Raw genomic sequence first — 57,671 nt, forward strand, 5'->3', positions numbered from 1 at the left:
GTCTCAACACCCGGTGCGTAGCCGTATTCTGGGTGGCCAGGTGTTTTTGAATGCAGCTGGCGGAAGTTCTTCAGATCATCGATAGACAGATCGTAGCCAGTCAGGTGAAGTAGAGAGTAAATCAGCATTGAACCGTGGCCGTTTGACAGCACGAAGCGGTCGCGGTCAGCCCACGCAGGGTTCTGCGGGTTGTGGTTCATGTGGCCGCGCCATAGAACTTCGGCAATGTCAGCCATACCCATAGGGGCACCTGGGTGGCCAGAGTTTGCTTGCTGTACACCGTCCATGCTCAGGGCACGGATTGCATTTGCCAACACTTTACGTTCCATATTCGTTTCCATTCTAGAATTTGTCTTAATCAAAAAAGGAAGAAAGCGGCTTAACGGCCGCTTTCAAAATTAGGTATCGGGAATTATAGACGCTCTGCGATCATCGCTTCTAGTTTGCCCTGATCGATAGCGAAGTTACGGATGCCTTCAGCCAGTTTTTCTACTGCCATTGCATCTTGGTTGTGTTCCCATAGGAATTCAGCGTGAGTCATCGCAGCTGGGCGCTCTTTGATTTCAGTCGCAGCAGTCAGTTTGGCAACCACTTCGCCTTCTGCGGCTTCAAGTTCTGCCAGTAGGGCAGGGGCGATAGTCAGGCGGTCACAACCTGCAAGCTCAAGGATTTCGCCGATGTTACGGAAGCTCGCGCCCATAACAACAGTGTTGTAGCCGTGCTCTTTGTAGTAGTTGTAGATAGTCGATACAGACAGTACGCCTGGATCTTCTTGAGCTTCGAAATCACGGCCTTCTTTGGCTTTGTACCAGTCCATGATGCGGCCAACGAATGGTGAAATCAGGAATACGCCAGCTTCAGCACAAGCACGAGCCTGAGCAAAAGAGAATAGAAGCGTTAGGTTACAGTTGATGCCTTCTTTTTCTAGAACTTCAGCTGCGCGAATACCTTCCCAAGTAGAGGCCAGTTTGATCAGGATGCGATCATTTGTAATGCCGGCATCGTTGTACATTTTGATTAGCTGGCGTGCTTTGGCGATGCTGCCTTCAGTGTCGTAAGAAAGACGAGCATCAACTTCTGTAGAGATACGGCCAGGAATTACGGTTAGGATTTCTTTACCGATGTTAACTGCCAGCATGTCGCAAGTGTCTTGTACTTGCTGTGCCTTGTCATCGCTCTGTGCTTTTGCATAGGCAATTGCTTGGTCGATAAGTGGTGCGTACTCTTCGATTTGTGCAGCTTTCAGGATCAGAGAAGGGTTGGTAGTAGCATCTTCTGGTTGGTATTTTTTGATAGCGTCAATTTCACCAGTGTCAGCAACAACAGTAGTTAGTGCGCGTAGTTGTTCCAATTTAGTGCTCATATCTCTCGACCTTCTCGTGTGGGCATTGTCTCAATGCTAGCTTAAAAGTAGCCAAATAAAGTTACGTCTTCTTAACCTTGTTGTAATAAGCACTCGCTGGATGCTTTGAACAAATGGATTGGCTAAGAACAATTGATATATCGATATTTAGCATTTACCCCTATTTTGTCAAATTGATTTATACCTAAACCGTGCTTCGATCTCATTATTTGATTTTTTAATCGCTGGATGGTGTAAAAATAGCCAGTAAAGACCGTTGTTTTATTCTGATGTTGATTGCTCATCTGTGAGCAAATGATCATTTATGTGATCATTTGCTTGGTTGTGGTGTCTGTTTCAGCGCATCTTTTGCCCAGTCTTGAATCAGTTTGTTTTCATAAGCGAGGGGGGGTCTTTGGCCGGCCCAATCACACGGCTCTGGTAGCCTAGCTATATAAGATAAGCAGTATGCCAGTACAACGGGAGAAGAGGCAGATGAAATGGGTGTAAACGATGTGCGTTAAGCGAAGGGTAAGGTTCCCGCCCGTGATGTGCGGGAACCCAAAGAGTTGAAAGGGAGAGGGCGTTAGCTGTATAGCGCAGCACCAACAGAGAGCACAATGGTATTGAGCACCATGAAGAAGCCAACCAATGGACCGATGAACTTCAGCCAAGTGCCGTATGGAATTTTGGCGATGGCCAGACCACCCATGAGCACACCGTAAGTTGGAGTAATGAACAGGATGGTACCGATACCACTCATAAAGGCGGTTACCACGAGTTCGCGCCCTGTGTTGGCGAAGTCACTCAATGGAGCCAGAATCGGCATGCTCATTACCGCGAGGCCAGAGGTAGACGGCACGATGAAAGAGAGCAGCATCTCAATCCAGTAAACAGTGTTGATAAACAGGATGGAGCTTTTGCCAGCCACCAGTGTCTCAGCATAGCTGAGGATGGTGTCGGTAATGTTGCCTGCTTCCATGATCACCACGATACCGCGCGCCACGCCGACAATCAGGGCCACGCCGATCAGATCGGCAGCACCCGCGACGAAGCTGTTGATCAGATCGTCTTCGCTCAGGCGGCCGACGATACCACATAGGATCCCCATGAAAATGAACAGGGTTGCCATTTCAGCCATCCACCAGCCCTGACTTGATACGCCGTAGATCATGATGGCAAAAGTGAGGATAAACAGGAACAGCACGCATTTTTGCGACAGGGTAAGCGGAGCCAGTTCGCTTGAATCTGCTTTGTTGCCGAGAAAGTGCTGGCGATGCTCGTCGTGCAAATGGGCGATTAATGATGCGCTAGGATCACGTTGGATTTTACGGGCGTAGTGCATTACGTAGGCACAACCGGCAACCAGTGCGACGCCAAGGATGATAAAGCGCAGGTCAATCCCGCTAATGAAATCGACGCTGGCGGCGTTAGACGCAATAACAGTGCCGAACGGGTTGATGGTTGAGCCAAGCGTACCGACACCGGTGCCGACGAAAATGACGGCCACAGCAACCAGTGGATCGAAACGGGCGGTCATGAAAATCGGGATCAGCAGGCCATAGAATGCCAGTGATTCTTCAGCCATGCCATACGAGGTGCCGCCGAGCGCAAACAGGCACATCAGGATGGGGATCATGTATATCTCCCGGCCTTTGAGCAGCACCATAATTCGGGCAATAGCGGTATCAATAGCACCGGTTTTAGTCACTATGCCAAGGAATCCCCCCACCATCAGGACGAACAGGCTGACGTCGATCGCCCCGATGACGCCGGAGATAGGGTCATAAAACCCAGAAATAGGTGCCATCAGTGTTTCGAAAAAACCTTGCGGTGTCGACTCGATAATATGGTACGAGCCGGGTACCGGCACTTCACGGCCGAGTTGCTCATTCATCTCTCGGACGTATTTACCTGCGGGCAGGAGGTAGGTCAGGATCGAGAAGAAGGCAATGAGCACGAAGAGAATGGTAAAGGTATTGGGAAACTTTTTTATCCTAAACATGGTGTTTTCCTTAGCCGCTGGGGCTGGCTATCCGGCGGCAGATGTTGTCGAAACGGTAAGTTGTCGTATTTGCGATAGGCTTGGATCAAATAAAGTGTTTGTTGACGTATTCAGATGTCATGCACTGCAGTACCCCGCTGTATGACAGGTCGAATGTCAGGGTGCTGCCGATTCGGTAATCGGTGTCGCAATCGTCGATATCAACGATCAGGTGATCACTGCTGCCGCCGATGATGATGATCTTACTGTCGCGCGGTGTGAGCTGGTTCGGATCGACATCCTGTTTGCCGATGGCACAAATAGCCCGGCGGCGGATCCCCCGGTCGACAAACTCCGGTTTGTTGCCGAAAGCATCTAGGGCTGTCGAAGCCTCGGGGACCGATGGCTTGCATTTAATCTCGATAATTTCGGTATCGAGGCTGAAGGTATCCTGTCTGGTTCCCGGTACGGGCTCGTCGTTGAGGCCAATGCCCATCAGCAGCGATGCACCCAGACGAAGTTGGTTGATGGCATCTGGCAGTTGGTTGTTGAGCATCAGCCCAAGGCCTGCTGAGCTGGCTCCTGATAGGTAGCGAAGGGTTATCCCATGCTCGGTTTCGATCTCTTGTGCCAGAGATGCTAGACGGCTTTGGTTTTCCGTTGTGGGTTCAACACCGCCGTAGCAGGCAAGGTTTGTTCCCAGCCCAACCAGTTCGATCCCCGGCAGTGCCATTGCCTCGCGGCATAGGGCCAATGTTTCTTCGCGGTAGTAGGCACCTTCGCGGAGATCGCCGAGATCATGCATGGCGATGACTTGGTGGATCGTGTTGTGGCGCAATGCCGCTTCTGACAGGGCCTTGAGTGTCGCGCTTTCGGAGTTGAGAGATATATCGGCGTAGCGCACCACATCGTCGGCTTCGCTAATCGCTGGCAGCCGGAGCAGCAAGGTTTTGGCGTGCAGCGGTTTGAGTTTCTTCAGGTTGTTGATCCGGGAATCGGCCAGTAGCGAAATCCCGCCATCCAATATTGCCTGCCCGATTTGCGGGTAGGCGCAGGCGAGCTTGGTGACGCCAGCCGGGCTAACCCCCGCCTCTTGGCAGGCACTGACCATAGCACGGGTATTGCCGGTAATGGTGGCGAGATGGATGTTGATTCTAGGGTATGTACTCATGGTGCTCTTTCCGTGTTTGGGCAAGCCATGTCCGTTGGCACTGGTTGCCGTTATCTGTTTTGATGGGATAGTGGCGTGTATCGCGGATGGCCTGAATGAGGAACATGGTTGTTATTGAGCACGGATTTGGCGCGGCGTTAAATAAAGGATTCGGAATGCTTACATGGTGAAATTGGCAAGTATTTATGAAGGTTGCAAAATATTCCCCCATCGGTGGGGGAATATGCATGTCACGCTTAACGGGGCTGGGTTAACTCGCGGCAATTTTTCCGCTGGTGTGCTGGTGGGCCGCGATGATGGCCTCGATGAGTTTGGACGCGGCGACTGAATGCTCGTCGTTGTCGCGAATGGTCAGGTGAAAATGGGTCAGGTAGTCGAACTGTGGAGCCGGCAGGCGGACAATGTCTCCTTGCTGCTCCCAGATCCGGGCATAGTGATCGGGTAGGTAGCCGATAAAGTTGCCAGAGAGCAGCAGGTGGGCGGTAGCTTCCATATTGGTGCTGCTGGCGAGGTGCTGGACATCGCGGTTATTGCTCAGAGGCGTGATGCTGTGGGACAAGCCACGATCAACCAGAGCATGGCACTGGAGCGACTCGAGGCTGATCGGGGCGTTGTCCTGCAGAATAGGGTGGTCACAGGCACAGTACAGCGATTGCCTTTCGCTGAATAGGTGAATGTAACGCAGGCCATCTTTTTGTATTTCCGATGACGTGATCCCGAGTTCGACTTTGCCTTCGAGCAGCATCATTTCAATTTGGTAGGAATCCCAAATCCCGGTACTGAAGCTGACTTGTGGGTGGTCGGTACAGAACTGGCGGATGGCTTTTTGTACTTGGCAGGCCTGGTTGGTGGCAAGGTTGTCGATCAGTGCGAGGGTGATGTGGCCGCGGGATACGTTGCGGATAGCATCGATCCGTTCTTCGAAATGCAGGATATTCTGGAACAGCTGCTGGCACAGTGCGTAGACTTTCTCGCCGTCCTGAGTCAGCTTGAAGCCTTTGCGTCCTCGTTGGCACAGCGTCATGCCGAGCCTGACTTCGAGATCATGCATTTTGGTACTGATGGTTGATTGGTGCATGTTCAATTTGAACTGGGCTGCCGAGAACCCGCCGCTTTCGACGATGGTGACAAATAAGTGGAGCAGCTTTAAGTCCAAGTCGTTAATTTTTCGCATCTCTCTGCCTTTAATTATATTTTTGTCAATTTTGACATGTATAACGGGGACGAAAAATGACGAATGGCGGAAATTAGGCTTTTTACTGAGTGGTTTTTCTTGTCTTTTATTGTGAGGGGAGTGCCATTGGGGCAATGCTCGGCACACCTTTGTGTAGGATGCACCGAGCGTGTTTCGTTATTTGATTCGGGTTACTCTGCCGTAGATGTTACGTTGTTTTTGATCTCTGTCACAAGAGCAGTCAATGCACAGGCGGCATTGCTGATTTGGGTTTCTGTCGGGGACTCTCCTTGTTTGACGGTTTTTTCAAGTACGGTAGCTGTCTGATAGAGGAAGTTTGCACAGATACTGCCCGATGCGCCTTTGAGTGAGTGGCTGATCAGCATAGCCTTGTCGATATCATTGTGTGCCAGCGCGTGCTTGAAGCGCTCGATATCGTGCTGGTGTTCATCGCAGAACATATGCAAAAACTGCGCGGCTAGTGCCTCGTCGCCATCCATCATGTCAAGCAGACCGTCAATGTTGACCTGCGACAGTGCCTTTTGCTTGAAAGGGGAGGCGCTGGCTATTGCTGGCGATGGCTCGTCGAGAGTTATCTCGATAACGTCTTCGCCGGCAGATGTTTGTGATGCAGGTGACTGAGCTGTGGCACCGTCTACTTTCTTTGCTGATGGTACCGGCTCGGTAGTTATGATTTTGGGCTCTTCTTGTTGCGTTATTTGTTCCTGCGACGGTATTGGTCGCGGCGTATTTGTTAGTGGTGATTGTTGGTAAAGACGGGTCATCCGCATGATTTTGCTTTTGAATCGAACCAGCGCATCGACGAGTTTGCGCTCGTCGAGCGGTTTTGTGATCACACAGTCAACCCCCGCATTGAGCATATTGCGCTGGGTTTCGGCAAAGACATCAGCGGTACAGGCAAAGATAGGCAATTCTGCTGCGGGTGTGCGGAGTTTACGAATACGCCGTGTAGCTTCGATACCATCCATGACAGGCATATGGTTGTCCATCAGTACCAGATCGAAGGCTTGTTTGTCGATAATCGCCAGTGCTTCGGCCCCGTTTTCGGCAACGGAGGTTTTGAACCCGCGTTGTTTGAGGAAGGTGTCGATGATCATGACATTGAGGTTGTTGTCTTCAACGATAAGTACATGGCAGTTGGCAAAGGCTGCACGGTCAAACTCGATGGTTTCGACAGTGTCGTTGACGTAATTCCCCTCGCGTAGGGCAACAGTCACGGTGAATGTCGAGCCAATGCCTTCAAGGCTTTGAACGTTGATGTCGCCGTGCATCAGTTGGGTGAGCTGCTTGACGATACTCAGCCCAAGACCGGTTCCCCCGAAGCGGCGGCTAGTGGACGCTTCAGCCTGGGCGAAGGGATCGAAAATGAGCATTAGCCGGTCTGTCGGGATGCCGATACCGCTGTCTTTGGTAATGATGGTCAGGGTGTAATTGCCGGAATCATCCGTATCGCTAATCGATAAGGTCACTTCGATCCGGCCGCGCTCGGTAAATTTGATGGCATTGCTGAGTAGGTTGAACAGTATTTGCCGGATCCGGGCCTTGTCGGCGTAGAACCACCGATTACGGTCGAATTTGCAGTGAATGTCAAAACTTAGCCCTTTTTCCTTGGCTAGCGAATGATAGGTGCTTTCTATTGCGCCTACCAAATCGGCAAAGCAGAAGTGAGTCGGGTCAAGCTTGAGCTGGCCTTGTTCGATCTTTGAAAAATCGAGGATGTCATTGAGCAGCGACATCATGTGCTTGCCTGAATCCATCAAGGTGGTGAGGTGCTGCTGTTGTTTGTTGTCGAGTTCGGTTTTGAGTAGAAGCTGGGATAAACCGAGCATCCCGTTCATCGGGGTGCGAATTTCATGGGACAAGTTGGCCAAGAAGGCGGATTTTGCACGGTCCGCGGCTTCTGCTTTGTTGAGTGCCTGATTGAGGCGCTGGGTATCGTAGGCGATCTTGTCAGCGCCTTGGTTCAGGGCATCATTGAGAACCTGAAATTCATGTGGCCCTTGGAAATTCTCATTGCGTTTGAAGTTGCCCAGTTTGAACTGGGCGGCAAAGCGTGACAGCTTGGCCAGGGGGCTGGTCAAACGGCGTGACAGTACCAGAGAGAGCGCACAGACCACGGCGGCGGTGAGCCCCAGAACCAGCAGGAAATAGTGCTGCAGGTATTCAATCGTGGCTGTTAGGGCATGCTTGGGCGTCAGGATGGCCAGTTGCCACTGGGGCATATCCGGATGGTGGTTGGTAAGCGGCACGATAGTGGCGACGATTTGGTTGGCGTTGCTGTCTTCGAAGTGGAGCAGAGCATCATCGGTGATATTTTGTTGCAACTGGCGGTAGAACGCTTGGAATGTTTGGAAAATCGGTTGCGGTTGGCCTTGGTGTCGCCCTGCCAAAATAACCTGTGTCTGTTGGTTGATTAGCATGATGTAGTCGGAACTGCCGATTTGCTCGCCCAGGAAGGTAAGTTGGCTGTTGAGCTCATTGAGCTGATAGCGAATAAGTAGGTAATGTTCGTGGGTATCGGTAATGCGATGCTCATGGGCCACCCGGGTAATCATGTAGATGTGGGCTTGATTACCGTGGTATTGGGGCTGGGAGGATAGCACCAACTTCTGCTGGTCTGTCAGCATCGAGAGCTGCTGGCGAATTTGGGTGAATCCGGCCTGCGCTAACAGGCTGGGTAGCTGACGGCTTGCCTCGGGAAAGGCGGTATCATCATTGGAACTTGCCACGATTTGGAACACTGGATTTACAGAATTCGTTGTGTCCAGTTTGAGTAGGTCAATTTGTGCAAACCCTGGGTCAACGGCTACCAGTTCTCGGAGGTAACGGGTGATCAGCTCGGAGCCATCCGCATGGAGGGTGGGGGCAAGTTCGAAAACCGGCGATTTTGCCAGTTTTTCAATGCTGAGAAAGCGCTGGGTGAGGATATCATCAAGATTATGCGCTGCAAGCTCTGCTCTAGCGGTCAGTCCCTTTGCGATTTGTGCCGTGGCGACATCCGTGAGCTTATTGCTACTTAGCCAGGTAAACAATAATGCTGGCGCAATGCCGATAAATAACATGCTGCCAAGCAGGATGGGTTTTATTCGATGTGGAAAAAATCTCAAGAAAATACTCCCAAAGTCCGTTTGAGCCCTACAGGCCAGCACGCCTTGCTGGGTAACAATGTGCTTTTGCGGGGGAGGGGCAATATAACCGAAAACCGCCTATCCCATTTGCAGCTGCACGTTGCCGAGGGTAATAGCCATTTTGGTATAAGATGCAAGGGGTATCAATGGTAGGTATAGGCAGAGAGGGAGAAATTCGATCTCCCTATCATAAAAAAGCCGCACTCTCAGCGAGTGCATGATGCAATGAGAATGGGGTGAATGCGTTTCAAAGCACGGCGTTGTTATGTGTAGCGTCGTGTGGTGTTCAGCTCAGTAACTGCTCTAGGGTCAGAGGGGCATTGACCAGTCCGATCTGCTGGGCAGGAGTCAGGCCATTTTTTTCCTGATGGCACAAATTGTGCCAAGCCCGGTAAATATCCAGCAGCGGCATCAGTCCTCCTGGGCGTAGTTTGCGCCTAGGCTCATTGACTAGCTGGCTGAACTGGTCATGAAAACGCTGCTGGTAGCGGCGCACGGTATCGTGACTGGCGTGCTCAAGCCATTTTGTCTCATTGCCTTTTTCGCCGCCCAAATGGCAGATCCCCTTGCTTAACTCACCATCGCGGGTAAACGCCCAGCGATCGCGCCACCATCCCATCATCACGATATCGACTTTGTTGGCCGGCTGCCCATGCTGCCAGCCAGCATCGGCTTCGACATAAACCGGATGCAGGGTACGTGCCTTGATGCGATCGGTGAAAATCGAGATGCAGGCCGAACGCAACAGCGGTTCCTGCGGCATAAAGATCGACAGGGTCTCATTGTCGGTCAGCATTTCCCGCAGATACAGGTAGTGGGCATACACGGTATATTGCGGGCGGATCAGGCAGCCTTTGGCCGGGTAGTTGATTCGCGGCAGGCTGGTGAGTGGGTTTTCGAGGTTGGGCCGCGACATCACAGCACGGTAAGTGCCGTCGATACGGGCCAGCAGCCCCTGTGGTTGGCTGGGTGGCACCTCGATGATTTGAGCCGGTGGATGAGCCATAAACCGGGTACCGGTCTGGTAAGGATCATGCTGCTCGCTGAGGGTTTCGGCGTCGGATGACTGATAGTTGGTATCTTGCGCCAGCACATAGCCCGAAAAAGCCTCGCAACTGGCAATCCAGTTTACCCCGTTTTCGCTTTGGGGCTGAAGAACGCGGATGTTGGAAGCCAGAGACAGCTGTTTGCTGTGTTTGCACAGACGAGCATCGAACATCGCCAGCTGGCGACGGCAACGGCTGGCAATATGTGATAGCTGATCGTAGAACGACTTGGGGTTCATCTTCAGGCGGCGGCAGATATCACGTACCGAGTAACCGGTGAACAGCATCGCCAATAACTTTTGCTGTAGGGTATTTTTGGTGTTGAAGCCTGACCAGCGGTCGACAAATGTCGTCTGGCATGATTTGCAACGATAGCGCTGCCTGTCGCCGCTAAAGCCAAAGGCATGGTAGTGCTGGCGATGGGTAAGCACCGGCAATGTGATATTTTCGCAATCAGGATTAGTGCATGCCGGCAGGCCGCATGTCTGTTGTTGCCGGAGGCGGCGAACTTCCTGCATTACGTCTTGGTTGTTGATCAACGGGGGAAATGCCCCGCATTCGCGGCAGACCAATAGCGGTTTGTTCGGGTTGTTACGCTGAAGAACGTAATGGTTGGGATCGGTTGACCCAAAATTAACACAGCCTACTGTTTTGCAGTGGTTTAATTGCTGGTTGTTGGCGGCTTCAGGCAATAAGGATACGTCATTGTCTGTTCGGTCTGTATTTATCATATCAGCCTAACCTTAATCCGTGGTGTGAAGCAAAAGAATGCGCGCGAGTAGAGGGGGCTGGCCTGTACGAGAGGGTGGTATAGGGAGGTAGATTGTCCGCCCCCCTATACCATTAGCGCTGCACATGCTAATTCGGGTTTGTTTACTGGGCATGCGAGCATGACCAATCAAATTGTGTAAGACGCCACATTTTACATAATATTGAGCCGTAAACAGTCATTGAAATAGCGTTATACAGACTAATTGTCCGTCATACCAATATTGGTGTGAATATTGGTATGACGCCCGGTCGGGTGACGAGCTCCGGGGGAAAAAGGTGGCCGATGCATCGGGGGGCATCGACCACCGTAGTGCTCTTTGATAGCAGCGAACGTGATGGTTCAGCGCTTATAGCTTAATTGCTGTTTCCAGAGCTACGTCCATCATCTGGCCGAATGATTTCTGGCGATCTTCTGCGCTAAGCTTCTCGCCGCGCTTGATGTGGTCAGAAACAGTCAGGATAGTCAGTGCTTTGGCACCCAGCTCAGCGGCAACACCGTAGATACCCGCAGCTTCCATATCCACGCCAAGAATACCTAGCTTTTCCATCTTGTCGAACAGGTCAGCTTCTGGGCTGTAGAATAGGTCTGCAGAGAAAACGTTACCAACACGGACCGGTACGTTTTGGGCACGGGCTTCGCCAACGGCCGTTTCTAGTAGGCCGAAATCAGCAATCGCAGCGAAATCATGGTCGCTAAAGCGAATACGGTTGACTTTAGAATCGGTAGACGCACCCATACCGATGATCACATCCATCAGTTTTACGTCATCGTGAACGGCGCCGCAGCTACCGATACGGATGATGTTCTTCACACCGAAGTCTTTGATTAGCTCGTGGACATAGATTGAGCATGATGGGATGCCCATGCCATGACCCATGACTGAAACCGGCTTGCCTTTGTAAGTGCCAGTGTAACCGAACATATTGCGTACATCACAAACCAGCTTAACGTCGTCAAGGTAGGTTTCGGCGATGAATTTTGCGCGTAGCGGGTCGCCTGGCATCAGGACTGTTTGTGCAAAATCACCGAGTTCAGCATTGATGTGTGGGGTAGCCATAGTTCACTCCAGTTTCGTTCTGTTTGTTGTCGGCAGCATGTTGTAATGTCCATCGTTTACCTGAGGTAGATGGTTTGCCCACTCACATTCGTCTTCCCGGTATTGCTGTTCGGGGAAGCCGTGGTGGAGCTTGAATGACCGGAAGTCATTGCTGCCTTGGTGATAAGAAGTGTAAGCAAGGGGAGGCTTTTGTCTTGAGATCTCACTCACATTTTCCCGACCACTTATAGAAAAATAGCCCAGTGATTACCTCACCTGTTGAAAAGGGGAAGGTGATCGTTTGCGTGATAGGTGTTTTTCTAAAAAAGAAATATGCGATTTCCTTATTATTTGTCCTTTTATTTCATGTATTTATTTTGTTTTTGTGATGTTTTTTTCAAAATGAATCGCTATGCAAGAAAATTTGTTTTGATGTGATATTGAAATGGATTTCATTGTGCCAAGTGGCTGAGATGGGGCAGATTTGCCACATGGCTCATGGAGTGCTAGCGGGAGGACGGTGAAAGATGGTTCTGCCATTCTTGATGGTTTCCTGTATTTGGATTTCTCGTAGTTTCCCCGGAGGTACAGAGAGTGGGTTGCCTGAGAGGATCACGGCATCGGCCACTTTGCCCGGTGTCAGGGTACCTTTGCGGTCCTCCTCAAATATCATGTAGGCCGGCTCTATGGTCATGGATCGCAGGGCTTGAGCGGGTGTCGTGCGAAGCTGGCTGCCAAGGATTTCGTTTTGCTGGGTATGGCGGGTGACCGCGCTCCAGAGAATGAACAGGGTATCAGGGGGGTGGGTTAGCTGGTGGCAAAGGTTACTGGCGGTAACCTCTTCTTGGAGCGCGACGGGCACCGGGCTTTGTCCGTCGGCGCGTGATTTGCCCAGCAGGCGGATGTCCGTTTTTCCTTCTTGGTAAATATTGCTGGTATCAAAACAGGCGACTACCCCCAGCTTTCGGTATTGTGAGAGCTGATTGATTCGCATAAACCGCGACAACACAATGGTATGGCGCTTGTCTTGGCCTGCGTTGATTTTCAATTCATAGGCTGCCTGAATGAATGCATCGATGGCGGCATCGCCGCTGGCCTCGACGAAGACCTGTAAGTCTTTACTGACGGCATCGCGGTATTGGCTGAGAAACGTCCTGAATGGGACTAAGGGCTCTCCCTTCCAGCCGGTGTAGGGCAAAGAGGAGAGATCGTTATAGCTATAGGCCATCCAGGCACCAAATTTTGACAGCGGGTTGTCGAGGCGAAATTGCACGCCGGTGATTTTAAGGTGCTGTTGGTATTTGCCGATATCGTCGCCGTGATCTTCAAGTATTTGTTGGATCTCCGGGTATACAGGGATGACAACCACATCGATAAGAAGTGGCCGGCGCTCGGCGTGAGACTGCAAGTTAGCGATGGATTCGGCGCTGAGACCGTTGCCGATCAAGGTCGTAATGCCCTGTCTGGCATAACTGGCAAGAACGTCTTCCAATGTGGACTGTGGGTTGAGCAAATCAGTAAATTGGCCATTGGCAGCGATAAAACCGGGAACCATGGTATTGCCGTTGAGATCGATGATTTGGGTGTTGTCCCCTTGGTGGCGCATCACCCCGCTCTGGCTGCCGATGGCCTGTACACGGCCATCGCGAAACGAGATGGCACTGACGCTATCTGTGCCTTTGGCCATAGTCAGGATAGTGCCGTTGATATAAATGCTATCGGCATCGGGTGTGGGATCTTGCCCGCAACCTGCAAGAATGACCATCGCCAGCCCAAGCAAAGCAAAGAGCATGGGAATGGAAATGGAATAAGGCCCCTGTCGCACAGTGTCTGCCTCCTCGTCACCAATGACCTATCTGTTAATAGGGCACGCACTTAAGCATAGACTGATTCCGGCCACGGGGGCGCCTCAGCCTCCAGGGCTGAACATTGGTAATTTTTTGTGTTTAGAGCTAACCATAAACAAGAGGACGTTGTTCATAATGGCAAGAGGGGAAAGTGATGAAGCGAGTTGTAATGGCAATACTCATGCTGGTTGCCGCAGGCAGTGCCAGTGCTGATCTTTTGGGGATATCAGTTGGGGCAACGGCTGGGGGAACACGGGTAGAGTATGACGGGCAGAACGATAACGGTTTTGAATACGGCGTGAACGCGGGCTATCACTTTTCTGATTTTCTCAGTGTGAATGCCGGAGTGGTGTTGGGAAGTGTTGATGTCGATGCAAATGGTTTTGCCGCGACCAACGAGGTTGACTACACCTCGTTTCCGATCACCCTGCGCGGGGATATTCCGTTGCTGATCGGGAACCTCTACGCCAAGGCCGGAACCAATTATTACGATTACGATGTCGAGCGCCCTGGGTTCAAAGACAGCGAAACGGGGTGGGGCTTTGCTGGTGGAGCCGGTTTCGTGTTTACCCTGCTGCCGTTTATCGATCTCTCGTTGGGCTATGAATACCGCGATATGGGAGAAGTGACCAATAACTCAGTCATGTTTGGTATCGGTGCCAGTTTGTAGTGTGTAGCGGGAAAATGCCCACTAGACATAAATAAGTGGGAAATAGCGTGCCTCGGTTGCGAAATCAGAGAGGGATCAAGGTTGTGTGTGGTCAGATTATATACACTGTACCTGCCCATTTCAGATCAAGCATGAGGTAACCTATGACAAACTTTGCACACTATCAGTTAACAGTGTCACAGGTGAATCGGGTAATGCTGCAGGAGATAGCAACCCCGTGGCAGGTACGCTATGACCCGACGTCGACCACTACCGGCATGCAGGCCCTTATGCTGGTTTCTCCCCGTGGAACGATATGCCAGCGGCTTACCCTTCCTGCAGAGTATGCCCAACAGCATTGGCCCGATCAGGCATCGGTCAGTGCCATCGTGGTTGATTATTTGGTGCGTGGCGTCTCGCGGGTTGCCCCCCTTCGACAAAGTGCCTTTCGCAATAACTTTTCCCAATGGCTGGAAAGTGGTTTGCAGCAGTTGCAGGCCATCAGCACCTCTATTGATTACCTGCTCGAGATGATGCGCAATACCGAATACCCTTTCCCTAGCCAAGTGAATATTGAAGGTCGCTACTTGCCATGCTGGGCTTGGGGGGAAGAGGGCGGCGAGACTTTGGTGAGTGTGATCGACCGTCGAACCGGTCAGTTTGGCCAGATCCGCAAAGTAAATGCCGAGCAGATGATCGACCGGGAGAAGTGGCTTGGCGCACAGGTTATCGATTCGGTTGAGGAGTCATTGGAGACGGTACATTACTATGTGGACGAATTGATCGAGAGTCAGCGTCAGCCTGTCAGGTTGGATGAACCGAGTCTGGGCGATGTGCTCCGCAATCCCTGTGCCGCCAATTTGAGTTCGACCTTTAGTGTGGCGCTAACCTTGGCTGTGGTCGCCGGGTTCTTCATTGCCTTCAAATGGCTGCTGGGTTTCTGATCGTTTGGGTTGCCGAACAGCGATCCTTGGCGTTTTATTTTGATATTTAAAGTTTTCGATTATTTCGTTAGAATCGCGGTGCAATCAATGAGCGCATTGGGATCGGATATATGCACAATTTAACCCTGTTGTCAGACGCGGAAAAGAACCGTATCGAGCTGGATAAGCAGGCCGCCTATGCGGTATGGCAAGTTAAGAATGCCAAGAAGGGCTATGAGGTTTTTGCCGAGATTGGCGGCAATATCGACGATGACGACGAGCGCGAATTTTTTGAACGTGCCGTCACCAAATATAAAAATAAAATGGCTGTAGCCTGATTGATCCGGGCTATTTCATGGCAATCAGGCGCGTTATGCGCCTTTTTTGATCGGATACAGTCTATTGAAACCGTTTGGGCGGTGAATGAATGTGGTCTGTAGTTGTCGGTTTCAATCGCATAGCGCCGAGAAGTGGAAGGATAAGTGAATGAGTACAAGCAAGCGTGTTCTTGTGGTTGATGATGATCAGGAAATTCGCGAGTTGCTCGATGAATACCTGACGAAAGCCGGGTTTAGCGTGACAACGGCCGCCGAGGGCGAAGAGATGAAGCGCCGTCTGGCGATGGGCTACCCGGATTTGATACTGCTTGACGTGATGATGCCGGGCGATGATGGCTTCACCCTGTGCCAGTATATCCGCAAGACCTCTGATGTACCGATTATTATGCTGACCGCTGTCTCGGACGAAATGGATCAGATCATCGGCTTGGAGCTTGGTGCTGATGATTATATCGCCAAGCCGTTTAGCCCTCGTCAGTTGATGGCTCGTATCAAGGCGCTATTGCGTCGGGTCAAGCCGACCGAGGCTCAGCAGGTGCCGTCTGCCCCTAAGTTTATTCGTTTTGCCAACTGGCGGTTAGATACGGCAGCGATGCGTTTGAAGGATGTGGACAAAGACAAGGATTATGAACTCAGCGGCGGTGATTTTGCCCTGCTGATGCTGTTTCTGACCCGTCCGAATGAAGTGCTTGATCGCGATACCATTTCGTTTGCGACCCGCGGCAAGGAGGCGACGCCTTCAGCGCGCAATATCGACGTTCAGTTGAGTCGCTTGCGCCAGCGTTTGGGTGACAAGGGAACCCAGCAGCGGTTGATAAAAACGATTCGCGGCAATGGCTACTCGTTCAATGCCGAAGTCATCTACGAAGACGAATAACAGGCAATAGGGATGTCAGCCTGATCCTGTCAGGGGCGGCCTCTCCCTGTCAGGATGCAATATGAATATGAAAAAATGGTGGCCGACCTCCTTGCTGGCCCGTACCCTCTGGCTAACCCTGTTGGCGGTATTCTTGGCGCAGGTCATCGCGACCAGTATTTGGTATGGCCAGTCCAAACAGCGGGATCTGGCAGGGTTGGAGTCCGCCTCGGCCAGTATGGCCAATATGTTTGCTTCGACCGTGACGTTCTTCCAATCGTTGCCGCTTGAGTATCGCCATATTGTGTTGGACCAGCTTCGTAATATGGGCGGTACCCGGTTTTTCGTCTCTTTCAATGAGGAAGAGATCAGGATTGATGCCATTCCCAGTACCCTGATGAAAGATCGTGCGGTACAAGTCTTTCAGGATGTGCTTCACGAAAAGCTCCCTAGCCTTGATGTTATCCGCGTTGATTTTTCCCGCCCCGAAACACTCCATGTCCTGAAAAACGATATTCTATTAAGTGATCTGCCACGTTCATGGGCGCACTATACCTTGAGCTTGGAGCCGCTGAACCCGCCGATATTGGTGGTGCAGCTTGAGCTGGCCGAAAACGAGTGGCTTTATATTGCCGCATTGCTGCCCGCGCCTTATGTCACCTTGGATGACGAGATCATCACCAGCGAGCAGATGTTGTTCATGGTGTCTATTACGGCGTTACTGCTGCTGTTTACCTATTTCATGATCCGGCGCCAGACCCGTCCGCTCAGAAGATTGGCCAGAGCGGCCGATGCCATGAGTATGGATATCTACCAGCCGCCGCTAAAAGAAGAGGGCGCCAGTGAGCTGGTGACAGCCACACGCGCCTTTAACCGGATGCAGTTGCGCGTGCAACGCTACATTGATGATCGCGAGCAGTTGTTCTCGTCGATCTCCCACGATTTGAAAACCCCGATCACCCGTCTGCGGTTGCGTGCCGAACTGATCGACGACGAAGCCAAGGTAGAGAAGTTCAACCGTGATTTGGACGAACTTGAAATGATGGTCAAAGGGGCGCTTCAGACGGTAAAAGATACCGATCTGCATGAAAATCTGTCTGAAGTGGATATGAACGAGCTTTTGCAAAGTATTGCCGAGCGCCACAATCGCCACAGTACCAAGGTTGCCTTGCCGCAATTGAGCTTGGCGCCTCTGATGGGCAAGCCATTGGCGTTGAAGCGCTGTTTCAGTAATTTGATTGATAACGGCGTGAAGTACGGCGATGAGGTGAAGGTGATTGTCGCGGATGAGAAGGCCTCTTTGATTGTGATCATCAAGGATCAGGGGGCGGGGATCCCTGAGAAATCCCTTGAAGCGGTGTTTGAACCCTATGTGCGATTGGCAAAAGATGATGAAGGTCACGGATTGGGAATGGGGATTGCGCGCAATATCATTCGTGCCCACGGGGGTGATATTGCCATCCACAATGCAGTGGATGGCGGGCTTGAGGTGAAAGTATTTATCCCTCGCTTACTGGACGTGAAATAAACATGGCAAGAACAACATCACAATGGCGAACTTGGGGCTGTGCTCTGTTAGTGGCCGGCTGTGCCTCTTTTTCGGTCACGGCGGCAGATGTGGAAGTGCTGCACTGGTGGACCTCCGGCGGTGAGGTGAAATCGGTTGAGCTGCTCAAGAAGCAAATGGCCGCCAAGGGGTATCACTGGAAGGATTTCGCGATTGCCGGCGGGGGCGGTGAAAGCGCCATGACGGTGCTAAAGACCCGGGCCGTTTCCGGTAATCCGCCGTCAGCGGCACAGATCAAAGGCCACGAAATTCAAGAGTGGGGACGGCTGGGCTTTCTGACGGATTTGGACAACGTGGCCGATGATGAGCATTGGAGTGTGATTTTGCCACCCGTGGTCAGGCAGTTGATGCAGTACAACGGTAATTATGTTGCCGTTCCTGTCAATATCCACCGGGTCAATTGGCTGTGGGTCAACCCGCAGGTGATGAAGAGGGCTGGGGTTGATGTACCACAGACCTTGGATGAGTTTTTTGCGGCTGCGGATAAAATTAAACAGGCGGGTTTTATCCCGTTGGCCCACGGCGGACAACCTTGGCAGAATGTGACCTTGTTCGAGGCAGTCGCCTTGGCGGTACTCGGCCCGCAGGATTATCGCCGTGCTTTTGTCGGCCTTGATATGGATGTGCTTTCCGGCCCTAAAATGGTAGACGTTTTTACCCAGTTCCGCCGATTCCGTGACTATGTGGATCCCAACTATCGCGGCCGTACCTGGAACGAGGCCACCGCATTGGTGAGTCAGGGCCGAGCGGCGATGCAGATCATGGGCGATTGGGCAAAAGGGGAATTTGCGGCAGACGGCAAGGTGGCAGGGATCGATTACCTGTGTGTTGCCGCACCGGGTACCCGAGATTTGTTTACCTACAATATCGATAGTTTTGCGTTCTTCAAGCAGGCAAAACCAGAAGGGCGTGCGGCGCAGGAGGATCTGGCCCGTGCAATACTGAATCCTGATTTTCAGGCGGAGTTTAACCAGCACAAAGGCTCGATCCCGGTGCGTATGGACATGGACATGGGGCGGTTTGATCAGTGTGCCCAGGCCTCTATGGCAGCATTCAAGCAGTCGTTGACACATGGCGGGCTGGTGCCGAGCGTATCGCAGGGGCTGGCAACGACCAGCTATGTTCAGGCGGCTGTTTTGGATATCGTGAGTGACTATTTTAATGATACGCCGGTGGATCCGCATCTTGCTGCGGACCGTCTTGCTCGGGCAGTCAAAGCGGCGATGTAAGTCGGTATCTAATAAGTACAGGCGAAACACCATTCGCCTTCTGTGAGTGGGTAGCGCTTGTTTTGAATTCGGCCGCTGAGATAACTTGGGTATATACTTAACTTATTGGTTTAGATGGGCTGTTTAACATCTTGGCTGGCATGGCTAGAACCTGCCAGCCGTATTGGCGTTAAGGTAATAGGGGGGAGCGATGAAGTTATTATTTCTGGTTCGCCATGCAAAGTCGTCGTGGGATGATACCCAGCTTGACGATCATGAACGTCCGCTCAGTAACCGTGGGCTGAAAAATATTCCCAAAATGATCCATCGACTCAACGGCTGGGTACTGGGGCCACAGCTGATTTTGACCAGTACCGCCTTGCGCGCCTCGCAGACGGCGTTTCATTTTTCCGAAGAGCTGGATTGCAAACCCAAGCTGGAAGCGCGCAGCGAGCTCTATACTGAGTCCCCGCTGGAGTTGATGGATGTGATCCACCATGCGCCAGACACCGTCGACAGGCTGATGCTGGTGGGCCATAACCCTGCCGTTACCCAACTTGGGCAAATGTTTGGTTTGGAAGCTGACAATATTCCCACATGCGGTATTGCCGTGTTTCGCTTTGATGCCGATTGTTGGCAGGCGGTCGCAGAATCACAGGGTAAATGTTATTTCTTCGATTATCCCAAGCGTCGTCGTGGGGATGATCTATTGTTGGAAAGTGAAGGCGAATAAACGTATTGCTTAGTAAGGCGAGTGAGCTACGTGGTGGGGACAAATCAAAGAAAGTGTCGATTTGCAACTAACTTATTGTGCTACAAGGGACTTGCTGAACAATTTTAGTTACTATACCACCACAATAATATTGGGTGGAATACTATGAAAATTACCGTTGATGGCGGCTCTTTCAAGGTGGCAATCGAAACTGAATACGAAGGCTTGGTTTGCGAGGCCGAGGCAATTTACAACAAGACGCTAGAGCAGGCAAAATCCAATGATAAGGCCATTTTGCGTTTCCTGCAGATCATCCTTGACCATCGCGACAGTGACGATGCTATCGGTTACGCCGTGCTGGGCTTGCTAGGTTGGTATCATGTTGCGATTAATCCTGTCGCCGATCAGGATATCGAATTGAATCTAGCGAAGATTTTGCCGCACTTGATTAACCCATCGGGCGATCTTACGGCTACCAGCGCGAGTGAGAAAACAACGTTTCTTCATTGATCGCCCAATAATAGCAACCCGGCGTATTATTTTACTGAACAAGCGGGTATGTGTAGAGCCTAATGGTATTTGCCGTTAGGCTTTTTTATTTTGGATTTTTATCAGACGTATGATGCTATTTGGGCGTTGAAATGCACAAATATCAATTTGTTGGGTGATATTTGGACGGTTGGTTTGTTTGGGGGTTTACAACGTTCCCAACACCTATTATTATTCGCCGCACTTACGGAGAGATGGCTGAGTGGTTGAAAGCACCGGTCTTGAAAACCGGCATACGTTTATAGCGTATCTAGGGTTCAAATCCCTATCTCTCCGCCACATTCTAGAAATCGGGTTAAACCGGGTTTCATACAGAATTGGAGCGGTAGTTCAGTTGGTTAGAATACCGGCCTGTCACGCCGGGGGTCGCGGGTTCGAGTCCCGTCCGCTCCGCCACTACAACGAAGCCTCAGCAGAAATGCTGGGGCTTTTTTGTATGTGCTGAATTTAAGTTCGCCCTGCGGTCGAATGAGTCCCGCTGGAGTGCCAGCCCAGCCGCTCCGCCACTACACTGAAGGCTCAGTCGAATGACTGGGCCTTTTTTGTATGTGCTGAATTTAAGTTCGTCCTGCGGTCGAATGAGTCCCGCTGGAGTGCCAGCCCAGCCGATCCGCCACTACACTGAAGGCTCAGTCGAAAGACTGGGCCTTTTTTGTGCCGATCTTTTGCGGTTAGGTATGGTTTTATACCTCAGATTATATTAAATATCACAAGCTTATAATTAGCTTCAGTTATAGCATTTTCTCTATTATCCAGTCAGCGAGAGCTCTATGTATAGTAAGCACTCGCTGATTAGGGTCTATATCAGCGAAAGAACGACAATAGGTAACAACACACGATGAGCACGATGATTACGATTCCAACAACCATGCTTGGTTTCAATTATGATATTGAATTGGATAACTGGCATAACAAGTTGAGTGGTTGCCGTGTCTACCAGTCCGGCGAGCAGGAGCCATTGGATGGTGGGTTGGGGCTGGGTTTGGACTTGCTGTGTGGCAGCCAAGAAGGCCAGCAATGGCTTAGTACGATACCCGCTGACTTGTTGGCAATTACCGACGTTTTCCCTGAGTATCAATACCAGATGTTGTGGTTAGCAGTAAACAGCTCTAGCGCCAGACAAATTCTGGAGTGCAGGCCGCTTTTGCTGGTATTGATTTGCGATAAGTACAATGTCGACAATGAGAAGGCGTTGGAGGTGGCGAATTTGGGACAGCGCGAGATACTGTCTCACTTGGGATTCGATTCATCTAAATCTGCCCTTAAATTCATCGATAAACTGGATCTTACGTATCAGCGCTCCAGTGAGCTGCCTCATGTTATTAAGCAGCTTGATAGCGCATTTTCCCGATTTAAAGTGTTTAAGCATTACCATCGCGTGAATTATAGCGCGTTGGCATTGGATCATACCCATCCATTTTTGACGGGGACCCGTCTTGGTATGGCTATTGCGCATAGCACGCGTCGTGAACGTCGTAATTTGGTGACTTATTTATCTGATACCTTGGCGCTGGGTCTAGCAATTGGTGGAGTTGATCCTGTACTTCGGGTGGAGAGGCTACACAGTGTCGAGCAACTTATCGTATTGCATGATCAGTGGGTGGCGGTACAGCTGGAGCGGCGCTTTGAGGCCATGAAGCCGAAAGATACTGATAAGCCATACCCTGTATGCTTGCCCAATGCAGAAGGGATCCGTCAAATTGTTGATTATGATGACTTGTGCTTGGAAGCCAAGCAGCAGCGTCATTGTATCGCGGTATATCATAATCGTATTGCTGCTGGTCATTATGCGGCATACCGAATGGAAAGCCCAGAACGTATGACGATTGGTATTTTTATCAATAGGAAGAAGGCGTTTCCGTACGAAATATCACAAATTGCAGGCTTTATGAATGCCATTCCTTCTGAGAAAACACGTCAGCGAGTTCATGCGTGGTTTGAGGAATGTAAGCAGCAGGGGCTATAAGTTAATACAGGGGTAGTATTTATCCTTAACAAATAATGGGCCTCGGCAGAAATGTCGAGGCCTCGTATGATGATTCAGCTATTCATCATCAAAAACAAACGCGGGATCAGCAAGGGCTTGCGCGGGTGTCTTGGAAACCGTGTAATCCGGATACAGTTCCGATGCACGAACAGTCTCATCGGTAAACAATGCCAACTTGCCAATCACGTAGATAACATAGTTGATACCCCATCGTTCGCGATCCGTCTCCGCCCCTTTTTTCGCCGTCACAGCATCGCTCGCCGTTAAACGCTGCTCCGTAATAAATTCTGAAGAAAAGTGCTCGTACTCAAACGAATGATCAGGATGAGACTTATGCAGCAAATCCAGCATCTCTGTTTGAGTTAACACGTTAAAATCTAACTGCACACAACGATTTAGCGTACGATCATCGGTGACCGCCAGCGCAGCAATATGCCCGATATCATTGATTTCATGGGTATAGATCGGCAATTCCATGTCACCAAAGGTGGTGATTTTTCGGAAGAAGCGTAAGTTTGGCAAGAAGTAATCAAAAATCCCGCCGGTATAAATGAATGTCCAACCAATGCCAGACTTAAATAGCTTTTCATGAAAGTCTTTCTTCACATCAAACAAGCTACCATCGCCATAATCCAACCCTCTAGTATGAGCGCCAAATTCCGTCGGTACAAAACGTTTCACGCCTGCTTGCAGCGCGGCTTCTAACCAGATGGGTTCAAGGTTTTTGATAACGTTCTGGTCACCCGGCACAGCACAGACTAAGGCATCCGCCCCCTGAATCGCCTGCGCCATGAGATCCTGATCTGCTATGTTGCTCACTGCCACAATGCGCGCGCCTTTTTCGGCAAATTCTTGCAACTTATCCGATAAGCCTGATTGCACGTTACGTGTAATCGCGATGACATCATGACCCAACTTGAGCAAGGTGCGAGTCAACGGTGTACCCACTTGGCCTGTTGCACCAATAATCGCAATGGTCTGTTTTTTAAATTCTGACATCGTGGTATCTCTTTTTGTTGTCTATCTGATAATCAAATTGTAGCGCTCACCAAGGCATAACTTCATGGTGAATGCGTTCAAAAAAATGGTAAATATCGAACCTTTTCATCTATTCCTTTCCGTTCCCCTCCGTACTCTACTGAATCAACTCATTCAGGTATCCCAATACGAAGTAACCGGCGAAGGCTAAGGCTGCCGCCTTAGTCACGATGGGTAGCTGTGTATTAAAATGACGCTCCGGTGTACACGCGGCGGCTGACGCGGCAACAATGACGGAGTCTGAAATAGGTGAACTTTGATCGCCAAAAACAGCGCCTGAAATCACCGCACCAATGACGACAGGAACAGAAAAGTCCATCGATACCGCCATCGGTATCACGATAGGCAGCAGGATACTCACAGTCGCGCCTGAACTCCCTGTTGAGAAAGATATGGCCATCCCCGTTAAGAAAATCATCGCTGGCAAATAAAGCGGCGCCACATTCCCGGAGACTAATTGTGCAATCACCACCCCTGTTCCCAGCGACCCAATCACGCGACTGAATGTGAAAGCCAACAACAAGATACAAACCGCCGGGAAAATCCCCTTTGCCCCTTCCATCACCCACTTCAGGCTATGGCTTAATGGGATACCAGCGGCACGGAACACATACAGGCTGCCGAGTAAAGACACATAGCCGCTACAATAAATGGCCTGACTGATATTGCCTGTGACTGCTGCCATCAATACGATACTGAGCACCAATAAATACAGCGGTGCCATACTCAACCACAAGGAGTGTGCATCCGGGGCATCTAACGAAAAGGGGCTAGGTTCAACCGTATTCAGTTTGTTAATCGGGCTCTTCATATGGGGTGGCTCAGTGATGTGAACTGACACATTAAAGTCATGCTGCAGCAACGCCAATAACGGTACGCTCAACAAGATAAGCAGGGTGTAGAGTTGATAGGGTATGGCGTGCAACACATAGCCAATTGCCGCCCCCTGAATAACCCCTTGATCGATTTGCGCTTGAACAAGACTGGTTAAAAACAGGCCCGCACTGCTGATAGGCAGCAACCAGGCAATGGGTGCGCCGGTACTATTGGCGATAAAGGCAAGCTTTTCCGGTGATATGTCGTATCGCTTGAACAGTGGGCGCCCGACCACACCGACCACCATCATTGAACCGATACCCTCTAAACACATGAGCAAGCCGGCGACAAAAGCCAGCAACTGTGCCTGGGTGCGCCCCTTTATAAGCTGTCGCTTCACAGAGAGAAGATATAGCGCACGGTTAATCCCACCTGATCGTTGCAGCAGGTGAATAATGGCCCCGATCATTAATATAAAGATCAAGCTCTGCACGGTGTCAGGTGAGGCGACCGTCAGCATAAATGTGGTACATGCCTCTTGGATGGCGTCAGCCAAAGAAGGAGCAAGAATGGCTGCCCCCACAACAATACCTGAAAAGATAGCCACGTAAGCCTTGCGGGTAGAAATGGCTAATACAATCGCTAACAGAGGGGGAAATAAAGGAATATACGTGCTCACAACAGCCTCCAGTAATTCGAAGGCTTAGTGTAATCCGATGTACATTTTAGGCATGGTCAAATCAGGCCAAAAGATGGTAAATATCGAACCATCAACGAACAACGGCGGCACATTCGCTGTTATACTTCATGCATTCTGACTATCGAAAGTAGTAAACACCGTGTCTATCCCGAGTATCGCATTTAATCACCAACAATCTCACCATGCGGAATTACAGATCCTGGATCTAACCGAACTTCGCCAACGCACCACCTTACTCCACAACCCAGAGCATCCTCATCGGGTTCAATTCTTTGGCATTCTGTATATCGAGCAAGGTACGGGCCTGCATATGGTGGATTTCAAACAATATGCCTTTCAAGCAGGCTCGGTAATTTTCGTTCAGCGGGAACAAGTCCATAGCTTCGATTTCTCAAACAAACCGAAAGGTAAAATACTGTTATTTACCCAAGCATTTCTGGATCAGGTGCATGCTAATATGCAACTGCCTAACTACACCCCCACGCACTTGAACATTCAGCATTCTCCTTTACTTCAACTCGAGGCTAACGATCAGCAGAAAAGTCTCACATTGCTTCACCAAATGATCGATGAGATTGGTTCGGTACACAGTGATCCGCTCATTGTGATGTATTTCTTCTGTGCCTTTGCACTTTCACTGCACCGCTTACGTCCTGAACTCAAACAAGACAAGCTTTCCCAAGTTATGAGTGTGCGATTTGCCCGTTTCTTTGAATTAATGCAGGCCAATTACCATAAGACGCGTGATGCCAATTGGTATGCGTTACAACTGAACACGACGTATAAAACGCTCAATCATGTGTGCAAATTGGCAACAGGGCTTACTGCAAAACAACTGATCGATGCCTTTAGCATATTAGAAATTAAGCGCCGCTTGGTGGTGGGTAATGTGACCACTTCACAAATCGCCTATGATTTTGGCTTTGAAGATGCAAGCAATTTTGTGAAATATTTTAAGAAGTTGACAGGAACGACACCGAGTCAATTTAGCCTGCATTATAAGAAGCCGATTTTGTAGAATTTTACTTGAATAACATAATTGTATACTTCTTATGTTACCTATAAAAATAAAAAAGCTTTGCCTGGTTATGGATGATTTAAGCATTATTAATAATGTACGCCCATAGGGAATAGTTTAATTGAGTATAGATAAATGATTTGAGTAAGAAGCAGCCCGCTTAATATTACTTATTACAAGTCGTTTTATTTTTGCGAGCTACTTAATTTCTTATTTAAATGATAATAATTGAAGGAGAGGTTTGCTTAGTTTGGCCAGTTTTCACAACCTTTTTTAGACTTGTCGATAACCAAATCACCTTCAATGATGTACTTTTGGTAACCAACAAAGAAAGAGAAAAATTCGAAATCAGCAGTTACATCGGATAGAGCTACGGCACACTTATCACTTTCAATCGCCTTGTCTGATGCTTCCTTGACTGAAGGAATACCTAACGGGAAAATGAAAATAGCTTTAGTATCTTCTCCGACTACTCGTTCGCCACTTACAAAATTACCATTATTTAATTCAACATTTTTAGTTGATGCTAATGTAAAGTCAGCAACACGTTGCGCACAACCTGATAGCAAAATAGATGAAGCTACAGTAAGAGCTAAAACAAATTTATTCATTTTTAATCCAATTAAGTTACAAATATTCAATTGATTCTATTATTGGTGGGTAGAATCGATGATTATTGTATATCAAAGAGGGATTGATATTACATATTCATTTTTAATTAATGATTTATTATTAAAATAAGTTGGACTGTATTATTTATATGCAAGGTTCATGGTGACTTATTTAAAATCTAAGTAAACTGCCAGCCTAAATGGCTGGCAGATTGATGTTGATGAAATAGGGGAGTTACCGCTGCTATAGGGCGTTCATCATTTTTACCTTTTTAGGTTTGAATTTCAGTACAGCAAATTGGTTCGAGTTGAAGCGGACGGCAAAGCGTTCGCCATCGGATCGTGTCAGCACTGTCACGTATCCATCGGTTACTTGCTCTTTGCTTATCTGCGTCCAAGAGAAATTCGCTAAGCTGGCTGGCAAGGCGTAAGGGCGAAAGTATTGACTCCCTAGATTAAACATTGGCCATGCAGTGAGTTTGCCTGTGGCATCAAGCGACAGAGCCATAAAGGCATTTTCAACCAGCGAAAACTGCTTCATCGTTTCTGGGAACGGGTGCTGATCGTTATAAGAACGTTCAGACCAGCAACTGATTTTATTCAGGCTGTCTTTTGAGCAGTAGCCATCGAAATAGCCGTTTGCCATGATGTCTTGATATTTACCGGGTAGTTTATGGCTATAGTATCCGCCTTGATCACCCCAAATATACACACTGCCGTCGGATTTCAGGGCGGCCATGCTCGATACGCCGCCAACAACTTTAGTGACATCACTGGCTACGGCACGCTTTATTCTGAGTTCATCTTCTAGGGTTTTAAATTCTTCGTAGTTATTGGCTGCCGGTATTATCAGCCCCCCGCCATTATAGGCCCCGCCAAAACTAACAATCTCGCCATTGTTCAGCAATAGACTGGTTGCGGAGTGGCTGGTAGCGACGTCTTTGATCCCGTGTTGGTAAGCCGAGATAATGACATCTTGAGGCGGCTGGCAGAATTGATTGGTGCGAGAGAACAATAGCAAGCCGTTGCCGGTTGATTTTTGCAGGGCAAATCCGCAATGGGTTGGCCATACCTGCTCAACATTGGCTTTGAAATGTGGCAGCAAGTACTCATGGGGCTGTAGGTTATCGCTAAAGGTGACAGAACCGTCAGCAAAAAGCTGCAGTTTATACTCATTGCGAGAGTCATTTTGCTTGAAGTACTTTACAGGGTTCTTGCTCGTGGCCCGCGAGTAACAGTAACCGTATTCTGTGTCATCGCAATACTTGCCGTCTTTGTCGACAGCGATGTTGCCGGTGCCAAATTTTGCCATCCATTGTGTTGCCTCACTGTCCCCCTGGTTTTCGGCTTGCCCATACCAATAGCGGGCATAGGCTGCAGCGGTGAGTGTCTGCTTGTTTTCAAACAGGCTCCCGATAGCTTTTTGGCTATTGATATCACCGTGAGCTGCCGCCTCTAATGTCCAAACATCAGCCTGCTGGGTTTGATGCTCTGCCGTGTAGTAGGCTGCAAGTCGTAGCATTGCCGGGATATGGTTGAGGCTGGCGGACAGTTTCAGCATCTCAATAGCGGCAGGTGTCTGGTCTTTGGCTGCATCATCGTTTACCTGATGCTGGCTTGCTGGGGTGATCAGCGGGTCATTGATCTTGTCGAGAATCGTGATGGCTTTGTCGTAAATCGCATATTTATTCTGCTCTTCTAGCGCTAAGGCAAAATAATGGGCGGCTTTGACGTGATCTTTCGGGATCCCGAGTTCCCCGCTATAGAGGCGGTATAGATGATAATAGGTATCCCTTCCAACGTATTGCTCTTGCTCGGCCTGTAGCGACAAACGTAGGGCTTGCGAGTAGTCCTTTTCTTCAAAAGCCAATTTGGCTAGGAGTTGGGCGGCGCCTGGCTCACTGTCGTTTTGCATCTCACGCAATAACGTCAGCCCTTTCTCTTTGTCATTTGGTCCGGTTTTACCATCAAGGTAGAGCTCGGCAAGAGCCAGCTTGGCGGCATATTCGCCGTGGGAAATTGCTGATTTGTAGAGTGAAATGGCACGGTCGATCTTGTTGTGGTTGTCCGGGCCTTCGGCATAGATTTGCCCCATTAGGAAGAGGGCATAAGGATGCTCTTGGCGTACCATCTTGGCGATTGAGCGGTTGATACAATCTTGGGGTACGTTGGGGAAGTAGGCTTCTTTGCATAGCCATGCTGAGGTTATATCGGAGGTGATCCGGCCCCATTTGGCGGCGGCGCTGTAGTCGATAGGAATGCCGTAAGAGCCGAATAGGTAAGATTGCGCCAGTCGGGCGCGTGTCTTTTCAAAATCCTTTTGGGCGGCGATCCACAGGTAGTGTCCGGCCTTTTCCTTTTTGGTGCCCGGTATTTCTTCCTGTTGGTGTAGGTAGAAGGCGAAATTAGCTGACTTTTCATCACCTAAATCAGCGCTTAACTCGTATAAATGCAGGGCTTTTTCTTTATCTACTGGGCCGCCTTGGCCGTTGTAATTCAGAATCGCAAGGGTTGCAGCGCTCCATTTGGAATGCTGTTTCACGCTATCTAACAGACTGCGAACCTGAACCCAATCAGTATTCTCCGAGCCAATAAGATTACTGGCAAGTTTGATGATCGCGCCGTCATGGCCTTTTGTTGCCGCTTGCTGGAAAAGTTGCTGGCTTTTGGCTGCATCTTCGTCGAGGTACTGGCCGTTACGATACAGCAGTGCGAGTTGGTACTGTGCCTCTGCGCGTAGCTGTTCGCAGTCGTCAGATGGTTTTTCGCTGCATTGAGCGTTACTTAATTCATTGAGCAGTTTGATCAGTTTTTGTTTTACGTCATCCCCGCTTCGCGTTGCGGCATGAAGGTAAATTTCCAGTGCTTTCTTGTTGTCCTTAGGAACATATAACCCTTGTTGGTAATAGTCACCCAACTCGGCATACAGGGTCAGGTTGGCATATTCCGAGCGGCCATTAAGCATGCGAATCAAGCTCTCTTGGCCTTTTTCGGATCCATTTTGCGCTGCCAGTCGGTACCACTCGATGGCTTTTAGCTGGTCTTTTGAGGTGAACCGGGCATTTTCGTACAAGGTACCGAGGTAATACTGTAACTCTGTATTGCCACTTTTGGCATTATCAATAAGCTGAGCCATATAATCAGCCCGTGTTTCTCTTTGTAATAGCAAGTCATATTGAGAGGGGGTAGGCACACTGCTACAGGCATTAAGGAATAGACCTGCCATACAGAGGAAAGACGCTTTTTTCACCGTAAATTACCGAAAAATAAGGGTTTAATAGTGGGTCATTATATGCGAATCGGGATGTGGCGGCTACTTGTCGGTATATTATTCTGCCGCTATAGACGCGATAATCTGAGTATTCGCCTAGATCGGAATTTGGGCTGGGATAATGTTTTTTTTGCTGTTAGTTGCGAGTGTTGTCACGCTTGCTTTATTCTGCGACGAGAGTTAACTCACAAAAAAACCTTTTTAGATACCTATATTAAAAGGTTATCAATACCCGTAGAGTTTGGTGTATATTTTTCATTTTGGCTTTAATTTGTTGAATTAAATAGAATTATTCCATTGTAGTATGAGAGCCTTAGTGCCAAGGAGTTATTATGATCGGTCAAACGGTCGTCAATGAGCATGTAGCCAATTGGAGCTTGAAGGAAAAGGTCGGCCAGCTGTTTATCTTGGCCTTTCCAGGCAAGTCGGCTGATGCTGCCGAGCAAATGATCGCCGAGTATAACCTCGGAGGGTGTTACCTTAGTCAGGATAATGCCGAGACATTTGCAGAGGCACGGGCGTTAAACCAGTCGTTGGATCAGATCTTGGAAAAGCACAACCGACTGCCATTACTGCTTGGTGTCGATCAGGAAGGTGCATGGGGCGTGTTGGTGGGTGAATCCAACACCGGGCCGGGCAATTTGGCATTGGGAGTACCTGATAACGTGCAGGGAACCTCAAGGATGTACCGGGTGATTGGCGAGGAAATGCGATCGGCGGGCTTCAACTGCATTCTTGGCCCTTGCTGTGATGTGAACTTTAATCCGGCATCGCCGATTATCGATACCCGTTCATTTGGTGATCAGCCTGCAAAGGTGAGTGCTCACTGTGCGGCGGCCGTTAGCGGCCTGCATGACGGTGGTATCGTTGCCTGTGCCAAGCATTTTCCTGGTCACGGTGACACTCAAGGTGACAGCCATCGCGAGATCCCGCAGGTTGATAAATCGTATGATGAGCTGAGGGCCAACGATTTGGCTCCGTTTGCGGCGGCCATCGACGCCAGTGTGGATATGGTTATGACCAGCCATATCCTATATCCGCAGTTGGATCCTACATCGCCAGCAACGTTGTCGTCGGAGATTATTGAGAAGGTATTACATCAAGACTTGGGTTTTGATGGCATTATTATCTCCGATAGCATGAACATGGGCGCTATTCAGCACCATTATGATGCCGTTGATGCGGCAGTTCAGGCTCTGGCGGCGGGGGTGACCATGATTATGCTGTCGGAAGAGCATTATGATCATTCGTTGGCCTACTTCGATAAGCAAGTGGCAATGATTCAAGGCGTTGTTGCTGCCGTTGAACAAGGGCGGTTGGATGAGTCAGTGATTGACGAAGCGGTGAAGCGAGTGGTGCGCTTTAAGTACGATAAGCTCGAGCCGCAGATCCGCTATCAAGATGTCGATTTGGTGCAGAACCGCACCATTGCCCTGCAGGCAGCTGCCGAAGGGGTAACCTGGGTGCGCGGTGGGTTGGATGAACTGCAGGAGAAGCCGCTCTATTTGCTCAATGCAACCCCCGATTCGAGTTACCATAATCTTGTTAACCCAAGGGGGATTGGTCCGAATCAGGCTGAATCAGCATACAGCCGCTTTGCTCAGGAGCTGAAGTCTCTTCACCCAGATTGCCGAGAAGTGACCGTTGCAGGACTGCCATGTGCCGATGATGGCAACATTATTGTTGTGACCGAAAACTACCCGTTGCCCGGGGAGGATTTCGAACAGTCTGCCGCACAGGAGCTGGTGGCGCAGCTAAGCGGGGATTATCGCGATTTGATCATTGTTGCCTTGCGTAGCCCATATGATCTTTTGGCCTATCCTGATGCGAGACACTACCTGTGCGCTCATTCATCACGAATTGAGAGTGCCGAGGTGACGGCGCAGATCCTGATGGGGCAATGCGAGCCCGGCTACGGAACGGCAGTGAGCCAAGTTAGCTAATAGAAAGATAAGATAGCGATGTCAGGCACTTGTTTGACATCGCTATTTATTTACTCATAATCGTACCATACGGTACGGTGTTATTTCTTTTGGCTGGTATTCGAATACTGCACGGCCTGTGACGATTTTCCGCCTACCACCTACCATGCAGACACGCAGTCTGGCGAAACCAGAGAAAGGATTTGGCAATGCGTCCCTCGACGATAGAAAAACAACAGAAAATAATCGAAATTGCCACGGCATTGTTCTTGGAGCAGGGTTATAAAGATACCTCCCTTGATCAAATTGTGGCGCTAACAGGGGGCTCGAAGCAGACCCTTTACCGTTATTTTTCCAACAAGGAAGGCTTGTTTAAAGCGGTGTTGGTGGAGAAAACCAAGTCGGTCGATCCGATTTTTGATTTTTGTGGCAAGCACGGCCAGTCAGTCAGGGAGAGTCTTCAGCAGTTTGGTCATGCGTACCTGCACCTGATTTGTGGCAATCCGATATTGGGGCTGTTTCGCATTGTTTCGAATGATTTTTACTGCAACGAAGAGTTCAGTCAGCTGTTTTGGCAAAATGGCCCGCGTCGGGCGCATGCTTATTTGGTGAACTATCTTGAGCAGGATGTGGTGCAGGCCCAGCTTTCGATTAGGGATCCGGCTTTGGCCTGCTCGCAGCTGCTTGGGTTGATCCGGCAGGATTACCATAGTCAGGCGATGCTAGGGTGCGAGTTACCGCCTGATGAGGTGCTCGCACCACATATTGATACCTGTATCGATGCCTTCTTCATGCTCTATCAGCGCCGATGAAAATACCGCCGCCACCATTCGTTGGGTGATTAATGCTGGCGGGCGGCGATCTTTTTGCCTATCAGCAGGATAGGTGTCAGCATGCCAATAGCGACAATGAAGCACAGCAAGGCATTGCTCATCGTCATGGTGGCGACTTCGGTTTTCAATAGCTGGCTGAGCTGCGATGCTCCCAACTGTTGAGAGGCGAATGTGCCTTGGTTGAGCAACGCTTGGGAGATCCCTGTTTCAAACTGTACCAAGCTCTCGCTGCCTTTTTCGATAACCCGGGAGAATTCGGTCATTGACTGGGCGGTTTTGACTTGAATGATTCGGGAAAACACGGCCGACCCCAATAAACTGCCTAGGGTTCGGAAGAAGTAGAACAGAGCGATCCCTTCTGGCCGGTGGTCAGGTTTTAAGTGGGCGAACATCAAGATAGTGACCGACACGTTCAGTAGCCCGACACCAAGACCCCGTAGACTTAGTGGCAGGATAACTTGCTCGCTTCCAGCATTACTCGGAAGCCCGCTGAGCTGGTAGACCGAGACAAGAATTAACAGTACCCCAAGCGGCGTTATGGCATCGGCAGGGAGCTTGCGCTGGTTGACCCCGAGCAGACTAATCACCATGCCTATCAGCATGGCGGCAAATGACGGGATCTGCACCCACCCGGCATTGGTGGCATTGTAGTGCATGACCTGACCCAGAAAACCACCCACCAGTATTCCGCTCGCCATGACGGCAAAGCCTGCCAGAAAACCGTTATAGAAAAAGACATTGGTTTTTATATTCTGTATGACTTTTTGAGTTGCAGTTGCAGTTGCAGTTGCAGTTGCAGTTGCAGTTGCAGTTGCAGTTGCAGTTGCGGTGGATGCTGGCCACATAACGATGATGGCCGCCCCAAGCAGGAACAGAGTGACGATCAGCCATTGTGAGAAGGCTGGGAAGTCAAACCAATTGTAGTGGCTACCGCGCATCAGTAGAAATACCAGCCCGGCGCAGCCGCTACTTAGCAAGGTATAGCCCATCCATGATGACTTGCGTTCGTTCGACCATTGGGGTGGGGCAAATGGGAACAACAACGCGACAAGAAGCAAAATGCCATAGCAGCACACTTGGAAAGCAATAACGACCTGCCAGTTGATATTGTCGATAACTGCTGCGAGTAGCCATGGGTAGAAGCCCATTGGCAGCAAGGTGGAAAAGACTAGCCCGAGTCCGGTAATTAGGGTCATGGCTCTGTAACGGCACTGTGCCAGCAGCAAAATGTTGGTTGAAACCAGTAGCATGCTCATGCCAAGGCCGTTAATGATCCATCCTTGCAGGTGCACCCAGGGGTGGTGGTTGATCAGCAGTAGAAGGTTGGCGGCAAGAGGCAGGATGATCGCCATATTGAATGTTGCCCTGTACCCCCAACGCCGCAATGTCAGAGGAGTGATGAGCAACCCAATGAGCTGGGCTGCCATAAAGCCGATATTCAGTAGGCTGGACTCATCAACGGACAAGCCGAGATCGGCTGCGATATTAGGCGTTCCTGTACTGAAAATCGCCGATGAGAGACCGAACGGTAACAGGGCCAAAATGACGAAAACAATGAGTTTGCGGTATGTGTGCATGCTGGTGTCTCTTAGGCTTGTGAAGCCACAGTTACCGTCGCGGACAGGCCCGGATAGATTTTGCCCTTAAGGCTATCGGGGATCGTCAGGTTGATCTTGACCGGAACGCGCTGGACAACTTTGACGAAATTGCCGGTAGCATTTTGGGGTGGTAGCAAACTGAATTGAGCCCCAGTGGCTGGGGTGATTGACTCTACGCTTCCCGTGAGCACCGTATCGGGATACATATCAAGCACGATATCGACAGTTTGACCCGGTTCGATATCTTTTAGTTGGGTTTCTTTGAAGTTGGCATCTACCCAGATTGTGTCTGGCACCATGGTGATCAGTCCCATCCCCGGTTGCACAAACTTTCCTTTTTGCACTTGGCGGTTGGCAATGTAGCCCGATACAGGGGCTTTTATTACCGTGCGTTCAAGGGCAATTTCACTCAGATTCAGTTTTGACTGTGCCTGTTGATATTGAGCTTGGAGTTGATCGCGCTCGCTAAGCAGGGTGTCATAGTTTTTTTGCTGGGCTTTGAGTGTCAGTTTGGCACTATCCAAACGGGCTTTGGCCTCGATCATTTTGGTGTGCTGAGTATCGTATTGGGTTTTGCTGATCATCGACTTGGCGATAAGCTGCTTATAACGAGCAAGCTCGGTGTGTTGAAGGTCATAATTGGCGTTGGCACTGTCTATCTGAGATTGGGCTTGGGCTATATTGACTAATTGAAGTGACAAACGAGAGTCATTGTTTGTCAATGCGGCCTGGGCAACAGCAAGGGCTGATTTGGCGATAGACAGGTTGGCCTGATAGTCCGTATCGTCAATGGCAAAGAGAGCGTCGCCTTGGTTGACACGCTGGTTGTCAGTCACATAAACAGCGGATACTTGCCCGCCAACTTCAGGTGAGATGGCCGTAATGTCTGCCTTGATATAGGCATTATCGGTACTTATCGTGTTATGTGAGCGAATATAACCAATCCCTGCCATCGATATTGCGGTGAGCAGTACCAGTGCTGTGATTTTCTTTTTCATCGTTATTTCCTGTTTGGCAGCGAGAGTCGTGCTTTTTAAAGAAATGGTACTGTACGGTACAGTTTCTTTTTGGGCAAGGAATTTTACGTGTCAAAAAACGCATGGATACTTTGGAAGTGACGCCGTAGCCGTTGAATGGCATGTTTTTATTTATCTTAATCAGATGTTTAATTTCATATTTCTCACGAAGGGATGCAGGATGAACGCTTGATATTTCTATGGCAGAAAAGAGTGAGAAGCTGATGAGAATTGGCAGTTGATATTGGCTCGTTATTAATGTGGTGTGTGATTTTTGCGCAGTTTGTCGAAAATTGGAGTGATCAAAGTCATCGATTTTTGTCAAAGTGGTGTAGCTTACGAAGAGCTGAAACAAACAAGAGCGGTGAAATGGGATTTTTGGTAATGCCTTTTGGCTTAGTGTTGACCGTCATTGGGATGATTACGCACACGCTGAACTATTCGTTTGGTTGGGTTCCTTTAGTGGTAGGTGTGACGATCATTTTGTCGAGATGGCTGTCAGTCTCTAGTAAAAAAATCGTAAGACGGCGGTATAGTCGCACATCTTTGCATACTGACTCGTCATACTATGGCGAGTCAGGTAGTCATGATTATTTTAGTGATAGCGATGGTGGTGATAGTGGAGGGGGTGGTGATGGCGACTAGGCACTGGGGTGGTTAATTTGTTTTCCGCCACCAATTGATGAGATGGAGCATGGCAAACGCAAAGTGCCCGTAGAAATACAGCTCGATGGCACCCACACTGGTTTTGTGTATCTTTAGTAAGGTGGGCGCGATGTCGAAATGATTGTTGATGGCGACAAACCATAATGATCCGGTAACCACGGCTAGCAGTAACGCGAGCAAACCAAGGCCCTCGACCGTTGCCGCGAGTCCCCCTGCACTGGGCTCTGGTAATTGTCGGCCTAGCAGGGTTCGGCAATCAGTGTTGAGCTGTGTCCAGTTGCCGTGCAGCCATGGGTAGAGATCGGCGGTTTTCCTGCGGTGAAGCACCAAAGTAAAAAATAGTATGGCGAAGATAAAGAGTCCCAGCCCGCCATAGATATGAAGATTATCAATGAGCGTTATTTGCGAGAGCAACGTATCGCCATGCACATGCATGCCAAATGATGTAGCCAGCTGCCAGACGACCCAAAGGACAATTAGCAGGTGGAATAGCTTTTCGGTTTTGGGCAAATTGAAAAAGAGATAGGAGAGGCCGGAATGGGCTTTTTTGATCGTTTGCTTGGACTGTTGTGCCATGGGAATTTACCGTTTTGATACAGTCAACTGAAAGTCGTTGAGTTTCGCCAGTATAGTGAGTGTTGGTTGTTGCGACGATTAAGCGCTGGCAATACGAATAATCATGCCTGTAAAGTATAGTGGCCGCTCATTTTACAGCCGATGAATCGCCGTAGGCTGGAAGGATGCCGCACAGGTGTTGTGCGGCATTTCTGCTTATATTTGCCAGTCACCCCCTAGGGCCTTGTAAACCGCGACGGTTGCCTGAGCTGTTTGAAGCTTGGCTGCGATCTGGCGATCTTCCATCATACGTTGCTGGCGCTGGGCATCGAGTACGGCAAGGTGATCAATAAGCCCCGCTTGGTAGAGGGACTTGGCCTTGGCGAGAGCCTGCGTGCTGGACTTGAGCGCAGCGTCTAGCTGGTGTTGGTTAGCTTGGCTTCGACCATAGGTGAAAAGTGTTGTATCTACCTCGGCAATAGCGGCGTTGACGGTTTGCTCATAGCCGAGTGCCGCCCCTTTGAAGCGGGCCTCGTTGATTGCTTCAAGGGCTTTCCCGCGGCCGCCGTCGAATAGGTTCCAGCTGACCCCGGCACTGCCCACCCAGCCGAAAGAATCGCTACTGAACAAATCGTCAAAACTGCCCGCCGAGATCCCCGGGGCCCCGGTGAGGAAGAATTTCGGATAGCGGTTGGCGACACTGGCAGCCCACTCTTCGTTGATGGCGGCCATCTCCCGTTCAGCAATCTGGATATCTGGCCGTCGTGTTAGTAGATCGGACGGTAAACCGACCGGAATTGCACTGTTGAGCTCGGGCAGAGGCTGCTTATCCTCTAGCCGCTGCTCAATGTCGGAAAGGGATTCCCCCAGTAGCAATGCCAGCCGATGCTTGTGGACCTGAGCGGCAATATCCAACTGCGGCAGGATCGACTGGGAAGCCGCCAGCATGGCGTTGGCTTGAGCCAAGTCAAGATCGGAACCGTAACCGCTTGCGACGACTTTTTCGACGAGAGCCAACGTTTTGCGTTGATCCGCAATGTTCTCTTCGGCCAGCTGTTTTCTTGCCTGTGCCCCCCTGTACTGGATGTAGTTATGGATGAGATCGGCCGTCAGCAAGGTAGTCAAACCGGTCCGGTAAATTTCAGCTTGATCTCGGCGGATGGTAGCGGCGTTGCTCTGCCTGTCGATTCGGCCGAATAGATCCAGCTCCCAGGCGATTCCGGCCCCGAGGAAGACGCCGTCGTGCTGGTTGTCGAGCAAGGTGGTATTGCCAATTTGTGGCGGTAACCCCGGTGACAGATCCCCGAGAGGGTTCAGCGCCGGCCCGAGCAGCGAGTCGTTTTTGCTCAGTTGGTAGTTCACATAGCCGCCACCGATATTGACGCTTGGCACTTTGAATGATTCTACCGCTTGCTTGTAGTTATCGGCGATCTGGATTCGCTGGGCGGCGATCTGCAAGGTCAGGTTTTGGTTCTGCATATCGGTGATCAGTCTGTTCAGGGTTGGGTCCTGATAGTGGTTCCACCAGTGCGCAGGCAAGGTCGCCTTATTGACCGTGGCCGATTTGGTTAGCACTGCTCCTGTTAAATGGCCTCCTTTGGGCACAGCCTGTACCGAGGCGTCGTTTTTATCAGGGCTGGCGTAGAGATAGGTATCAGCCATTGTCATGGTCGGCGTCTGGTATTCCGGCCCCACGGCACAACCGCTTATTGCCAGAGTCAGCGCAATAGCGAGGTTAAGACGGCCTGTTGCTGGGATGTTGGGAGTTGTCATGGCGCTCTCCTAGGCAGTGTGAGTGGGTGGTTGGGGCAGGTGGTCTGTACTATCGTTTCTGGCCCCTTTGGGCGTGCGATAGGCCAGCCGGTAGAGAGCCGGCATGACGAAAAGCGATAGCACGGTTGCCGCCGCCAAGCCGCCGATGATAGTGGCCGCCATCTGATCGAATAGCAGATCGGTCAGCAAGGGGATCATGCCGAGGGCCGTGGTCAGGGCTCCCATCGAAATCGCCATTGTCCGGTTCAGCGTTGCGGTTTTGATTGCTTGGTCCAAGGACTGCCCCTGCCGGCGTTCCAACTCAATTTGATCCATCAGAACGATGCCGTTTTTGATGATCATCCCTGTCAGGGTGATTGCGCCAATGAGGGCCATGAAACCGAAAGGTTTGCCAAAACCCAGTAGGGCAAAGGTTGCCCCGGTCGCGGCCAGTGGCAAGGTGGCCAGGATGATCATAGGCTGTTTGAAGCCATTGAACATGGCGACAAGAATGATCACCATCAGCAGCATGGCTTTTGGCAACTGGTCGAAAATATCCACCACGGCTTTGTGTTCGTCATAGTATTCGCCGCCCCATTCCATATGGTATCCCGCTGGTAATGGTATCGCCTCGATATCAGCCTTGATGGCGTTGCGCACTCTGGCGGGGGTACTTGAACGGTCGACCCCTGCCTGGGCGGTCATTGTTCTGACTCTGTCGCGGCGCCAGATCATGCTTTCCTCGGGATGTAGCTCAAACCCGTCGACAACCTGCCCGAGCGGGACTGTGTGCAACCCCAGCAGCGATTTGACCGGCAGGGTTTCGAGTGAGGCCATGCTCTGTTCGGCCGCTCGAAGCTGGATAGGGATCAGCTCATCGTTGAGGTTCATTTGTCCTAGCGGCATGCCGCTTGATGCGCGTCGCATGGCAAAGGCAATATCAGCCCGGTTGATACCCGCCCGGCGGGCCTTGTCCTGATTGATAACGGGGAGCAGTACCTTGCTCTGTTGACGCCAGTCATCACGGACATACTTGGTCTCTGGATGGGCGGCCATGATTGTTTTGGCCTGATCGGCCAACCGGTGCAGGACAACGGGGTCGGGGCCGGAGAAGCGGACCTCGACGGCGAATTTGTCCGAGGTGGCCAGCTTCAATGCTCGGAAGCGCGGTTGGGCATCGGGGAAATGCGTGGCCAGCCAGCTGTCGCCACGGGCAATTAGCGGGGTGATACTGGCATAGCCTTGGGTATTGATCAGGATTTGGCCGTAAGCCGGGTCAATAGGCTCGGGCTCTACGGTGACGGAGAAGCGGGGTACACTGGCACCGACGGCCGAAGAAATGCTGCTCACTTCGGGCTGTTCGAGTAGCCAGTCTTCTATTTTTTTCATGTCCGCCGACGTTTGCTCTATTTTGGCACCATTAGGCAGCCAGTAATCGAGGAAGATGATGGCCCTGTCTGACTGGGGGATGAAATTGACGGCTACATACGGGACGGCGATGGCTGTTACCAGCACCAGCGGGATCAGGCTGCATAGCGTTTTGATTGGATTGTCGACCGTCCAGTTGACTAGTTGCTTGTAGTAGCTGTCTTTGGCGGCGTGATTGGCCGTTGTCGGGCGAATAAACAGCCAGCACATCAATGCGGTAACTGTCATTGCCACCAGCCACGATAGCAGCAGTGACGAGGCAATGATCAGAAAGACCGAGCTTGAAAACTCAGCCGCGTCGGTTTTCGAAAAGAGAACCGGGCTGGCCCCCATGATGGCAATGACTGTTGCCCCGAGCAAAGGTATCGCGGTCTCCTTGACGGAATCGACGGCGGCCTTGGTACGTTCAATGCCCTGATTGAGCTTGACGGCAATCATGTCGGTGATGACGATGGCATTGTCAACCAGCATGCCGAGCGCCAGGATGAAGGTTCCCAGAGAGACCCGGTGCAGGTCGATACCGGCAATGTTCATGTAGATCAGTGTTAGCAATATGGTCAGTAATAGGCTGGATCCGACAATGGCCGCACTCTTGAATCCCATGAAGATCAGCAATACAACGAAGACAATCGCGACACTTTCGAGCAGGTTGCCAACAAAGTTGTCGATGGCTTTTTGTACTTCCTCGGGTTGGTAGGCGACGGTGGAGATATTGACGCCGAGCGGCAGCTTGGCCTCATACTGGTTAATGATGCCGTGGATCGTATCACCGAGGGAGACAACATTGATCCCCTCAACCGGGCTCACGGCCAACGTTACCGCCGGTTCGCCGTTGTAGCGGTTTTCCGTCAATGCCGGTGTTTGATAGCCCATTGTCACGTCGGCGATGTCACCCAAACGGATCAGGCCGCTGCCCAGTTCGCTGATCCCGCTTTTGATTACGAGGTTTCGAATATCATCGAGCGATCGCAACTCGCCACTTTGCTGGATACGGATCCGTTCGCGTCCGGCTTCGAACAGGCCAGCATCAAAGGTCATATTCTGGGTGCTGAGCTGATGCCAGACCTGGGCCGTGGAAAGCCCATACTGGGCGAGGCGCTCATCAGGCATGTCGATATAGACGGTGCGGGGTTGAACCCCGTGCAGTTCGATTTTCTTAATTCCCTTGACGGTTTTCAGCTGCCGCTGGAGATCTTCGGCATAGCGGCGTAGCTGCTCGGGGCTGGCATCTCGGCTGTGGATTGAAAATAACATCCCGTAGACTTCGGAAAACTCATCTTGGACGATGCTGATTTGCGCGCTGGCCGGTAGGCTGAGTTTGACATCGTTGACCTTGCGGCGCAGCAAATCCCATTGCTGAGGTAGCTTGGCTGAGTTGAGGCTCTCTTTGAGATCAACGAAAACCATCGAAATGCCAGGGCGCGATAGCGAGCGGAGCCGATTGAGCTCCCCCATTTCCTGCAATTTGGTTTCAATGGTATCGGTGACTTGCTGTTCGACTTCTTCGGCAGATGCGCCGGGGTACAGGGTGACGACGACGGCGGTTTTGACCGTGAAGCTGGGATCTTCCAGTTTTCCGAGATCATAGTAGGCGTAGAGTCCAGCGATAATGCTGAGTACGGTAAAGAACAGGACAAAGGTACGTTGACGGATAGCAAATTCAGCGAGATTGATCATGATACCTCCTTAATCCTGACGAACTTGCAGCTGCGTGGCCGGATCGCCGTCTTTGAGATAGTGGCTGCCACTGACGACGACATAGTCGCCTTCCTGCAACTCGCCGTAGACACAGGCTTGGTATGCATCAACCGCCTGCAGGCTCACGGGCGTTCGGACGATAAGGCTGTCGCGGATCCGGTTGATATGCAGCTCGGCCTTACTGCCAACCAAGGCTGAATACGGCAGGCAGTAGGCATTGCTATGGTGGTTCAATGCAGTGCTGACGGTCACAGCCTTGCCGCTGAACAATGAGTCATTGGTTTCGGCTACTGCCAAGGTCACGGTATAGGTCTGCTTGATGGGGTGGGGCTGGGCGGCGATTTCCGATACGCTGGCGGGAATTGGCCGCGTGGCGTTGTACCAATTGATAGCGGCTTTCTGGCCCAGGCTGAAATGCTCAATGAGGTTTTCGGGGACGTCGATATCCACATCGAGGATTGAGGTATCTTGCAGGATCAGAACCGGAGCCCCTGAGAGGATCTGTTCATGGGCCTCGATATTGATATGGCCCATGATGCCGGAGAACGGGGCTCGAAGCTCAGTGTAGCGCAGGGCATCCGTGGCCCGCTGGATATTTTTCTCGACAACCTTGATGGCTGACAGGCTACGTTCGTAGCCACTGATCGCCCGGTCAAGATTCACCTTGGCAATGGCATCGTCTTGGGTTGCCTGCCGGACTCGCCGCAGTTCTGCATTGGCGAGCTTATGGGCCGATTGGGCCTCAAGCATTTTTGCATTGAGCTCGTCGAGCACCACTTGGTAGTCATGGGGATCGAGCCGGGCGACAACATCCCCTTTCTGGACCTTATCCCCTTTTTTGACCAAGAGCTGCTGCACGGTTCCCGGCACTCGGAAGGCCAGTGCCGCGCTGTCTTTTGCATGGACAATGCCGCTGAAGTGCTTGTTGCTGTAGCTTGTCGCCGATTTGAGTTCGATGACCTCGAGGGGGCGTGATGCCGGTGATGGCGATTTGGGGGCGGTTTGTTGCTGATTACACCCAACCAGCAGGGGGGCTATCGCAATGGCGATGGCACACTGAGTGAAAGCGTTCATAAGATGACTCCATTTTTGGGGCCATCTTATAATTGAATGCTGTTCAGATAATTAGCCGTTTATCAGACTGACTGTCATGAATACTGAGACAATTGGCTTAGCTTGGGCACTTCGTCAAGCAGGTGCTCAATGAGCAGCCTGCTGGCATGATTGAGGGTTTTGGGTTGCGGGTAGAGCAGGTAGCTGTTTTCTGCTTGAGGCTGGTACTGTTCCAGCAAGGTGACTAATTCGCCGCGCTGGATCTCAGTGTGGACCAGCAGGGTCGGCAGAAAGCTAATACCCCGGTGGTTGACGGAGGCTTGTTTGATAAAGCCGACGATATTGGCAATAAGTTTGGGGGCCATGGTGATGCTGCCGTCTTTGAAATGCCAGATATTTTCGATACCGCCGCTAGGCCAGCGAAAGCAGATACATTGGTGGTGGGCAAGATCGTCGAGGGTCTCCGGGATACCGTGTTGGCGAAGGTATTGGGGGGAGGCGACAAGGCAGCGATCCAGTTTGATCAGGGGTCTGGCGACCAGATCGGAGTCGATCAGCCTGCCGCTGTGAACTGCAATGTCCAGCCCGTATTGGAACATGTCGGCGAAGCCGTTGTTGATGGTGCGAAGATCCAACTCTACATCGGGATATTTGTCTTGGAAAGCGAACAAAATTGGTTGGAGCAACTCGTGGGCTTCCGCCAGCAATCCTAATTTTATCCGCCCGCGGACATTGTGTACGGTACCGGAAAGCTGTTGGTTGGCCGTATCGAGGATTGCCAGTGCCTTGAGGACATCGCGGTAGTAGCTCTCCCCCTTATTGGTCAGCGAAAGGCGACGGGTCGTACGGTGGAACAATTGGGCATTGAGTTTGTGTTCCAGTTCGTTGATCCGCCTGCTGACATTGGCACGGGGCAGGTCATGGGCATTGGCGGCGGCAGTAAAGCTACCGAGTTCGACAATTTTGACGAACAGTTTGAGGTCATCGACTTTCACACTGTGGCCTGTGGTGAGTTCTGGGGAAAAACAGCATACGCGATGAAGGCTGGTGCCGGCATTGATATTGAGCAAGATGGGCGATGGCGTGTAAGTGGGCGATTGCCGCCCGAGCTGGCGCTGAGAGAGTATTATTTTCATTGCGGTTCACAATAGCGAAGCTTGGGTATAGAGTGTCTAGATAGCTCTAACTTATTGTAATTATTATTACTGATGGTTGCCTGATGTCTTTCGGGCGCGATATTGTCTAATCAAAAGAGCTTTAGACCAAGGGAGATGAATTTTTATGGGGACATACAAAACACTGCTGGCAGCCAGCATCGCGATGCTGGGAGCTGGCGGAGCGGTATCTGCCGAGCAGGACCCGTTTTTGTGGCTTGAAGAAGTCGAAAGTGAGCAAGCCTTGAGCTGGGTTAAGCAGCAAAACGGTGTCACTCAGGCTTATCTCCAAAAGGGCGACAACTACCAGCAGGTTTTTGAGGACTCTCTGGCTATTCTCAATGCCGAAGACAAACTGGCCTATCCGCGTCTTTTAGGGGGGTATTACTATAATTTTTGGCAAGATAGCGATCATGTCAAAGGCATCTACCGCCGAACGTCACCGGAGGAATACCGCAAGCCGAACCCGAAATGGGAAACGGTGATCGACGTTGACGCACTGGCCAAGGCGGAGAAGACCGACTGGGTCTACAAGGGGATGGAATGCCTTGAGCCTGATAATACCCGCTGTTTGGTATCGCTGTCTCGTGGAGGCGCCGATGCTACGGTAGTGCGTGAGTTTGACCTGTCCAGCAAGCGCTTTGTCACCGATGGCTTTGTTCTGCCCGAAGCGAAATCTCAAGTTAGCTGGTTCGATCACAATCATTTGCTGGTGGCTACCGACTACGGGGAAGGTAGTCTGACGGACTCGGGTTATCCTCGTCAGGTTAAATTGTGGCGTCGAGATACTCAATTGGCCGAGGCCAAGCCGCTCTATGAAGGTGCCGTCGAGTCGGTATCTGCCTCGGGCTACACACTGCATGACCGTCATGGCCAGATTGCGTTGATCCGAGAGGGCACCAGTTTTTATACCAGCAAGAACTTCCTTCTTGATGAGAAGCAGCAGCTTCATGCTTTGGCGATCCCGGACGATGCGACGGTGGGCGGGTATTTCGATGGCAAGCTGTTCTTCCAGCTCAAGTCCGATACCGAGAATTACGGCCAGACGCTGGTTCAGGGCAGTATTGTGTATGCGCCGGTGGACGAGCTGATCAAAGAGAAGCCGAGATACCAAAAATTTGTGGCACCGACGCCCCATGCGAGTATTGAGGGGCTGCATTTTACCGCCAATCACATCTTGGTGACTTGGCTGGAGGATGTGACCAGCAAGTTAGCGATCTATTCCCCTGCCAAGGACGGGGGATGGCAAGCCAAGCAACTTCCCCTTGGGGATAACGGCAGCCTTTATGCGTTCAATGCCAATTCCCAGAGTGATCATTTCTTTATCGATTACTCGAGCTTTTTGTTGCCAGCCAGCATCTATGACGTGGACGCTGAAACGGCACAAGTGTCCTTGTTGAAATCAGCTCCGGCTAAGTTTGCCGCCGACGATATGGTGAGCGAGCAGTTCTTTGCTACATCCAAGGATGGGACCAAGGTACCGTATTTTGTGATCCACAAAAAAGCGCTCAAGCTTGATGGCAACAACCCGACATTGCTATACGGCTACGGTGGGTTTGAGGTCAGCCTAACTCCTTATTACAGCGCCATTATCGGCAAGAATTGGTTGGAAAAAGGCGGTGTCTATGTGCTGGCCAATATTCGCGGGGGCGGTGAGTATGGCCCTGCATGGCATCGGGCCGCACTCAAGCATCATCGCCATAAGGCGTATGAGGACTTTGAGGCGATTGCCGAGGATCTGATAGCCCGTAAGATAACCAGTCCCGCACACCTTGGTATTCAGGGAGGGAGCAATGGTGGGTTGCTGATGGGAGCTGCGGTAACACGCCGCCCAGACTTGTATAACGCCGTTGTCTGTCAAGTTCCGCTACTGGACATGAAACGCTTCCATAAGTTGTTGGCCGGGGCGAGCTGGATGGCTGAGTATGGCGATCCGGATCTGGCTTCCGATTGGGATTACCTGAAGACCTACTCTCCTTATCACAATGTCCATAAGGAGACGGCATACCCGAAAGTGCTGTTTACGACTTCGACGCGTGATGATCGAGTTCATCCTGCCCATGCCCGTAAGATGGTTGCCTTGATGCAGGCACAAGGCCATGACGTGCTCTATTACGAAAACCTCGAAGGTGGGCATGCCGGAGCGTCAAATAACAATACGCGCGCAGAGATGTACTCGCAAATCTACAGTTACTTGTACGATCGCTTGATGTAAGGTCGATAGCTGATAGCTGAAAAGCCACCGTTTTTGACGGTGGCTTTTTTATTACGCTATCGTGGTGCGCGGAGTGATCGCTAAGAGCAGACAAACCATGAGGTCGAAGCCGCGGTGATATAGGCTTGCTCGTGCCACGGTACTAATTCCTGTGCTGGGGCGGTGCGCAGATCCCCTTTGTATTTTTGGCTGACGAGCGCCCGGATGATTCCATTCTGGCTGGATTGCACTTGGCCGCGGTAGGTATAGCCATAAGGCGAACCTGGTGGTTTGTCGAAAATACAGACGGTTGCCCCAGGATTGGCACTGATATAGAGGCTTTCTTCGCTAACCACGGCTGGAGCTGGTTGGGCGGGAGGGGCCTGATGCAAGGTGCCGGCTTCGGCTGGCGGAACGAGCAGGCGTTCTGCACCATAGGGCTCATAGCCGAGCACTTGAGCCGCCTCGAACCATTCCTCACCGTTATGGTGGGTATTTTCGATGGTTTTTAAGGTAACGAATGGGCCATCAAGGCAGAGATCTGCCCATAGGTCGGTACTGGAAATCCGCGCATAGAAGATAGGCTGCTCGTCATAGGTGTTGGCATTGCTTACGCACCATGTCCCCGTTCCTTGGTGGATCAGCTGTCCTTGATTGATATTACAGACATTTTTTGCAAGCGTTTGGTATTCGACGACATCATGCTCGGCCTGTTGCGGGTTGTCCGAACAGTAGCGGTAGGTGAACGTGAACTCGCTTTTTGGGTAGAAAATCCCCTTGTCGACCACTGCACCGTTGCGGCGGGTTTCATTGAAAGTCACGAAACTTTGAGTGGTATCGTAAAAGCTATATTCGCTGGGTGTGCGCGGGGCATGAGAGGTTGTCCCACAGCCAACAACAAGCAGGGGCAGTAACGGTAAATATAGGGACGATCGTATCTTCTTTATAAAAAACATAGGCTACCTGTTACACACCGTTTAGAGGGCTAATCGGTGCTATCACTGTGAACCAACACGAGGGTAAGTATAAGTCCTGCAAGGCTCAGCGATGAGTAATCGAACCGCTGTGGCAAAAATGAAACAGTGTCGGTCATGCTGGTATGAAGTGTGGGGAGCATAAAGAGGCAGGGGGTAAAACGCATTAGGATGAAGGTAAGGGGGGATCGATTTGGCAGGTGTTTCCCAAAAAAAGTTGTAAACAATGAGCAAAAGAGCGTGTTTTGGGGAAATGGTAGGAGATATAGGTGGGGGGCAGGACAGCGGTTGTTCCTGTTCCGAATGTTCCGTACCGCTGCCTGCCAAATAGGTGGATATATTATTGGGTCAGCGGCAAGCTGGCCCCTAGCAATGCAAATAAACTGCCGCATCCTTGGTTAAAACGACGTCCGCTCTTTTCAAGCCAAGGCCTTAGGCGGGTGGCGGCGCTGGCGACCATGAACTCAACCAAGAATTCCATAACGGCATAGGTGGAGGCCATGATTAAAAACTGCATCAGGAGAGGTTGGCCCTGATTGATAAACTGCGGCAGGAAGGCGCCGAAGAACAGCAGTACTTTGGGGTTGGCGATGGCCGAGAGGAATCCCTGCCGGAAGCGGGCAGCGTTGCTCAACTGGTGGGATGAATCAAGCTTGCCAATCGCAATACCCGGCGAGCGCCAAAGTTGGATACCGAGGTAAATCAGGTAGGCCCCGCCCAGCCATTTGCACACGGTCAGAATATGGGCAGAGGCTTGCATCAACGAGCCGATACCAATCATCGAAAGGGCAATAACAATCATAAAACCGCTGACACCGCCGCTGATGGTGGCGAGCGTTTTGCGGCGGCCGTATATGGCACCGTGGCTCAGAGCCAGCAGCACGTTGGGGCCCGGTGCAAAGGCCAGCCCGGTAACGGCGAAGAGGTAAATAAGCCAGCTTTCGAAACTCATTGATATTCCTGTTGGTTATATTTCGAAGGCAGCAGTATAGCGATTGAGAAATGGATGTATGTGGTCTTATTTGGAATAGATAAGGTATTATTTAGACATTATTGACTATGTTGATCACCTCTTGTGTCTGAATATCCGAACTTGCCGCTATCCCCTGATGTCCGTTTTTTGCTGTTGCCTCTGCCAGCTTTTAATATGCTGCCCTTTGCCGGGTTCCTCGATAAATTGCGCTTTTCGGCCGACGAGGAAGATTTCAGCCGTCAGCGATATTGCAGTTGGGATATTGCCAGCTTGCACCGTGGGGCGTTGGCGTCCAGTAGTGGGGCGGTAATAGATGTCAGTACGAGTATCATTGATGTTGATTTGGAACATTATGATTATTTGGTGCTATTTGGCAGCCGCAATGCCCAGCAGTGTATGGAGTATGTCGATGATTACCGTGCTTTTCTGCGCCGTGCCGCGGTGAAAAATCTCAAGCTGGTGGCGATCGACAATGCCAGTTTTCTGTTGGCGGCTGCAGGGCTGCTTGAACGATGTCAGGTTGCGGTTCATTGGCGCCATGCCCGGGAGTTTGCCTCCTTTTTCCCGGCTATCGAGGTCAAACAGGATCAGTTGTTTTGCATTGATGGTAAGCGGATTACATGTGCCGGGGGGACGGCGGCGATTGAATTGGCCGCGGAGCTATTGGCTGTTCATTGCGGCCGTGAGCGAGCATTTAAGGGGCTGGCCGATATGTTGGTGGATGAGGCCAGAGACTCGCATCATCACCTGCGTTCATTGGATAAAGACAAATTGGCAATACAGGGAGGGAGTCGCCATGTGGCACGGGCGATCGGATTGATGCGTCAGTCTCTATCAGGTACGGAGACTATCGACGTGCTGGGCGAGACACTGGGTTTGGGACGGCGGCAACTCGATCGGTTGTTTATGGCCCAGCATGGTGTGACGGCCAAGGCGTACTGGCAGACAATGAAGCTCGATCACGCCCAATGGCGTCTGCGCAATAGTAGCAATAGCCTTGGAACAATTGCAGAAGAGATCGGTATCTCTGATGTGAGTTATTTTTGCCGGGTGTTCAAGCGTCATTTCGGGCTATCGCCGGGTGAGTATCGCCGCCGTGGTTAGAGGTTCTCAATATTGGCAATGAGCTGCTTGGCATGGTCAAGAACAGCCTGTCGCTCGTCTTCACGTTTGTTGTCCCAGCTTCGGTAGATAACCGCCGTTCTGGGATTGGCGGCAATTCGCCGCTGGTGGCGGTCGAGAAAGTGCCAATAGAGACTGTTGAAAGGGCATGAGTCCGGCTCGGTCTTGGTTTTGGGGTTATAGTGGCAACCGGTGCAGTAGTCGCTCATTTTGTTGATATAGTTGCCGCTGGCTGCATAGGGTTTGGTGGCGATCAGGCCGCCATCGGCGAACAGGGCCATGCCTCGTGTATTGGGCATTTCTACCCACTCAATTGCATCGATGTAGATCCCCAAATACCAGTGGTCGACCTGATCCGGATCGATGCCCGTGAGTAGGCAAAAATTGCCGGTGACCATCAGGCGCTGGATATGATGGGCATAGGACATAGCCAGTGATTGTGTGATAGCGGCTGCCATGCAGGCCATTTTTGTCTTCCCGTCCCAGAAAAAATCGGGAAGTTTGCGCTTGGCTTCCAGCGCATTGAGCGTAGGGTAGAGTGGCATGTTGGCCCAGTACATACCACGGATATATTCACGCCAGCCAAGGATCTGGCGAACAAATCCTTCGATTTGCGCAAGGTTGATATCGTCATTTTCCCTGTAGGCAGCAATCGCTGAGTCAATGACCTCGCGGGGATGGAGAATTTTGCTGTTCAGGGCGAAGGATAACCGCGAATGGTAGAGGCTCCAGCTGTGCGGCGATTGCGCGGTCATGGCATCTTGAAACCGGCCAAAGCTGGCGAGTTGGTGCTGGCAGAAATAGGCCAGCAGCGAGCGGGCCTGTTGGCGGCTTGTCGGCCACAGGAGCTGCGGGGTCGCCGTGCCGATAGTAGCAACCTTGTGCCGTCGAAGCCGCTGAAGGATGGGCTCGCAGTTGTCTGCAAATTGTAGCGGGGGCGGGATCGCCTCAATATCTTTGGCCTTCAGTGTTTGGCGGTTTTCTTTGTCGTAGTTCCATTTCCCCCCTTCGGGCTTGTCCCCGGCCATCAATATCCCGTGCGTCTTGCGCATCCTGCGGTAGAAATGCTCCATGACGACGGCTTTACCTGCCGGAAACTGTTTGGTGATCTCGGAAAAGGGCAGTAGGAAATGCTCGCTGTCCACTTCGCGCAATTGTGTGCCCTCTGGCAGTAACAGGTTGCGAAGCTGTGTGAACAAACGGTATTCGTCGGGGCGTTGGAATTCGACTTGGCGAATATGGTGCTTGTCAACGAGCTGGTTTAGGAGGGCCGGAAGCGTAGGTGTTTGGGCCGTGTCATCTAAGGTCAGGTGTAGGACATTGTGCCCGGCTTGCTCTAGTGCCTTGGTAAATTGTGCCATGGCCATAAAGAATGCACAGATTTTTTGGACATGGTGGACAACATAGCCTGTCTCTTGGTGGAGCTCGGCAACAAGGTAGACGACGCCCGGATCGTTGGTTTGGTACCAGCTATGGGACGCATTGAGCTGGTCACCGAGTATAAGGCGCAGGGTATGGTAGTGATCGCAACGCATTTCCGATCCTTTGTTAGTTTATTCGTGCAGGTATAGAACGTTGTGCGAGTTTGGCGTCTCAGTATATTGGCCAGTCTGCCGCGTCAACCGAGTCCATGCCGCCGTCATGTTTGTTTCCTTGCCAGCTACGGATGAAACGCTGCTCGGGATCATATTGGGCGGTTTGTTTGTCGAGGTTGAAGCGGCGGTGCTCTCGGGGATCGGCCCCTACACCAGCAAGGTACTGCCAATTGCCCCAATTTGATGCCAGATCATAGTCAATCAGATGCTGCTCGAAATAACCTGCGCCATAGCGCCAGTCAAGTTCGAGCTCATTGACTAGGCAGCTGGCGACAAGTTGCCTGCCGCGGTTGGACATGAATCCGGTCTGGCGTAGCTGGTTCATGCAGGCATTGACGATGGGATAAGGGGTGTTGCCCTCGCACCAGCGACGAAAACGCTCTGGGTAGAAGGCGGTATGGGGACGGCGGTTTCTGATCCCGGCAAAGTGGTACATTTTGGTTCCGTAGCAGTGGGCATACCACTGGAAGTATTCCCGCCATAGTAGTTCGAATTTAATCCATCCGGTTGAGTCATTGGCCCCATGTTGATGCTCGTAGTTTTCCAGTACGCGAATAATGGTGTGGGGAGACAGACAGCCCAAAGCCAGCCAGGGGGAAAACTTGGTGGAGTAGTCCCAGCCGTCAAGCTGGTTGCGGGTGATTTTGTAGTTGCGAGGTTTGTCGGATGCGAAATAGTGTTTGATATGCTCCAGCCCGGCAAGCTCTCCTCCGGTGAAGGGATTATCGTGGCGTGAATTGAGCATGGGGCTTACCACATCATAATCATTGATGCTTTTGATCGCTGGCGGCATACGGGTGATTGATGAGAGTGGATTGCGAATAGGGATATCGTCGACTTGGCGGCGAAAGGCTGAAAAAGTTTCAGGTAATTCTTTAATATCAAAGGGTAATTCGGTGCGGTCGAACAGAGTATGGCCAGCAACCTGACGAAAAACGAGAAAAGGATAGCGCCCTTGTAGTGTTTGCCATATCCGGTTCTCATAGATGCCGGCATGTTCGCTGCTGTAGACAGCAGATACGCTAAATTGGCTGATGAGTTGCGGTAAAATATCCAAAGGGTGTTCGAGAAGCACATGAAGAACTTGGCCGTAGCTATGAAGCTGTTCTCGCAGGGAATCAAGAGATTGTAGGAGAAACTGCTGGCGGGCATAGCCGAGTTGTGTCATTCGGTAAGGGTATTGGTTGGCGTTGCCCGGGGGGAGGCAGTAAACACAGATGAGATGGTCTACTTCTTCGCAGGCAAGGGAGAAGGCCGGGTTGTCATGTAGTCTCAAATCATTTTGAAACAAATAGATGCCTGTCGCCATTGTGCTTCCTCGCTCTGCTAAATGTCGCCCCTGTATTATGTGTGCAGGGCATCGGCCAAGTCCGTTACCGCTAACTATAGTCCATCATTTAATTTGATTATTTGGAATTGGTATTTGTGTGGTGAGCGTTTGTGTGGGGATGTGAATCAGCAATAGCAATAGCAATAGGCGGGTCGGATCCCGCCGGGCATTTAGTAGTGATGGGTACGCTTGGCCACCAAGGTAAATTTGTAGTCGGATGACTTGAAGTAGTTGCGGCTATATTCGAATACGGTCCCATCCACCAAGTAGCCTTTGGTAATCTTCTCTATGATGGGCTGGTCAGCCGGTATGCCAAGCTGGTTGACGACCTCTTCCGGTGGCAGAACGGGGATAATTTCCTGTTCGCTGCGGTCGATGATCATTTTCTTTTTCCCTTCGATAAACTCATATTTTGAGCCTTGCATGACCTCATAGCTGAGATCAGGAAAGAGCGACAGCGGCATCCAGGTTTCTTCAAGCGTGACTGGATTATCGTCGATAAAGCGTACCCGTTTGACATAGAAAATACGGTCCAGCTCCGTGATTTCGAGCGCTTCGGCAATCTGCAGTGATGGCGTGGTAATTTCAAAACTCAGAATATCGCTGTGGGTCTTGACGTTCAGGTGGCTCAGCTTTTCATAGAAACTTGAGTACTGGTACATGTCGTAGTCGACTTTGGTTTCTTTCACATAAGTACCGCTTCCCTGAATACTCTCGAGGACATTTTGTTCGATGAGTAACTTCAGTGCCTGACGCACGGTAACGCGGCTGACCGAGAATTGCTCGCGCAGCTGGGCTTCTGTCGGCAGGGCTTCCCCAGGTTTGTAGTCACCGGCTTGGATCTGTTCCTTTATTGCATCAGCAATTTGGCGGTACATAGGAAGGCGTGCCACATGCTTCTCCTCTGGCAAGGCAATTTGGTGTTGCGCTGTTTATAGTTATACCCATGTTGGAAATATCTGAGAAAGTCGGGCTCAAATCATCTAGTTGCTTGGACGGCAAGGGTATTTGTCGGGTGATTTTACCTTTTTTTGCCTGCTGGGCAAAGTTGTCATATACAAACAGATGTAAAATGATAATACAACATAGATACATATCTTGAGGGAATTGTGAAAGCTGTCACGGATCATCTTGTGGTAATACGTATTATATTTGTATTAATACAACTAAGGGCGGAGTTAGCCCGTAAAAACGACGGTACTGAGGATGACCATGAAACTGACTACCCTTACCCACCAGTCATTGATTGATATTCAAACGGTGTTTGCCAGCCGTGAAGAAGCAATCTTTGCACTGGCCGATAAACTTGACCGGCACGGCAAGCTACATGACAAACAGGCTTACTTAGAAGCGGTATTTGCCCGCGAATCCCAAGGCCCAACGGCTCTTGGTGAGGGGCTTGCTGTTCCGCATGGTAAGACTGATGCCGTAAAGGAAGCGGGCTTTGCGGTTGCGACTCTTAAGCAGGATCTCAAGTGGCAGGGGATTGATGAAGACGAGGAGGAAGATGTCAACCTGGTCTTTTTGATTGCGATTCCAAATGCCGAAGCGGGCTCCACCCATATGCATCTTCTGACAGAGCTGACAACCACGCTGGTGGATGACGACATTCGTGAGGCTGTGCTCAATGCCCAGTCTGCCGAAGAGCTCATGTCTTTGCTTGACCGTAATGAAGAAGTGTCAGAAGAACAAGACAACATAAATACAAATTTGGATGCGCCGACGATTGTCTGTGTGACGGCGTGTCCTGCGGGTATTGCCCATACCTATATGGCGGCAGAGTACCTAGAGAAGGCCGGCAAGAAGATGGGGATCAATGTCCATGTCGAGAAGCAAGGAGCCAATGGTATCGAGGGGCGTTTGACCACAGAGCAGTTAAACAATGCCGTGGCCGTGGTTTTCTCCGCCGAAGTGGCGATTAAGGAAGTGGAACGTTTCTCAGGTATTCCTCGGGTCGAAACACCGGTAGCTGAGCCGATCCGCCATGCTGAGCGTATTTTGAATGATGCACTGGAAGCCTCCAAGCGTGGGCGAAGCGCTGATCGCGTCGCGGCAACGGAGGACAAGCCGAAAAAAGTCCCGCTCAAAACCGAATTGAAACAAGCACTATTAAGCGGCATTTCGTTTGCTGTGCCGTTGATCGTCGCAGGTGGCACCGTTTTGGCCGTTGCCGTTTTGCTGGCTCAAATATTTGATCTGCAGGAGCTGTACGCCACTGATGGTTCGTGGCTCAACATGTACCGAAAACTCGGCGGGGGGCTGCTTGGCACCTTGATGGTTCCGGTGTTGGCAGCCTATACGGCCTACTCGTTGGCCGACAAGCCGGCTTTGGGCCCGGGCTTTGCGGCGGGTCTTGCTGCCAATATGATTGGTTCGGGTTTCCTTGGCGGCGTTGTCGGTGGCCTGCTCGCCGGTTACGTGATGCGCTGGGTAAAGGAGAACGTTCGCCTGAGCCCTGCTTTTAACGGTTTTCTTACGTTCTATCTCTATCCGGTGATCGGTACCTTGGTGGTCGGTAGCCTGATGTTGTTTGTGATCGGTAAGCCGGTAGCGATGCTAAATCAAGGCCTGACAGATTGGCTTAATGGCTTGTCTGGCTCTAATGCCCTGTTGCTGGGGGCTATTATCGGTGTCTTCGTTTCGTTCGATCTTGGCGGTCCGGTTAACAAAGCGGCTTATGCGTTTTGCCTTGGCGCAATGGCCAATGGTGTATATGGCCCCTATGCCATTTTCGGTTCGGTAAAGATGGTTTCTGCCTTTACGGTGACAGCATCGACGATGTTGGCTCCGCGTCTGTTCAAGGATTTTGAGATTGAAACGGGCAAGTCAACGTGGCTGCTTGGTTTGGCAGGGATCACCGAAGGCGCAATTCCGATGGCAATTGAAGATCCTATCCGGGTGATTGGCTCTTTCTTGGCGGGCTCTATGGTGACAGGTGCCATTGTTGGAGCGGCGGGTATCGGACTGTCAACGCCGGGTGCAGGTATTTTCTCTATGTTCCTGTTGCATGACGCCGGTATTGGCAGCGTGATGGCGGCGGGTATCTGGCTGGGCGCAGCATTGATTGGAGCGGTAATTTCCACAGTAACGCTTATCGGTTGGCGGGCCCATGCTGCAAAAAAGGGTACGTTTAAAGTGACCGCTGAAGCGTAATCGCAGACAAGATTCAAACAACGATTATTAGATTTTACGTCACAGTATCGATTCCATCGACGTCTCGGTGACACCCTAGCTTTGCCGGGTGAAGTAGATTGCGCCCGGCAGTGACAAGACATTTATTAGGTACATCATTATGGCTATTTCTCGCGTTCATATTACTCCTCACATGCATTGGGACCGTGAGTGGTATTTCACTACCGAAGAATCCCGTATTTTGCTGGTGAACAACATGGAAGAAATCCTGACCCGGCTGGAGTCGGATCCGGATTACAAGTTTTATGTGCTGGATGGCCAAACGGCAGTGTTAGAAGATTATTTTGCCATTATGCCGCAAAACAAAGCGCGGGTTCGCGAACAAGTGCAGGCGGGCAAGTTGATCATTGGTCCTTGGTATTCGCAGACTGACACCATGCAGGTCTCTGGCGAGTCGATTGTTCGCAATATGATGTATGGAATGCGTGACTGCCTGAGCTTTGGCGAGCCGATGAAAATCGGTTACCTGCCTGATTCGTTTTCGATGAGTGCGCAATTGCCGATGATTTATAACGGCTTTGGCATTGATCGGGCGATGTTCTGGCGTGGTTGTTCTGAGCGCCATGGTACCGATAAAACAGAATTTGTCTGGCAGAGCAATGATGGCAGCGAGGTAACGGCTCAGGTATTGCCGTTGGGGTATGCCATTGGTAAATACTTGCCGCAAGACGAGGAGGGATTGCGTGATCGACTGGATAAATATTTCCCGGTATTGGAAAAGCCATCGGTGACCAAGGATATTTTGTTGCCGAATGGCCATGATCAGATGCCGATTCAGGAAAATATTTTCGAGGTCATGGACAAACTGCGCGAGATTTACCCTGAGCGTGAGTTTGTCATGAGCCGTTATGAGGAGGTCTTTGAGCGTATTGAGGCTATGCGTGATCAGCTCGATACCGTTAAAGGCGAATTCAATGATGGCAAGTACATGCGAGTTCACCGCACGATTTCGTCAACCCGTATGGATATTAAGCTTATTCATGCTGAAGTTGAGAATAAGATCGTTAATATTCTTGAGCCGCTGGCATCTATTGCTTGGACGCTGGGTTTTGATTACCACCATGGCCTGATTGAGAAGATGTGGAAAGAGAGCATGAAGAACCATGCCCATGACTCCATTGGCTGCTGTTGCTCAGACAAGGTTCATGCCGAGATCCTTGGCCGTTACATTCTGGCTGATGATATGGCGACGAACCTGATTAACTTCTATAAGCGCAAGATTGTCGATCATATGCCGGACCGTGACGGCTGCGACAAATTAGCCCTGTTTAACCTATCGCCTTACGCCCGTGATGAGGTGGTAAATACGACAATTACGATTCGCGCCCAGTCGTTTAGCCTGTTCGACGAGCATGGCAGTGAAGTGGAGTATTTCATCCAGGATCAACGTGTGATTGACCCGGGTAAAATAGACCGCCAAATTGTTCATTACGGCAATTATGATCCTTTTGTTGAATACGATATCCAGATTAAGCATCCGGTTCCGGCGATGGGTTTCACCACCTTGCATATTGAAGGCCACCGCAAGGGGCTTCAGAAGGTTGCCGAACATAAAGAGTACCTGCTGGAAAATGAGTTTTATCGGATCAATGTGAATGATAACGGCACCTTGACTATTTTCGACAAGGAGACGCAGCAGACATTTGATCAGGTCTTGCGCTTGGAAGAGGGATCCGACGACGGTGACGAATATGATTACTCGCCGTCCCGCAAGGAATGGCTGATTTATTCTGACGAGTTTGTGGCACAGACAAACATCAAACATGAGGGATTCCAGTCAGTTGCCAGTATCAAGCTGCGGATGGATGTACCGAATAACCTGCAGGCACGTGAGGAGCGTACTAACCAGGATGGCTATGTCGATGTGGATTGTCAGGTTGTATTGAAAGCCGGCTCTCGCAGGATTGAAGTGCGGATGGTGCTGGACAACCAAGCTGATGACCACCGGGTGCGAGTTTTGGTTCCGACACCGTTTGTGTCTGAAACGGTTGTTGCCGATAACCAGTTTGGCTTGATCACACGCCCGGTTGATGATCCAGAAATGGCAAATTGGGAGCAGGATGGTTGGAAAGAAGCGCCAGTGCCTGTTTATCAGTTGATGAATTTCGCTGCGTTGGAAAATGAAACGGGCGGGATGGCTGTGATGAGTAACGGTTTGCGTGAGTTCGAGGTTATTTCCTCTAAGGATAATGGTGAGCGGGATACCTTGGCTTTGACATTGTTGCGTGGTGTAGGGGTATTGGGCAAGGAAGAACTGCTGCTGCGTCCTGGCCGTCCTTCGGGGATCAAGATCCCGACACCGGATTCACAGGTGCGCGGCAAGCTGGTTTGCGAATTTAGCCTGTATGGTTTTGCCGGTAGTCATATTGAAGCCAATGTGATGGCTGCCGCTCGAGATAATGTTACGCCAATCGCATGCTACAACAAGATCCCTTACAACGCGATGAAGCTCAATGTTGGGGAAAAGAATTTGCCGTTAACCTTCTCCTTGTTGGAAAAGAATATGGAAGGGTCAGTGCTGAGTGTCCTTAAAAAGGCTGAAGACGAAGATGCCTTGATTATGCGAGTTTACAACCCGGATGAGCAGGGAGTTATTAGCGATGCTATCCGATTCTCTCGTCCTATTACGGAATGGGTTGAAACGGGAATGGATGAAATTGTGCGTCATGGGGATGAGTATAAACCGGGGGATTGTGGCGAGTTGCGAGCCTGTCAGGCCAAAACTTTCCGGGTGAGGTTTACGGATTAAGATAAAATTCCAACTATCGTAGTAATAGTCATATTTGCTAACAAAAATAAACAGGCAAAGAGACTGTTTTTGAATCTAGACGCCACCGAATAGGGTGGCGTTT

General features: G+C 50.7%; 41 protein-coding genes, 2 tRNA genes and 1 pseudogene. 19 read left to right on the forward strand and 25 right to left on the reverse strand.

All coding sequences use genetic code 11. From position 1 onward, the window contains the following. The 9 genes and pseudogenes from ABT56_RS17800 to ABT56_RS17840 form a co-directional block, all read right to left on the reverse strand. Window positions 1–329: pseudogene (locus ABT56_RS17800) on the reverse strand (transketolase); the annotation flags it as partial. A gap of 83 nt (window positions 330–412) precedes the next feature. Beyond that, window positions 413–1,363, reverse strand: a complete 951-nt coding sequence (gene tal, locus ABT56_RS17805; protein WP_047880264.1) for a transaldolase — start codon at window positions 1,361–1,363, stop codon at window positions 413–415. A gap of 565 nt (window positions 1,364–1,928) precedes the next feature. Further along, window positions 1,929–3,347 (reverse strand): YfcC family protein, encoded by a 1,419-nt coding sequence (locus ABT56_RS17810; RefSeq protein WP_047880265.1) that lies wholly within the window; start codon window positions 3,345–3,347, stop codon window positions 1,929–1,931. A gap of 85 nt (window positions 3,348–3,432) precedes the next feature. Further along, a complete protein-coding gene (locus ABT56_RS17815; protein ID WP_047880266.1) occupies window positions 3,433–4,497 on the reverse strand; it encodes an alanine/ornithine racemase family PLP-dependent enzyme in 1,065 nt (354 codons plus the stop codon). 250 nt (window positions 4,498–4,747) lie between these two features. Beyond that, entirely contained in the window at window positions 4,748–5,671 is a 924-nt protein-coding gene (locus ABT56_RS17820) for a LysR family transcriptional regulator (RefSeq protein ID WP_047880267.1), read from the reverse strand. Between the two features lie 191 nt (window positions 5,672–5,862). Next, window positions 5,863–8,799 (reverse strand): ATP-binding protein, encoded by a 2,937-nt coding sequence (locus ABT56_RS17825; RefSeq protein WP_047880268.1) that lies wholly within the window; start codon window positions 8,797–8,799, stop codon window positions 5,863–5,865. Window positions 8,800–9,106: 307 nt separating this feature from the next. Further along, window positions 9,107–10,597 carry a lactate dehydrogenase gene (locus tag ABT56_RS17830; RefSeq protein WP_047880269.1) on the reverse strand — a complete coding sequence of 497 codons (1,491 nt, stop codon included), beginning with the start codon at window positions 10,595–10,597 and terminating at the stop codon, window positions 9,107–9,109. A 387-nt stretch (window positions 10,598–10,984) separates the two neighbouring features. Next, on the reverse strand, window positions 10,985–11,695 hold the full coding sequence (deoD, locus tag ABT56_RS17835; protein WP_047880270.1) for a purine-nucleoside phosphorylase: 711 nt from the start codon (window positions 11,693–11,695) through the stop codon (window positions 10,985–10,987). A 475-nt stretch (window positions 11,696–12,170) separates the two neighbouring features. Next, window positions 12,171–13,499, reverse strand: coding sequence for an amidohydrolase family protein (locus ABT56_RS17840; protein ID WP_157037894.1), 1,329 nt, complete (start codon window positions 13,497–13,499; stop codon window positions 12,171–12,173). A gap of 176 nt (window positions 13,500–13,675) precedes the next feature. Here ABT56_RS17840 and ABT56_RS17845 point away from each other — a divergent pair, with 176 nt between their 5' ends. From ABT56_RS17845 to ABT56_RS17895, 11 genes are all read left to right on the forward strand, one after another. After that, complete coding sequence (locus ABT56_RS17845; protein ID WP_047880272.1) at window positions 13,676–14,191, forward strand: outer membrane beta-barrel protein; 516 nt, start codon at window positions 13,676–13,678, stop codon at window positions 14,189–14,191. A gap of 143 nt (window positions 14,192–14,334) precedes the next feature. Further along, window positions 14,335–15,114, forward strand: a complete 780-nt coding sequence (locus ABT56_RS17850; RefSeq protein ID WP_047880273.1) for a hypothetical protein — start codon at window positions 14,335–14,337, stop codon at window positions 15,112–15,114. 110 nt (window positions 15,115–15,224) lie between these two features. After that, entirely contained in the window at window positions 15,225–15,431 is a 207-nt protein-coding gene (locus ABT56_RS17855; protein WP_047880274.1) for a DUF3283 family protein, read from the forward strand. Window positions 15,432–15,579: 148 nt separating this feature from the next. Further along, on the forward strand, window positions 15,580–16,308 hold the full coding sequence (locus tag ABT56_RS17860) for a response regulator (protein WP_047880275.1): 729 nt from the start codon (window positions 15,580–15,582) through the stop codon (window positions 16,306–16,308). Between the two features lie 61 nt (window positions 16,309–16,369). Next, complete coding sequence (locus ABT56_RS17865) at window positions 16,370–17,815, forward strand: ATP-binding protein (protein WP_047880276.1); 1,446 nt, start codon at window positions 16,370–16,372, stop codon at window positions 17,813–17,815. A gap of 2 nt (window positions 17,816–17,817) precedes the next feature. Beyond that, complete coding sequence (locus tag ABT56_RS17870; RefSeq protein ID WP_084722380.1) at window positions 17,818–19,083, forward strand: ABC transporter substrate-binding protein; 1,266 nt, start codon at window positions 17,818–17,820, stop codon at window positions 19,081–19,083. Between the two features lie 190 nt (window positions 19,084–19,273). Continuing rightward, a complete protein-coding gene (locus ABT56_RS17875; protein ID WP_047880277.1) occupies window positions 19,274–19,795 on the forward strand; it encodes a SixA phosphatase family protein in 522 nt (173 codons plus the stop codon). Window positions 19,796–19,939: 144 nt separating this feature from the next. Further along, window positions 19,940–20,284, forward strand: a complete 345-nt coding sequence (locus tag ABT56_RS17880) for a hypothetical protein (RefSeq protein WP_047880278.1) — start codon at window positions 19,940–19,942, stop codon at window positions 20,282–20,284. Between the two features lie 227 nt (window positions 20,285–20,511). Continuing rightward, window positions 20,512–20,602: transfer RNA gene (locus ABT56_RS17885), tRNA-Ser, on the forward strand. A gap of 40 nt (window positions 20,603–20,642) precedes the next feature. Further along, window positions 20,643–20,719: transfer RNA gene (locus ABT56_RS17890), tRNA-Asp, on the forward strand. A gap of 442 nt (window positions 20,720–21,161) precedes the next feature. Beyond that, complete coding sequence (locus tag ABT56_RS17895) at window positions 21,162–22,289, forward strand: PcfJ domain-containing protein (RefSeq protein WP_047880279.1); 1,128 nt, start codon at window positions 21,162–21,164, stop codon at window positions 22,287–22,289. Between the two features lie 78 nt (window positions 22,290–22,367). Here ABT56_RS17895 and ABT56_RS17900 read toward each other — a convergent pair whose 3' ends face one another. Together ABT56_RS17900 and ABT56_RS17905 are read right to left on the reverse strand one after the other, a co-directional pair. Next, on the reverse strand, window positions 22,368–23,309 hold the full coding sequence (locus ABT56_RS17900; RefSeq protein WP_047880280.1) for an NmrA family NAD(P)-binding protein: 942 nt from the start codon (window positions 23,307–23,309) through the stop codon (window positions 22,368–22,370). A 136-nt stretch (window positions 23,310–23,445) separates the two neighbouring features. Then, window positions 23,446–24,843 (reverse strand): Na+/H+ antiporter NhaC family protein, encoded by a 1,398-nt coding sequence (locus ABT56_RS17905; RefSeq protein WP_047880281.1) that lies wholly within the window; start codon window positions 24,841–24,843, stop codon window positions 23,446–23,448. A gap of 160 nt (window positions 24,844–25,003) precedes the next feature. On the opposite strand from ABT56_RS17905, the gene ABT56_RS17910 reads away from it, so the two are divergent. Then, complete coding sequence (locus tag ABT56_RS17910) at window positions 25,004–25,882, forward strand: helix-turn-helix domain-containing protein (RefSeq protein WP_047880282.1); 879 nt, start codon at window positions 25,004–25,006, stop codon at window positions 25,880–25,882. 245 nt (window positions 25,883–26,127) lie between these two features. On the opposite strand, the gene ABT56_RS17915 is transcribed toward ABT56_RS17910, so the two are convergent. Beyond that, window positions 26,128–26,493: a hypothetical protein gene (locus ABT56_RS17915; protein ID WP_047880283.1), complete on the reverse strand. Its 366-nt coding sequence runs from the start codon at window positions 26,491–26,493 to the stop codon at window positions 26,128–26,130. A gap of 244 nt (window positions 26,494–26,737) precedes the next feature. Further along, window positions 26,738–29,629 (reverse strand): tetratricopeptide repeat protein, encoded by a 2,892-nt coding sequence (locus ABT56_RS17920; protein WP_047880284.1) that lies wholly within the window; start codon window positions 29,627–29,629, stop codon window positions 26,738–26,740. 467 nt (window positions 29,630–30,096) lie between these two features. Between ABT56_RS17920 and ABT56_RS17925 the strand changes: the two genes are divergently transcribed. Together ABT56_RS17925 and ABT56_RS17930 are read left to right on the forward strand one after the other, a co-directional pair. Beyond that, entirely contained in the window at window positions 30,097–31,707 is a 1,611-nt protein-coding gene (locus ABT56_RS17925; RefSeq protein ID WP_047880285.1) for a glycoside hydrolase family 3 protein, read from the forward strand. 188 nt (window positions 31,708–31,895) lie between these two features. Continuing rightward, window positions 31,896–32,498: a TetR/AcrR family transcriptional regulator gene (locus ABT56_RS17930; protein ID WP_047880286.1), complete on the forward strand. Its 603-nt coding sequence runs from the start codon at window positions 31,896–31,898 to the stop codon at window positions 32,496–32,498. Between the two features lie 29 nt (window positions 32,499–32,527). On the opposite strand, the gene ABT56_RS17935 is transcribed toward ABT56_RS17930, so the two are convergent. Beyond that, the gene (locus ABT56_RS17935; protein ID WP_047880287.1) at window positions 32,528–34,096 is read right to left on the reverse strand and encodes an MFS transporter; all 1,569 of its coding nucleotides are present in this window, start codon (window positions 34,094–34,096) and stop codon (window positions 32,528–32,530) included. Between the two features lie 11 nt (window positions 34,097–34,107). Beyond that, the gene (locus ABT56_RS17940) at window positions 34,108–35,115 is read right to left on the reverse strand and encodes an HlyD family secretion protein (protein ID WP_047880288.1); all 1,008 of its coding nucleotides are present in this window, start codon (window positions 35,113–35,115) and stop codon (window positions 34,108–34,110) included. Between the two features lie 249 nt (window positions 35,116–35,364). On the opposite strand from ABT56_RS17940, the gene ABT56_RS24030 reads away from it, so the two are divergent. Continuing rightward, the gene (locus ABT56_RS24030) at window positions 35,365–35,778 is read left to right on the forward strand and encodes a hypothetical protein (RefSeq protein WP_157037896.1); all 414 of its coding nucleotides are present in this window, start codon (window positions 35,365–35,367) and stop codon (window positions 35,776–35,778) included. A gap of 12 nt (window positions 35,779–35,790) precedes the next feature. Here ABT56_RS24030 and ABT56_RS17945 read toward each other — a convergent pair whose 3' ends face one another. The 5 genes from ABT56_RS17945 to ABT56_RS17965 all read right to left on the reverse strand — a co-directional run bounded on the left by ABT56_RS17945 (window position 35,791) and on the right by ABT56_RS17965 (window position 43,280). Beyond that, on the reverse strand, window positions 35,791–36,375 hold the full coding sequence (locus ABT56_RS17945; RefSeq protein ID WP_047880289.1) for a cytochrome b/b6 domain-containing protein: 585 nt from the start codon (window positions 36,373–36,375) through the stop codon (window positions 35,791–35,793). A 195-nt stretch (window positions 36,376–36,570) separates the two neighbouring features. Next, window positions 36,571–38,127 (reverse strand): efflux transporter outer membrane subunit, encoded by a 1,557-nt coding sequence (locus ABT56_RS17950; RefSeq protein WP_047880290.1) that lies wholly within the window; start codon window positions 38,125–38,127, stop codon window positions 36,571–36,573. Window positions 38,128–38,136: 9 nt separating this feature from the next. Next, a complete protein-coding gene (locus ABT56_RS17955; RefSeq protein WP_047880291.1) occupies window positions 38,137–41,211 on the reverse strand; it encodes an efflux RND transporter permease subunit in 3,075 nt (1,024 codons plus the stop codon). Window positions 41,212–41,220: 9 nt separating this feature from the next. Then, window positions 41,221–42,306 (reverse strand): efflux RND transporter periplasmic adaptor subunit, encoded by a 1,086-nt coding sequence (locus ABT56_RS17960; RefSeq protein WP_047880292.1) that lies wholly within the window; start codon window positions 42,304–42,306, stop codon window positions 41,221–41,223. 74 nt (window positions 42,307–42,380) lie between these two features. After that, on the reverse strand, window positions 42,381–43,280 hold the full coding sequence (locus ABT56_RS17965; protein ID WP_047880333.1) for a LysR family transcriptional regulator: 900 nt from the start codon (window positions 43,278–43,280) through the stop codon (window positions 42,381–42,383). Window positions 43,281–43,566: 286 nt separating this feature from the next. Here ABT56_RS17965 and ABT56_RS17970 point away from each other — a divergent pair, with 286 nt between their 5' ends. Continuing rightward, entirely contained in the window at window positions 43,567–45,654 is a 2,088-nt protein-coding gene (locus ABT56_RS17970) for a prolyl oligopeptidase family serine peptidase (RefSeq protein WP_047880293.1), read from the forward strand. Window positions 45,655–45,734: 80 nt separating this feature from the next. Here the strand turns inward: ABT56_RS17970 and ABT56_RS17975 are convergent, their stop codons facing one another. Both ABT56_RS17975 and ABT56_RS17980 read right to left on the reverse strand, forming a co-directional pair. Further along, the gene (locus ABT56_RS17975; protein ID WP_157037897.1) at window positions 45,735–46,454 is read right to left on the reverse strand and encodes a hypothetical protein; all 720 of its coding nucleotides are present in this window, start codon (window positions 46,452–46,454) and stop codon (window positions 45,735–45,737) included. A 493-nt stretch (window positions 46,455–46,947) separates the two neighbouring features. Continuing rightward, the gene (locus ABT56_RS17980) at window positions 46,948–47,559 is read right to left on the reverse strand and encodes a LysE family translocator (protein WP_047880295.1); all 612 of its coding nucleotides are present in this window, start codon (window positions 47,557–47,559) and stop codon (window positions 46,948–46,950) included. A gap of 123 nt (window positions 47,560–47,682) precedes the next feature. Between ABT56_RS17980 and ABT56_RS17985 the strand changes: the two genes are divergently transcribed. Then, window positions 47,683–48,684 (forward strand): GlxA family transcriptional regulator, encoded by a 1,002-nt coding sequence (locus tag ABT56_RS17985; protein ID WP_240478350.1) that lies wholly within the window; start codon window positions 47,683–47,685, stop codon window positions 48,682–48,684. On the opposite strand, the gene ABT56_RS17990 is transcribed toward ABT56_RS17985, so the two are convergent. The 3 genes from ABT56_RS17990 to ABT56_RS18000 form a co-directional block, all read right to left on the reverse strand. Then, on the reverse strand, window positions 48,681–50,237 hold the full coding sequence (locus ABT56_RS17990; protein ID WP_047880296.1) for a cryptochrome/photolyase family protein: 1,557 nt from the start codon (window positions 50,235–50,237) through the stop codon (window positions 48,681–48,683). The genes ABT56_RS17985 and ABT56_RS17990 overlap by 4 nt on opposite strands. Window positions 50,238–50,295: 58 nt before the next feature. Then, on the reverse strand, window positions 50,296–51,606 hold the full coding sequence (locus ABT56_RS17995) for a DASH family cryptochrome (RefSeq protein ID WP_047880297.1): 1,311 nt from the start codon (window positions 51,604–51,606) through the stop codon (window positions 50,296–50,298). 191 nt (window positions 51,607–51,797) lie between these two features. Continuing rightward, window positions 51,798–52,520 (reverse strand): GntR family transcriptional regulator, encoded by a 723-nt coding sequence (locus ABT56_RS18000; protein WP_205626102.1) that lies wholly within the window; start codon window positions 52,518–52,520, stop codon window positions 51,798–51,800. A gap of 319 nt (window positions 52,521–52,839) precedes the next feature. Here ABT56_RS18000 and mngA point away from each other — a divergent pair, with 319 nt between their 5' ends. After that, complete coding sequence (gene mngA / locus ABT56_RS18005) at window positions 52,840–54,780, forward strand: PTS 2-O-a-mannosyl-D-glycerate transporter subunit IIABC (protein WP_047880299.1); 1,941 nt, start codon at window positions 52,840–52,842, stop codon at window positions 54,778–54,780. A 139-nt stretch (window positions 54,781–54,919) separates the two neighbouring features. Continuing rightward, window positions 54,920–57,568 carry a mannosylglycerate hydrolase gene (mngB, locus tag ABT56_RS18010; RefSeq protein ID WP_047880300.1) on the forward strand — a complete coding sequence of 883 codons (2,649 nt, stop codon included), beginning with the start codon at window positions 54,920–54,922 and terminating at the stop codon, window positions 57,566–57,568. Window positions 57,569–57,671: the final 103 nt, after the last annotated feature.

This window comes from Photobacterium aquae (assembly GCF_001029445.1).
Lineage (GTDB): Bacteria > Pseudomonadota > Gammaproteobacteria > Enterobacterales > Vibrionaceae > Photobacterium > Photobacterium aquae.

What these genes read in the sequence shown, in the direction of transcription:
- tal (WP_047880264.1), bottom strand. Translation starts at nt 1,363, where the DNA reads ATGAGCACTAAATTGGAACAACTACGCGCACTAACTACTGTTGTTGCT.
- ABT56_RS17810 (WP_047880265.1), bottom strand. Translation starts at nt 3,347, where the DNA reads ATGTTTAGGATAAAAAAGTTTCCCAATACCTTTACCATTCTCTTCGTG.
- ABT56_RS17815 (WP_047880266.1), bottom strand. Translation starts at nt 4,497, where the DNA reads ATGAGTACATACCCTAGAATCAACATCCATCTCGCCACCATTACCGGC.
- ABT56_RS17820 (WP_047880267.1), bottom strand. Translation starts at nt 5,671, where the DNA reads ATGCGAAAAATTAACGACTTGGACTTAAAGCTGCTCCACTTATTTGTC.
- ABT56_RS17830 (WP_047880269.1), bottom strand. Translation starts at nt 10,597, where the DNA reads ATGATAAATACAGACCGAACAGACAATGACGTATCCTTATTGCCTGAA.
- deoD (WP_047880270.1), bottom strand. Translation starts at nt 11,695, where the DNA reads ATGGCTACCCCACACATCAATGCTGAACTCGGTGATTTTGCACAAACA.
- ABT56_RS17845 (WP_047880272.1), top strand. Translation starts at nt 13,676, where the DNA reads ATGAAGCGAGTTGTAATGGCAATACTCATGCTGGTTGCCGCAGGCAGT.
- ABT56_RS17850 (WP_047880273.1), top strand. Translation starts at nt 14,335, where the DNA reads ATGACAAACTTTGCACACTATCAGTTAACAGTGTCACAGGTGAATCGG.
- ABT56_RS17855 (WP_047880274.1), top strand. Translation starts at nt 15,225, where the DNA reads ATGCACAATTTAACCCTGTTGTCAGACGCGGAAAAGAACCGTATCGAG.
- ABT56_RS17860 (WP_047880275.1), top strand. Translation starts at nt 15,580, where the DNA reads ATGAGTACAAGCAAGCGTGTTCTTGTGGTTGATGATGATCAGGAAATT.
- ABT56_RS17865 (WP_047880276.1), top strand. Translation starts at nt 16,370, where the DNA reads ATGAATATGAAAAAATGGTGGCCGACCTCCTTGCTGGCCCGTACCCTC.
- ABT56_RS17870 (WP_084722380.1), top strand. Translation starts at nt 17,818, where the DNA reads ATGGCAAGAACAACATCACAATGGCGAACTTGGGGCTGTGCTCTGTTA.
- ABT56_RS17875 (WP_047880277.1), top strand. Translation starts at nt 19,274, where the DNA reads ATGAAGTTATTATTTCTGGTTCGCCATGCAAAGTCGTCGTGGGATGAT.
- ABT56_RS17880 (WP_047880278.1), top strand. Translation starts at nt 19,940, where the DNA reads ATGAAAATTACCGTTGATGGCGGCTCTTTCAAGGTGGCAATCGAAACT.
- ABT56_RS17895 (WP_047880279.1), top strand. Translation starts at nt 21,162, where the DNA reads ATGAGCACGATGATTACGATTCCAACAACCATGCTTGGTTTCAATTAT.
- ABT56_RS17900 (WP_047880280.1), bottom strand. Translation starts at nt 23,309, where the DNA reads ATGTCAGAATTTAAAAAACAGACCATTGCGATTATTGGTGCAACAGGC.
- ABT56_RS17915 (WP_047880283.1), bottom strand. Translation starts at nt 26,493, where the DNA reads ATGAATAAATTTGTTTTAGCTCTTACTGTAGCTTCATCTATTTTGCTA.
- ABT56_RS17920 (WP_047880284.1), bottom strand. Translation starts at nt 29,629, where the DNA reads ATGGCTCAGCTTATTGATAATGCCAAAAGTGGCAATACAGAGTTACAG.
- ABT56_RS17925 (WP_047880285.1), top strand. Translation starts at nt 30,097, where the DNA reads ATGATCGGTCAAACGGTCGTCAATGAGCATGTAGCCAATTGGAGCTTG.
- ABT56_RS17930 (WP_047880286.1), top strand. Translation starts at nt 31,896, where the DNA reads ATGCGTCCCTCGACGATAGAAAAACAACAGAAAATAATCGAAATTGCC.
- ABT56_RS17935 (WP_047880287.1), bottom strand. Translation starts at nt 34,096, where the DNA reads ATGCACACATACCGCAAACTCATTGTTTTCGTCATTTTGGCCCTGTTA.
- ABT56_RS17940 (WP_047880288.1), bottom strand. Translation starts at nt 35,115, where the DNA reads ATGAAAAAGAAAATCACAGCACTGGTACTGCTCACCGCAATATCGATG.
- ABT56_RS17945 (WP_047880289.1), bottom strand. Translation starts at nt 36,375, where the DNA reads ATGGCACAACAGTCCAAGCAAACGATCAAAAAAGCCCATTCCGGCCTC.
- ABT56_RS17950 (WP_047880290.1), bottom strand. Translation starts at nt 38,127, where the DNA reads ATGACAACTCCCAACATCCCAGCAACAGGCCGTCTTAACCTCGCTATT.
- ABT56_RS17955 (WP_047880291.1), bottom strand. Translation starts at nt 41,211, where the DNA reads ATGATCAATCTCGCTGAATTTGCTATCCGTCAACGTACCTTTGTCCTG.
- ABT56_RS17960 (WP_047880292.1), bottom strand. Translation starts at nt 42,306, where the DNA reads ATGAACGCTTTCACTCAGTGTGCCATCGCCATTGCGATAGCCCCCCTG.
- ABT56_RS17970 (WP_047880293.1), top strand. Translation starts at nt 43,567, where the DNA reads ATGGGGACATACAAAACACTGCTGGCAGCCAGCATCGCGATGCTGGGA.
- ABT56_RS17980 (WP_047880295.1), bottom strand. Translation starts at nt 47,559, where the DNA reads ATGAGTTTCGAAAGCTGGCTTATTTACCTCTTCGCCGTTACCGGGCTG.
- ABT56_RS17990 (WP_047880296.1), bottom strand. Translation starts at nt 50,237, where the DNA reads ATGCGTTGCGATCACTACCATACCCTGCGCCTTATACTCGGTGACCAG.
- ABT56_RS17995 (WP_047880297.1), bottom strand. Translation starts at nt 51,606, where the DNA reads ATGGCGACAGGCATCTATTTGTTTCAAAATGATTTGAGACTACATGAC.
- mngA (WP_047880299.1), top strand. Translation starts at nt 52,840, where the DNA reads ATGAAACTGACTACCCTTACCCACCAGTCATTGATTGATATTCAAACG.
- mngB (WP_047880300.1), top strand. Translation starts at nt 54,920, where the DNA reads ATGGCTATTTCTCGCGTTCATATTACTCCTCACATGCATTGGGACCGT.